This is a genomic window from Neisseria subflava, assembly GCF_024205705.1.
GTDB classification, from domain to species: domain Bacteria; phylum Pseudomonadota; class Gammaproteobacteria; order Burkholderiales; family Neisseriaceae; genus Neisseria; species Neisseria subflava_D.
This window is the reverse complement of sequence record NZ_CP073115.1, coordinates 1,320,752-1,378,422: the sequence shown is the minus strand read 5'-3', so window position 1 is coordinate 1,378,422 and position 57,671 is coordinate 1,320,752. Positions and strand designations below refer to the sequence as shown.

Genomic DNA, 57,671 nt, shown 5'->3' with positions numbered 1-57,671 from the left:
TTTGCCGGTCAGCGTGATTTCATCCAAACTGCCTTCGCCGCACACGACCAAAACATGTTTGGAACCAAGCTGTTGCAATACGCGGGAAAGAATGCCGCACAAGTCGATGTGGAACACGCCCAAGAGTTGGTTTGCCGCGCCGGCCGGATTGGTCAACGGGCCCAAGATATTGAAGATACTGCGGAATCCGAGCGAACGGCGGACTGGGGCAACATAGCGCATAGCGCTGTGGTGGTTGGGCGCGAACATAAAGCCGATGCCGGTTTGCTGAATGCTTTGGGCAACCTGTTTGGGGTTGAGGTTGAGGTTGGCGCCCATTTGTTCCATGACATCGGCAGCGCCGCTGGATGAAGAAACGGAGCGGCCGCCGTGTTTGGCGACTTTCGCGCCTGCCGCAGCCGCGACAAACATGGAAGTCGTGGAAATATTGAAAGTTTTGGCACCATCGCCGCCTGTGCCGACAATATCGACCAAGTCATCGGCGTTTTCTAGCGGCACTTTGGTGGCAAATTCGCGCATCACGCTGGCTGCAGCGGTAATCTCGGAAACGGTTTCAACTTTAATCCGCAGTCCGGTCAGAATGGCGGCGATTTGCTCGGGCGGAACTTGGCCGCTCATGATTTGGCGCATGAGGTCGGTCATTTCATCGTAGAAAAGTTCGTTGTTGCTGATAAGGCGTTCAATCGCTTGTTGAGGGGTAATCATGATTTTTCCTTTGTTCGTGTCCGATGTGATTCAGGCCGTCTGAAAATGCGGTTTGAACATTGTCAAACACCTTTCAGACGGCCTTTCATTAAGATTTTTGCGGGCGATAGTTTTTGAATTCTTCCAAGAAGTTTTTCAGCATATCGTGGCCGTGTTCGGTCAGCAGGGCTTCGGGGTGGAACTGTACGCCTTCGACGGCATATTCTTTGTGGCGTACGCCCATGATTTCGCCATCTTCCGTCCATGCGGTAATTTCGAGGCAGTCGGGCAGGGTGGCGCGGTCGATGGCAAGGCTGTGGTAGCGCGTGCAGTTGACCGGATTGGGCAGGCCTTTAAACATGCCTGTGCCGTGATGGAAAACGGGGGAGACTTTGCCGTGCATCATCGTTTGCGCGCGCACGACATTGCCGCCGAACGCTTCGCCCATGGTTTGATGGCCGAGGCACACGCCCATGACGGGCAGCCTGCCGGCAAAGTGCTGCATGGCCGCAACAGAAATGCCTGCTTCTTTAGGGGAACAAGGGCCGGGGCCGATGACCAGATATTGCGGTTTTAGGGCTTCGATTTCTTCGATGGTGATTTCATCGTTGCAGCGTACCAAAACTTCCTGCCCCAATTCGGCAAAGTATTGGACGATGTTGTAGGTGAAGCTGTCGTAATTATCAATGAATAAAAGCATCTGCAAACCTTTAATGACATTTTGGCAGACAGGATAAGGCCTGCCAAAAGTGTAAAAATTGTTTATGTTTGCATAATATCACAATCTTTACCTTAGGATTACTTAAATACATAAGAACTCATGGTACGGTCAAACCAAGCCAGCAGGAGTTAGCTAGATGTAGGGCAGAATTTGGTAAAAATCGAGATGCCTTGATTCGAGAATGGGAAAAGAATACAGGGAAAAAATGGCCAACTTATACTGAACCTGTAATATCTTCCAGAACTGGTAGGCTTATAAAGCCAACAGGAAGTAAGTATGATGCTCACCATATTCAACCATTAGAAAATAATGGTGGTAATATTTGGCAAAACATTACTCCAGCTAGGTATCCTGAACAGCATCAAGGCGGCATTCATCGGGCAGATGGACCATTAAGAAATCTTCAAAAAAAATTGGATAGATAATATGTTTGAACGAATAAAAAATTCTTCTATTATTGTGAATAATTTCAATGAGTATTCATTATGCCAAGAGAAAAATCTATTTTTTAAATTACCAGATAGTGATTTTCTAGAGTTAGAAAAGCATATCCAAATTCCATATGATTTATTCTGCTTTTGGAAAGAAATTGGTTATGGTTTTCTTACTGTAAATGAAAGCGGAAGTATTCGCTCAGAGTCCGATAATCGAATTATGGATCCTTTATCCATTTTAGATATATTGATTAGGGAGTCAGAACAAGTTTCTTCTAATTTTATTATTGAGCCATATCAAGTACCATTTTTCGAAAGATTTAGTGAATATTTTATTTGTTTTGATAGGCGAAATTTAGATAAGCCTAAACAACCTGTCTATTGGATATGGGATATGGAAAATCCGTTAGCTGATTCAATAGAGAGTTTTATTTATAAGTTATTTGAAAATCCTGATTTTTTAAATGAAATTTAGTAAGTTGTAGTAAGCGTAGGTTGGGTTTAAAACCCAACTAAATTAAAAAGATCGTCTGAAATCAGCAAGCCATAGCCCAAAAGGCCGTCTGAAACGGCGGATAAGACAAAACAACTAAAAAATGCTATGCTTTATGTTTTGAACCTAATCTGTTTGAAGTGATGAAAAAGTATCTTATCCCGACTACCGCCGTCGTTGTCGCCGCTGCGCTCGGCACGCCTTATTATCTTGGTGTCAAAGCGGAAGAAAGCCTGACCGAGCAACAAAAGCTGTTGCAGGAATCCGGTTTCCTGACCGTTGAGTCCCACCAATACGATCGCGGCTGGTTCAGTTCAACCGAGACGACCGTCATCCGCCTCAAACCGACCCTGCTTCAAAATACGCAAAAATACCTGCCGGACAATTTGAAAACCGTCCTGCAAGAGCCGATTACGGTCATCAACCATGTGACACACGGCCCGTTTGCCGGTGGCTTCGGTACGCGTGCACACGTAGAGACCGAGTTCCAATATCATCCGGAAACCAAAAAGTTTTGGACCGCTTCTTCGGCCAGCAAACGCCGTTGACCATGACCAATACGGTTTACCTTTCCGGCGACGGCAAACTCAGCCTCAATATCCCCGCCTTCGACTATGAAGAGCTCTCCGGTATCAAACTCAACTGGAAAGGCTTTGGCGGCAATACCGATTACAGCCAAGGCTTCAAAAGCTATCGCCACGATTACCTTGCGCCGTCTTTACAAGTCAAATTGGCCGATAAAGGCGATGTGTCTTTGGAAAACCTGCGCTTCCAATCCGAAACGGAAGACGGCCTGACCAAGCTTTCTTTGGGCAAGAGCAGCATTACGCTGGATAAATTCCTGCTGCAATGGAAAGAAAACATCGATTACAACGTTAAGTTGAACGAATTGGTCAACCTTGTGACCAACCTGCAAATCGGTGCATTCATCAATCCGACCGGCACGATTGCTCCGTCTAAAATCGAAGTCAGCAAACTGCGTTTCGATACTCAGACCGGCGAAGTTGATAAATTCATTAACAGTGAAGGCCGCTTCCAATTTGAAAGCCTGACTTATGGCGAAGACAAATACGGCCCTCTGGACATCAATGTCGCTGCTGAGCATTTGGATGCGGCATCACTTTTGGCATTGAAAAACAAAATTGCCGAAGTGTCCGTGAAGAAAATGAGCGAAGAAGAAATTCAGGCTTCCTTGATTCAGACGGCCAAAAACGAGGCTTCAGGCCTGTTTACCAACAATCCGGTTTTGAACGTCAAAACCTTCAAATTCATCATGCCTCATGGCGATGTTGATGTCAGCGGTAAACTCGCGTTTAAAGGTTTGGCAGCTAAAGACCTCAATAATTTGGGCGATATGCTGAAGAAAACTGAAGCCGACTTCAACATGAGCGTACCGCAAAAATTGTTGGAGCAGCTCGCCGTCAACCAAGCAAGCAGCCTGTTTAGCGTCAATGCCGAAGATGAAGCCGCAGGCCGCGCCAGCATCGACGATATCAACGAGACCTTGCGCCTGATGGTGGACAGCACCATTAAAAGCATGGCAAGCGAGAAATATTTGACCTTAGAAGATGATAATGTCAAAACCCATCTAACTCTGCAAAACAGCGAGTTGAAATTAAACGGAAAAGTCCTTCAAAGCGACCCGGAACCCGAGTTTGACGAAGCAGACTTTCCCAATAACTAATCCTCAATCACACGAACAGCGGTTTTAACTTCTCAGAAGTTAAAACCGCAAATCAACCCACAATCAAAAAGGAAACCCATGTTCCGTACCATGCTCGGCGGCAAAATCCACCGTGCCACCGTTACCGAAGCCGACCTCAACTACGTCGGCAGCATTACCGTTGACCAAGACCTGCTGGATGCGGCAGGTATTTGTGTGAACGAAAAAGTCGCCATCGTCAACAATAACAACGGCGAACGTCTTGAAACCTACACCATTCCCGGAGAACGCGGCAGCGGCGTCGTTTGCCTCAATGGCGCGGCCGCGCGTTTGGTTCAAAAAGGCGATATCGTAATTATCATGTCTTACGTCATGTTGTCCGAACCCGAAATTGCAGCGCATGAGCCGAAAGTCGTCCTCGTCGATGAGAACAATAAAATCCGCGACGTGATTTCTTATGAGCCGCCGCACACCGTGTTGTAATATTCAAACAAAGGCCGTCTGAAACGTTTCAGACGGCCTGTTTCCCAAATTCAACTTATCTGAAAGGCTTTGCCGTGAATATCCAAATCAACAACATCACTGTCAGCAACGATGCGCCCTTTACCCTTTTCGGCGGCATCAATGTCCTTGAAGACCTCGACTCTACGCTGAAAGCCTGTGAGCAATACGTTAAAGTAACCGATAAACTCGGCATCCCGTATGTGTTCAAAGCCTCTTTCGACAAGGCAAACCGCTCTTCCATCCACTCTTTCCGCGGTGTGGGTTTGGACGAAGGCATGAAGATTTTTCAAGCGGTGAAGCGCGAGTTTAACGTTCCCGTGATTACCGACGTTCATGAGCCTTACCAATGCCAACCGGTTGCCGAAGTCTGCGATGTTATTCAGCTGCCTGCCTTCTTGGCACGCCAAACCGATTTGGTGGTGGCAATGGCGAAAACCGGCAATGTCATCAACATCAAAAAGCCGCAATTTCTCAGCCCGTCTCAAATGAAAAACATCGTCGAGAAATTCCAAGAAGCAGGCAACGAGCAAATCATTTTGTGCGAACGCGGCGCAAACTTCGGCTACGACAACTTGGTGGTCGATATGCTCGGCTTTGGCGTGATGAAAAAAACGTGTAACAACCTGCCCGTTATTTTTGACGTAACCCATTCCCTGCAAACGCGCGAATCCGGTGCCACCGCATCAGGCGGCCGTCGCGCCCAAGTATTGGACTTGGCGCTTGCCGGTATGGCAACCCGATTGGCCGGTTTGTTCCTCGAATCCCATGCCAATCCCGACCAAGCCAAATGCGATGGCCCAAGTGCATTGCCGCTTGCCCAATTGGAAGACTTCCTGACCCGTGTTAAAGCGATTGATGAAACCGTGAAATCGTTTGCGCCTATGGATATTCGTTAAGGGCAAATAAGTTAAAAGGCCGTCTGAAAGCATTTTCAGACGGCCTGAGACCTTTGCAAAATTCCCCCAAATCCCCTAAATTCCCACCAAGACATTTAGGGGATTTTCCATGAGCACCTTCTTCCAGCAAATCGCCCAAGCCATGATTACCAAACACATCGACCGCTTCCCACTATTGAAGTTGGATCAGATGATTGATTGGCAACCGATCGAACAATACCTGAATCGAGACCTTTCGGGTGTTCTTAATTTCCATTTATCCCATTTGCTTTACCATCGGAATAATCCAAGTTAATATATAAAATTCATTGTCATTCTAAGATTGTCTCGTCATGACCGCCCGCCAATCCTACCACCTTACCTTTGCCCGTTTTTCCCCCTCACTTTCAGTCCGCTCCTTCAGCGCATCCGAAGCGGTCAATACCGCCTACCGTGTCGAAATCACCGCTACCTCGACCGATTCCTCCCTGCCTCTGTCTTCCTACCTCAACCAGCGCGCAGCGTTTGAGATTCGTCCGCAGGAAGGTTTACTGTCGGAAGTAGCCGGGGTATTCGGGTCTGCTTCAGACGATCCCCCGGCGAAGCAATGGCAGGGCATTATCACCTCATGCGAGAAGTTGTCCGTATCTAAGGATGAAACCGTTTACCGCTTTGTTTTAGAGCCGCGCTTTGCGGCTTTAAAACATTTCCAAACTTCCCGGCTGTTCCAACACCAAACCGTCCCCGACATCGTTGCCGCCGTCTTCAAACACCACGGTTTCTCCGGTGTCGACTACCGTTTCCAAAAGAGCCGCAACTACGCCGTACGCGAGTATGTGACCCAGTATCTCGAAAGCGACTTCGACTTTATCAACCGTCTGTGTGAAGAAGAGGGTATTTGGTATGCCTTCGAACAGCATGAACAACATGGCGACGTAGTCGTCTTCGGCGACAGTCCCGAACATTACTTACGCAGCCAAGGCTTACCCGTATCCTACCGACCCCATGCCGGATTGGAGAGTGTCGGTACCGAAGCACTCTTTAACTTAAGCATCCGCCACAACCCCATTGTCGAAGGCATACGCACGGCCGACTACAACTACCGCAGTGCCGATACCGACCTATTTGCCGAAACCGACAACAAACAGTCGGAAGAATCAGCCGACAATACCGTTTTATTGGGCAAACAACAGCATTGGGGTCTTCATCCTAAAACAACCGACGAAGCCCAAGTTCAGACGACCCTGTTGAACGAAGCCAACCTCTGCCGCCAAACCGTCGCAGCCGGCAGCGGCAACGTCGTCTCCATGACGCCGATGAAGGTGTTCCAAACCGATGTCTCCTTCCCCGAAGCCCCCGACGGCTGGCTGGTACTTTCCATGGAGCACAGCGGCAGCCGCGATACCGCCTACAGCCATACCTTTACCGCCATCCCCGCCCAACTCGCCTACCGTCCTGAACGCATCACCCCGCGTCCGCATATCGACGGTACCTTACCGGCACGGGTAACTGCGGCAGAAAACTGCACCTATGCCTATATCGACGATATGGGCCGCTACCGCGTCAAACTCCCGTTTGACCTGGACGAATGGAGTCCCGGCGGGGAAAGCCGTCCCGTCCGACTGGCTAAACCCTATGCCGGTCCCGAATACGGCATTCACTTCCCCTTACACGAAGGCACCGAAGTGATGCTGTCCTTCGTACAAGGTAATCCCGACCGTCCGTATATCTCCGGTGTCATGCACGACAGTGCCCATACCGACCATATCCCTGCCGATTGGAACACAAGAAACGTCATCCGTACCTGGGCGAACAACAAACTGAGGATGGAAGACCTGCAGGGACAGGAACACATCAAACTTGCCACCGACTATCAGAAATCCCAACTCAACCTCGGCCATATCGTCGACTCAACCCGCAACAAACGCGGAGAGAACGGCGAAGGCTTCGAACTCAGAACCGACGGTTGGGGGGCCGTACGGGCAGGTAAGGGCATACTCGTCAGCGCACAAAACCAGGATGCCAACGGCAAAGTGTTGGATATGGACGATGCCATCGCACAGATCGAACAGGCACTCTCCCTGGCCAAAAGCCTGAACAAAGCCGCCCAAACCGCCAACAACCACAACACCGATGAAGAAACCCAAAGGGGCCGTCTGAAAGACGCCCTTAAAGACCTGAAAGAGGCAGGTTTGATCCAAACCGCCCCGGCCGGCATCGCCACCGCGACAGAGCAAAGCCAACTGCACACCGCCAATGAAAACATCCACCTCGTCAGCGGCAGCCATACCGACATCAGCGCCGGACAAAGCCTGACCGCCCATGCGGCAGAGAGCGTGAACCTGTTTGCGCAAAGCAGCGGCATCAAGATGCAGGCCAATCAGGGTAAAGTGGAAGTACAGGCACAGAATGACGAATTGCAGCTGAATGCCTTAAAGGACGCAACGTTAACCAGCAGCGCAGGGAAAGTCACCATTGCGGCGAAGGAAGAGATTCTGATTACCTGCAAAGGGGCGTATATCAAGTTAAGTAATGGGGAAGTGGAGATCGGAAGTCCGAAGGTGGTGCGGGTGAGGGCGCCGATGGTGGTGAGTGGGGCTTCATCAATGGATATGACGCATCCGTCATGGCCGAAAACTTTACCGAAGCGGATGATGAAGATAAATCTACTTCCCTCCCCTCATTCCAGCAGCACATACATTGGTATGCCTTATTCCGTTTATGTCAATGAGACAAAGATTAAGGAAGGAATTATCAATGGAAAAGACGATTTAATCATAGATCATGAAATTTCGACAGAAAAATATCGGGTTGTTTTAGGTAACGGGGAAGAATATCGTATCCATATGGTGAATGAATTTAACGATAATACTGCCAAAAACGGCAAAACCAATCAAGGCTTCCATCCGAGGGAATTTAATGATAGGGAGATTTCCGGCAAGGATTACGCCCAAAAATATTACAAATTGGTACGTAAAGATGATGGCAAAGAATAATCTTGCTTTATCCGTTACCCACAGAAACCAAATTGAGGACTTATGATGACCAAACAATCTGGCAAGGCACCCCAAACCCATTCTGCAGCCACAATCGCTAAACCGAATACGACTATCGCGTCCAATGTCTTCGACACAAAAGCCCCTTTGCCGAGCGGCTCCACTTTGGAAGTTTTGGTTAATGGTGAAAAAGCATTTGGCAAAGTTTATGAGGCAATAAACAATGCACAAAATTCGGTAGAAATCGTTTGTTGGGGATTTCAACCGTCAATGTATTTCGTTCGGGGAAAACAACAGAAAAACATAGGGGAGCTTCTGCTGCAGAAAGCAGAAGAAGGGAAGAAAATCAAAATTATGTGCTGGCAGACCCCATGGGGGACTGAAAAACTACTAGAAGATAACACGCCGGGACGGCATACCTTGACGACGCCACATCAAATATTGATTTACAGTCATTGGATGGCATTTTTGAGGTCGGATGTCCGGACGATAGAGGATTTCGAACGATTTGTGAAAGCGAATGAAGGCAGGTTTGCAGGTGCAAATATCAAACAAGGCTATACTGGGATTCAGGCCCATTATGACTGGGCATGGTTCGATTTAGTGGAAGGCGGTATCAGCCTGAATGAGAAATCATATAAGTCATCTTTTGAAAAATTCAAAAAAATCAAGCAGAATATCTCATTGAGGGCGATTAATTATATAGACGGTAATATAGGATCGTGGGCAAAGAAGGTGGGCAACTGGAAATATGACCTTACACCAGATTTTCTGCGTAATTTGGGTTTGGAAATGGATCGATGGACATCAGAAGCAATAGAGAAAGCAAGTTACAGTATTTCCCACCGAATATTTGATACCACGCCAAGCAATGTGAAAGGAAAAATATTGGGGTCATTATTGGATCCCGGGATAGATATGCTGTATGAAATTTACAAAAAAAACGGCGGAACGGAAAATCTAGCAACGGCTTTGAAAAACGCAGCGGGAGAAATTTCCAGGACCGACACTGCGCTTAATATCCATGAAAAAATTCAAAAAAACTTGGCGCAAGTCTTGGATTTCCTCTATCCGTACAAGCATATTTGGGAAAATATAAAACAGGATGGTGGGATTCTTTTCGATGATGTCGCAGAGTTTATCGACAGTTATATTTTCTGTGTCCATTATGCTTTTTTGAAACAGCATGCCGAGTTTCGTTATGCATTTGGCAAATTAACACAGGTAGATGCAGGCGAAGTAACTGTCTATACCATACCTGAAAAAAATGAACAAAATACGGCTGTATCTGAGGCAACGGCAGTTGAGGATACGGAAGATTCTACAAGTGAAAATGTAATAAAGCCTAAAAAGCAATTCCTCAAATTTCACGTCCGTGAAATGCCATTTGAGGCGGTTAAAAACACCGTGTTTGACGACAAAGGGCTAGGCGGTATGGCAGACAAGGCACTGCGCGTCGGTCCGACCCACCACCAAAAAACCGTCCTAATCGATTACGAGCATCCCGAGCGCACCGTAGGATTTGTGATGGGACACAATATGCTCGAGGCGTATTGGGATACCGAACGGCATAGCAAACGCGCTACCGCACCGGACTTGGGAGCATATTACCCCGTTCCAAGGGAGGACGTATCGAGTATGGTTACCGGCGGCGTATTGTACGATTTGAATGAAAACTTCGTCCGTTCTTGGGAAAAAATTCCTATGAACAACATGAGCAAGAAAGAAGCCGAAGAATTTGTACAGCAACGAAGGAAAATCGAACGCAGCGTATTCAAACCGGATAAAACAAAGGGCACTGTCTTGAACGCGCAAATCCTCTGCACACAGCCCGAATTCGGTTTGGAAGAAATCAAAGGTTTTTATTACCGGCTGTCGAAACTGTCAACCAGCTACCTGTATATAGAAAACCAATATTTCCGCTGGCCGCCCCTGGCCGAAAGGCTGGCCAAATGGGGGCAGAAGATGGCCGAACAGGGACGGGAAGACCGCCTGTGCGTCTTTGTGGTTACCAATACCAGCAAAGAAGGCTTGGGCAGCGGGAGGATCAATACCGACAGGATGCTCGACATACTCGGACGGCGCGACGTGATGCCCGGCGTCGGTAAACAGCGCGAAATCGGAAGGATAAAGAAAAAGCTGGACGAAACAGGAGGCAGCTCCCTGTGGAAAACGATAACCGGCCGGACGGAAGGGGAAAAGCGGCAGGATGCCACACGGGACGGGTTGCGGCAGGAAAAAAACAGGCTGGCCAAACTCGACCCGCAAAACGAAGAAGACCGCAAAAAATTGCGGCAGATCTTCAAACGCGATATCCCCAACGTCTCCGTTCACATCTGCCGCCTGATGAGCACCGAAGTCAGCAACCGCGACCGGCTCGACAAAGTGAAGGACGACCCCGGCGCATCGGCGGACGAACGCAAGGCCAATTACGAGGAACGCTGGCGGATCGGCAAGGAAAAAAAACGTCCCGAAGAAATCTACATCCATTCCAAAGTCGCCATCGCCAACGACGTCTTCATGACCATAGGTTCGGCCAACATCAACACCCGCAGCATGCAGGTGGACAGTGAATTGAACGTCGTAACCGAATGCGAGGGAGTGGCGCGCAAGCTGCGGCGCGAGCTGTGGCGCAACCATACCGGAGAGAACGCTGCCGTCCTGAACCCCGAAAAAATCGAAAACCTGGATCAGTTGAAGGATTTGTACAAAAACTGGGGCGATCTGATGGAAGACAACAGAAAACTGATGGAGGCCGAAAAGCCCTTACCATGTCCCTGATGGAATTTGAAATGTTGGACGAGGGTATCGTCCCTCACCTGTATGATTTGGATTGATAATGCGGAAATATTTGCAAACGATACTGAAACCGGCCGTTTTGGCGGCGGCGTTGCTGCCTGCCGCCTGCGGCTACTTCAAGGAGAACCCCATGAGCCACGACGCACTGGCCAAACTCGACTTTACCTGCACGCAGGAGCAATACCCCGAACTACCCGCCGAAGCGGACATTCTGTACCGCTACGCCCTATACCACGACCTGCACAACCGAAAACGCCCGTCGCAGCGCAAAAACGTACTGGACTACCTGCACTACTACCGCATTGCCGCCGCCAACGGCCACTGGCGCGCCAACCTGACGCTGCAGAAACACCTGGCCGCCAACGACGCCATAGAAGTGGAGAATTCCTTAAACGAAGGCATCGCCTACAACCTGCTGCTGGAAGATGCCCTGCCCGCCACCGCCGACCTGTGGTGGAGCCGCTACATCCTGGCAGGCTACGACCCCAGCCATGAGAAGGGCGATTCCACCGCCTACCTGCGCCGCGCCGCCGAACGCGGCAATGCCGAAGCGCAGTATATGATGGGCGGACTGTTGGATGCGGTGAAGAACGAACTGTATACGGATGATCCAAGATATTGGAAAATCATGGTCATTGCCGAGAAATTCTACTACTGCTCGGCTTCGGCGGGACACCGCTTCGCCAGCCCGGAAGGGGCGATGCAAGCAAAACTTGCCTATCAAAACGATGCCGATACGCTGATTACCAAATGGGAGGGCAAAAAACCGAAAAGCGACAAAACCGTTGCCGAACTGGACCAGCTCTCGCTGCAAGCGCTGCAGCAGGGGATGAAGGCCGGAGGGGGGAGTGCCGCATATGCATTACGTGCAGCCTTTGACCCCGATTACCGCCATCCGAATGCGCCGCCCCGCTATACCACGGTCACGCCCGACGCCGAACGCGCTAAGCGTTACAGGAAGATTGGTTATTATATAGACTCACGGTTGGAATTCATGCCCGAAATGACAGTGGAGGATTTGGACGACATCGTGCCGCTGCCGCCGGCGCCGCTGCCCGCATGGGACGGCACCATCGCCTTCCAGCGGTTTTACGATGGCGAATCCCCCGCCAAACCTTCGGACGAACTGATGAAGAAACTCGCCGCCGCCAAAGGCCTGGACCCCGCCACCGGCCTGCCGGTCAAAAAAGACGGACTGCCCGCAGTCCGAAGCTGGCAGAACTGGTGGGATTAAACCACAATGCCGTCTGAAAAATACTTTCAGACGGCCTTTCCACCCCCCCAGCTTGCCCCCCGTTCAAACTACCATACTCACCCCATCGTCATCTTAGAAATATCCGCCATAACCGCCCGCCAATCCTACCACCTCACCTTCGCCCGTTTCTCTCCTTCACTTTCAGTCCGCTCCTTCAGCGCATCCGAAGCGGTCAATACCGCCTACCGTGTCGAAATCACCGCTACCTCGACCGATTCCTCACTGCCTCTCTCTTCCTACCTCAACCAGCGCGCAGCATTTGAGATTCGTCCGCAAGAAGGTTTACTGTCGGAAGTGGCCGGGGTATTCGGGTCTGCTTTAGACGACTCCCCGGCGAAGCAATGGCAGGGCATTATCACCTCATGCGAGAAGTTGTCCGTATCTAAGGATGAAACCGTTTACCGCTTTGTTTTAGAGCCGCGCTTTGCGGCTTTAAAACATTTCCAAACTTCCCGGCTGTTCCAACACCAAACCGTCCCCGACATCGTTGCCGCCGTCTTCAAACACCACGGTTTCTCCGGTGTCGACTACCGTTTCCAAAAGAGCCGCAACTACGCCGTACGCGAGTATGTGACCCAGTATCTCGAAAGCGACTTCGACTTTATCAACCGTCTGTGTGAAGAAGAAGGCATCTGGTATGCCTTCGAACAGCATGAACAACATGGCGACGTAGTCGTCTTCGGCGATAGTCCCGAACACTATTGGCGCAGCCAAGGTTTACCCGTTTCCTACCGCCCCCATGCCGGATTGGAGAGTGTCGGTACCGAAGCACTCTTTAACTTAAGCATCCGCCACAACCCCATCATCGAAGGCATACGCACGGCCGACTATAACTACCGCAGTGCCGATACCGACCTTTTTGCCGAAACCGACAACAAACAGTCCGAAGAATCTGCCGACAATACCGTTTTATTGGGCAAACAGCAGCACTGGGGCCTTCATCCCAAAACAACCGACGAAGCCCGAGTTCAGACGACCCTGCTGAACGAAGCCAACCTCTGCCGTCAAACCGTCGCTGCCGGTAGCGGCAACGTCGTCTCCATGACGCCGATGAAGGTGTTCCAAACCGATGTCTCCTTCCCCGAAGCACCCGATGGCTGGCTGGTACTTTCCATGGAACACAGCGGCAGCCGCGATACCGCCTACAGCCATACCTTTACCGCCATCCCCGCCCAACTCGCCTACCGTCCCGAACGCACCACCCCGCGTCCGCATATCGACGGTACACTGCCCGCACGGGTGACCGCTGCGGAGAACTGCACCTACGCCTATATCGACGATATGGGCCGCTACCGCGTCAAACTCCCGTTTGATTTGGACGAATGGAGTCCTGGTGGGGAAAGCCGTCCCGTCCGACTGGCCAAACCCTATGCCGGTCCCGAATACGGTATCCACTTCCCCTTACACGAAGGCACCGAAGTGATGCTGTCCTTCGTACAGGGTAATCCCGACCGTCCGTATATCTCCGGCGTCATGCACGACAGCGCCCATACCGACCATATCCCTGCCGATTGGAACACAAGAAACGTCATCCGTACCTGGGCGAACAACAAACTGAGGATGGAAGACCTGCAGGGACAGGAACACATCAAACTTGCCACCGACTATCAGAAATCCCAACTCAACCTCGGCCATATCGTCGACTCAAACCGCAACAAACGCGGAGAGAACGGTGAGGGCTTCGAACTCAGAACCGACGGTTGGGGCGCGGTAAGGGCAGGCAAAGGCATACTCGTCAGTGCACAAAACCAGGACGCCAATGGCAAAGTACTGGATATGGACGATGCCATCTCCCAACTTGAACAGGCACTCTCCCTGGCTAAAAGCTTGAACAAAGCCGCCCAAACCGCCAACAACCACGACACCGATGAAGAAACCCAAAGGGGCCGTCTGAAAGACGCCCTCAAAGACCTGAAGGAAGCCGGTTTGATCCAAACCGCCCCGGCCGGTATTGCCAGCGCGACACAACAAAGCCAACTGCACACCGCCAATGAAAACATCCACCTCGTCAGCGGCAGCCATACCGACATCAGCGCCGGACAAAGCCTGACCGCCCATGCGGCAGAGAGCGTGAACCTGTTTGCGCAAAGCAGCGGCATCAAGATGCAGGCCAATCAGGGTAAAGTGGAAGTACAGGCACAGAATGACGAATTGCAGCTGAATGCCTTAAAGGACGCAACGTTAACCAGCAGCGCAGGGAAAGTCACCATTGCGGCGAAGGAAGAGATTCTGATTACCTGCAAAGGGGCGTATATCAAGTTAAGTAATGGGGAAGTGGAGATCGGAAGTCCGAAGGTGGTGCGGGTGAGGGCGCCGTTGGTGGTGAATGGGGCGGAAAGTCTTTCCATTCCGGCATTGCCACTTTTTAAAATGACAGGGACTTACAAGTTGCAATATCAACTGACGGATGATAATAATCTCCCGCATGCCAATAAGAAATACACGGTTTATTTATCCGATTATCAAAAGCTGGAAGGTGTTACAGACGAAAATGGAATGACACAGGCGTTTTACAGTGAGAAAGCGGTAGTTGCCAAAATACACTTACATTTTGAGGATGCAAATCATGGAAAATAAATTGAAGACGACAAAAGGAAAATTTGTCAAAGGGGATAATTTTTTGGTCAAGCAGAAAATTACGACTCCTTGCGAACATAAAATCGATGGTGCGGTAAAGGTGGCGGAGTATATAGTCAGAGAAATCAAAAAGAACACTCGGAGTAAAATAGCGGAGGGTATTAGATATTACGCTTCTGAAGAGGAGTATACGGAGAGGTATAACAAGTGGAAAAATTCGTCTCTTGTACAGAGGTTATTGACACGCCCTGATCCACCCAATTTACTAAAAGCAAAAGCATTATGGACTGAGCGTGTTTTTAAGGGGAGACCGTGGGATCATAAAGAATATATCATTGAAACATTTAAGGGTTATGCAGTTGTGCGTCCGGCTTATTCTCATAAACTTAAACGAAATCGGACATTCAAAAAGCATTGGCATAAATATAAAAATTATGATTACAGATATGATATTTGGTCAAATATACATTATGGGTATGTTGGTTTAAGTGTTGGTTTTGAAAAGGAAACGCTATTAAATGGAGCAAATTTGGCACAGATAATAGATAGTTCAGGAGGGGATGCCGAAGATCCGATTGATGATGTTACTGCAATTAATATAGGCTTTTCTTTGTATAAGAAATTTGGTAAATTTGCTGATAAACTAACTGCAAATGATGTATTGGATGAGCTGAATAAACTTCCTGATAATAAATTGCCAGATGCAAGAAAAAGGCATACTTGTTTAGAAAGTAAAAATAAGTTATAGATTATGAATAAAAAAATTTTAATGGTTTTATGTATCTTTTTATTATGTTATTTTTATAAAAATCTCCACCCTAAGGTAACATATTTTTACTATAATGAAGGTAAGCGCACTAGTATCACCTTAATTAGGAGTGATGGTAGTAAGGAATACTTGCGTCCTTTTTTTACTAATAATGTAACTTTTTATTTTCCATTCGATTGGTCATCTGAGCCAGATGGTATTATTTTAATATCAAAACATGAAACAACTATCTTTTTAAAAGAAGATATAACCTTTTGTACCATGGAAATTTACCTGGATGAAAATCAGAAAATTTCCGATGTTAAACAATATGATGGACTTTGTATTAAACCGTAGATATTCAATATTTGTAAAGTGTATTGAAAGACGAATTTTTCGGTACGGTTGCTGGCTGCACATTAGCTGCTGCCATCGGAAAATACCGCATGCCTGGAAATAAATTGATTATAGAAAGTGTTTATCTCTATATCCGAGATACATTTGATTTTCTTAACGATAATGGCGAAGATCAATACCTAGGGCATTGGAATCATACAGGATTTGATGTGTTTTATAGCCATCAGTTTTCAGATAAGAAAAATGAGATTATAGCAGCAGCCTATATAGTAGCCCCCCTTCTCTTTTCGATTCTAAACCTGAAGACCTTTTCTACCCAGTTAGGAACAGCCATTTCAACAAATGGCGAAATTTAAACAGACTGAGACCTTTGCAAAATAGCCCTTTTTTCAACAGCCGAAATCCTGTGTTGGGGTTTCGGCTGTCGGAAAGAAAGGAATTTTGCAAAGGTCTCAGGCCGTTTGAAAGCATTTTCAGACGGCCTTTTTATTAGCGTTACTGTCCGCGTAAAAACAACGCATCCAATTCTTTTAAAGTCAGTTTGACCCAAGTCGGACGGCCGTGATTGCACTGGTTGCTGCGCGGCGTATTTTCCATATCGCGAAGGAGTGCATTCATTTCCGGCAGGGTAAGCTGGCGGCCAGCGCGGACTGAGCCGTGGCAGGACATGGTGGCGAGGATGTGGTTTTCGTGTTCTTCGATGGTTTGGCTGCTGCCGACTTGGGCGAGTTCGCCCAATACATCTTTGGCCAGTGAAACGACGTCGGCTTTGCCGAGCATGGCGGGAACTGCACGGACGGCAAGGGTATTGCCGCCCATGTCGGACAATTCCAGCCCGAAGCCTGCCAGCGTTTCGGCATGATCGGCAAGGGCGGCGCATTCTTCGTGGGACGCGGCAAAGGTTACGGGAATAAGCAGGCGTTGGCTTTGCAGATTGCCGTTTGCCTGACGTTGGCGTTTCATTTTCTCGTAGTTGACGCGTTCGGCGGCAGCGTGCATATCGATGAGCAACAGGCTGTCTTCTGCTTGGGCAAGTATGTAGATGCCAAGTAATTGGGCAATGGCAAAACCGAGTGGCGGCAGTTCGGATTGGGAGGGAAGGTTGTCTGAAAGCGGCGTATCTGTTTGGGGAGTAGGCGTTTCAGACGGCATATTGCCGAAACGTGCTTGCTCGAATTGGCTTAACTCAAGGTCGATGTCGTCGGTTTTTCTGTAGAGTTCGACGTAAGTATTCATGGCTGCGCGGCTTTCGCGCAGGGACAGGCTGCGTTGTTGCGGCGCGCGCGCGGCTTGGTAAGGCATGGGCGCGGTTTTGCCTGACGAAACAAAGGCATTGCGTGTATCGGGTTTGTTGCCTGTCGGGTAGTTGGATGCGTTATCAAACAGATTTTCGCTGTTGTTTTCAGACGGCATTGGTGCAGGTGTAATGCCGGTAATGTCATGCAACACTTCGCCTGCGTTGCTGACGCTTTCGGTCAAGTCGGCGCGTGTGTCGGCAAGGGCTTTGTTGAGCGTGTGGAACACGAGTTGGTGTACTTGCTGGCTGTCGCGGAAGCGGATTTCGGTTTTGGTCGGGTGGACGTTGACATCCACGGCTTCGGGCGGAAGGTCGAGAAAGAGGACGAAAGCAGGCGTCAGCGCGTTGTGCAATACGTCGCGGTATGCCTGTTTGACAGCATGGAGCATGACTTTGTCGCGCACGAAGCGATGGTTGACGAAGCAGTATTGTTTGTCGGTTTTGCCTTTGGCAAAAGTCGGCTTGGTAATCGCGCCATAGAGCCGCAGCGCGCCATTGCCGCTGTCAATTTCCAATGAAGCCGTCTGAAAATCATCGCCGACAATGGCGGCAATCCGTTCATGCAGGCTTTGTGCAGGAAGCTTGAACACTTGTTTGCCGTCGCGTTTGAGCGAGAAGGCGATATGCGGATGCGCCAGCGCGAGGCGTTCGAGCATAGTGGCGCAGTGGGCGTATTCGGTGTTTTCAGATTTGAGGAACTTGCGCCGCGCGGGGGTATTGAAGAAGAGTTCGGCGGCTTCGATGGTGGTGCCGACGGGGTGGGCGGCTGCCGTAGGGCTGCTGAGTTTGCCGTCTTCGGCTTTGACTTGGGTTGCGTGCGAACTGTCTTCTTGACGGCTGGTCAGGGTCAGGCGGCTGACGGAGGCGATACTGGCCAAGCCTTCACCTCGAAAGCCCATGCTGGCAACGTGTTCCAAATCGTTTAAGGTTTTGATTTTGCTGGTGGCGTGGCGGTGGAGTGCGAGCTCGATGTCGTCCGGATGGATACCGCTGCCGTTGTCGCTGACGCGAATCAGGCGGATGCCGCCGCCGGCCAGCTCGACATCAATCGCCGTTGCACCTGCATCGATACTGTTTTCAACGATTTCTTTTAAGGCGTTGGCAGGGCGTTCGACCACTTCGCCGGCGGCAATTTGGTTGACAAGATGGTCGGGCAGGGCGGCAATTCGGGACATCGGTTTCTTTCAAAAAAGCAACAGCGGAAGGGGAAAATTACAGGTATTTGCGCATCAATTCGCATTCGACGCGGACGATTTTGTTCAGCTGCAACACGGCAGTGCCGAGCGATTCATAATGGTTGAGCCGATAGAAAGGTACGGAATTGAGAGAGGCATACAGTTTGAGAAAGCTGAGACCTGCATTTCGTGCCATTTCTTCGGCGCGGCTGAGCAGGGCCGTACCCAAGCCGAGATTGTGGAAGAGCGGATGGACGTATAAGGCGTCCAGTTGCGCTTCTTTGAAATCGACTTGGAAGAAGCCTTGAATCAGCCCTTTGTATTCGACCACCCACAAAGCTTTGTTTTTATCGGAGATGGTTTCCAAATAGCTGTTGATATCGAGCAGACTTTCCCATGCGTGCATAATGGTTTCATCGTAACTGCGGATGCAGGCGTATTGAACGGCATGCAGATGGGCGTTGTGTATGTCTTGGCAGTCTTTTTCGGTTGCCGGACGGAGGATGGTCAGAAGGCTCATGGCGGATGGTCGGAAAAATTGATTTCAGACGGCCTTTAGCGATCAAAGGCCGTCTGAAAAAAGTGGGTAAGGTTACAGGCTTTGATGTAAGGTTTGTGCGGTTTGGAACGCATTGTCCGCATCATTGGCCAAGACGGTAAAGTGGCCCATTTTTCGGCCTTGGCGCGCGGCTTTTTTACCGTAAAGATGCAGATGTGCATTCGGGTTGCTTTGCAGCGGCAACCATTTGGGTTCGCCGCCGTCTTCCTTCCAAACGTCACCCAAAATATTCGCCATACAGCAAGAAGCCAGCAATTTGGTGTCAGCCGGAGGCAGGTTGCACATCAGGCGGACCTGTTGCTGGAATTGGTCTGCCGCGCAGGCGTCGATAGTGTGGTGGCCGGAATTGTGCGGACGCGGCGCGATTTCGTTGACGACCAATTCATGCGTGTCGCCGACAACAAACATTTCTACTGCCAATACGCCGACGTAGTTTAATTCATCGGCCAAACGCTGCGCCATTTGTCGCGCCTGTTGCTGCACGTCGGCACTCAGTCGCGCAGGGACGATGGAGTAGGCGAGGATGCCGTTTTCGTGAATATTTTCGGCAGGGTCGAAAGTTTGCACGTTGTCATTGTTCAGACGGCATACAATAACGGAAATTTCGCCGCGCAAGTCCACCATTTTCTCTAAAACGCAATCCACGCCGCCATGTTCGGCAAACGCGGCTTTGAGTTCATCCAATGTTTTTACGCGGATTTGGCCTTTGCCGTCATAGCCCAAAGTAGCGGTTTTCAGGATGCCGGGCAGAAATTGTACGCTTTCTTCAGTAATGTCTTCGGCTTTGCAAACTGCTTGATACGGCGCGGTTTGCAGGCCTGCTTTGCGTATCCATGCCTTTTCCTGAATGCGGTTTTGCGCGATGGCAACACAGTCGCCACTGGGGGAAACATTGGTGTATTTGGCGAGAAAACGCATCGCGCCAGCATTGACGTTTTCAAACTCGGTCGTAACCGCCGCGCATTTTGCCAATTCTTCCAAAGCTGCTTCATCGTCAAACGGCGCGCACAAATGGCAGTCGGCAAATTCCGCCGCCGGCGCATTCGGGTCGGGATCGAGTACAGTTACTTTGTAGCCCATGGTTTTGGCAGCAACAGTAAACATTTTGCCTAATTGTCCGCCGCCAAGAATGCCGAGCATAGCAGGAGGGAGGATGGGGATGTGTTCATGGATAATCGCTTTATGAAGAAATTGGGTAGGGTGTTTGCAGGCCGTCTGAACATGGTTTTACGGCTTCAGACGGCCTGATGTTTTAAAGCTTGCCGATAAATTGCGGCGGAACGTTTTCAGTTAACCATACGCCGTTGTCCGCCAGATAAAATTGATGTCCTGCCGCAAGCATGGCGACAGTGTCGATGGTCAATACAACCGGCTTGCCGTGTCGGGAGCCGACGTTGACGGCTGTTGCAGCATCAGCAGACAGATGGACAAAATGGCGCGAGGCAGAATGCAGGCCTTGTTCCAATATAGACGGAACGGAGCGCTCAGCCGTACCGTGATACAAAATCTGAGGAGGCGTTGCCACTTTGTGTTCGACCTGAACTTGTGCCGTCGAATGACCTTGCGCCGCGCGGATGCGTTTGCCGTCTTCAGAAAGGGTAAACCGTTTTTTATCGTTGTTTTCGACCACTTCCAACAATACTTCATAGGTCAGCGGATTGCCCGTAAAGCCACGCTCGGGATGGTTTACCTGCGTCAGTAGGGTATCAATATCCACCCAGCCGTCTTTATCCAAAGTAATGCCGATTTGCTCGGGATGATGGCGTAAGATAAAGCTGAGGTATTTGCTGATGGATTTTAGTTGTTTTTCGTTTAGTATCATAATCTTGTTGTTTAGTCATTTCAGAGCATAGGCCGTCTGAAATTTATTTATCCAACCCTTCTTGAACCATTTGCGCTGCGCGGATTACTGCGCGGGCTTTGTTTTGGGTTTCTTGCCATTCGGAGGTTGGGTCGGAGTCGGCAACTACGCCTGCGCCACTTTGGACGAAGAGGGTATTATTTTTAATCACGGCAGTGCGGATGGCAATGGCCAAGTCCATGTCGTTGTTGAAACTCCATACGCCGACTGCGCCGCCGTAGATGCCGCGTTTGCTTGGTTCGACTTCTTCAATGATTTCCATGGCGCGGACTTTTGGGGCACCGGAAAGTGTGCCTGCCGGGAAGGTGGCGGCGAGGATGTCCATGTTGGTCATACCGTCTTTCAGACGACCTTCGACGTTGGAGACGATGTGCATCACATGGGAGTATTTTTCAATCACCATTTTGTCGGTGACTTTGACTTCGCCGGTTTTACTGATGCGGCCGACGTCGTTTCGTCCTAAGTCAATCAACATGACGTGTTCGGCAATCTCTTTGGCATCGCTCAGCAGGTCTTGCTCGTTGGCAAGGTCTTCGGCTGGTGTTTTGCCGCGCAGGCGTGTACCGGCGATAGGACGGACGATGACGTCGTCGCGTTCGCGGCGGACGAGGATTTCGGGCGAAGAGCCGACAATATGGAAATCGCCGAAATTGTAGTAGAACATATACGGCGATGGGTTTAGCGTACGCAGGGCGCGGTAGAGGGCAAGCGGATTGTCGGTAAATTCCATGCTCATGCGTTGGCTGGGGACAACCTGCATGCAGTCGCCTGCAAAGATGTAGTCTTTGATTTTATTGACGCAGGCTTGAAAAGGTTCTTCTCCAAATTCGCTGACTGCTTGGGTTTGTTTGCTACCGAGCGAGAGCGGGATGGCGCAACTTTGGCGTAGCTGGGTACGGATGTCTTCAAGACGTTCGCGTGCGCGTTCGTAGCCGTTGGCTTGAGACGGATCGGCATAAACAATCAGGTAGATTTTGCCGCTTAGGTTATCCACTACGGCAAGCTCTTGCGAGAGCATCAGGAGGATGTCGGGCGTACCGAGCGGATCGGCTTTGGCCGTATGTTTCAGGCGGTGGGCAAAATGTTCGAAATTGTAGATGGTTTCATAACCGAAGTAGCCGACCAGGCCACCTGTAAAGCGCGGCAGGCTTGGGATTTCGGGCGTTTTGAAGCGGTTGTGAAAGGCTTCGATAAAGGGTAGGGGATTGCCGTCGTGTTGTTCGACGATTTCGCCGTTTTGATACACATCGACATGTTTGCCGCTGGTTTTCAGATAGTGGCTGCAAGGCAGGCCGATAAAGGAATAGCGGCCGAAGCGTTCGCCACCGACAACGGATTCGAGCAGGTAGGTGAAAGGCTTGTTTGCAAGTTTGAGGTAGATTGAGAGCGGTGTGTCCAAGTCGGCAAGCAGCTCTTGAACGAGTGGAATGCGGTTGTAACCTTGTGCGGCTTGGGCTTGGTATTCTTGTTTGCTGATCATCTTGATAAGTCTTTCAGACGGCCTGTTTTAGGGTGTTAAATCGTGTGAAGAGTATAGCATTTTATTGGAATTGTTGACAGTCTGAGCGTTATGTCAGATATGGAAAACGCCGTCTGAAAAAGACGGCGCGAGGTATCAGGCAATGGTGTTGGAGATTTTGTTTTTTCGGCTCCGTTTCCACTTGAAGATATAAGCGGCCACAACGGGAATCAAGGCGATAATGGATTTGAATGTCCAGCCTGAATACCATGTGCCTTCGGGAACGTCGCTTGCAAGCCAAGTGAAGTACGGCCACCAGCAGGCAACCAGGCTGCCGAGGAACAGCGGCCAAATATGACGGCTTAAGTTGCGTTGCCATAAAAGGAAACAGATGGCCGCCCAAACAAAAGTCAGTACGGTAATCAGGAGAATGGTGTAGGCATCTGAAATCAGAATGGCGGCAAAGTAGTAGCTGAGTCCGACCCATAATAGGGCAAGTATCAAGACGATGATTTCTTCCGGGCGTTTAAACATATTTTCTCTCTTTTATAAGACTGGCAATGCGTTAATACTATACCCTAAACAAGAAGCGATGATAAGAGTCTTTCAGACGGCCTTGTAGTCGGGTTTGCTATAATGGGTGCAATCAATTTTTTGGAAAGGACAAACCATGACGGCAAACTTTCAAGAAACGCTGAAGGCTTTGGGCAAACAGGCAAAAAAGGAAGCAGCGGAGCGGGAAGAGGAAGCTAAGGCTAAAAAGCAGGTAGAGGATGTGGATTTCAGCAAGGCAGTTGGCAAGATTACGCCTTTGAAAAATGCCGGCAACTATTATGAACAGCCCCGTGATAAATCTCCGATCAAGCCGCGCCCCAAAGAAATGGCGACTTTGGAGCAGGAAGATTATTTTTATGTAGGCAGCGGCGGCTGGGAAGAACCGCCGGCTTCGTTCAGTAAAAACGGGCAGGGTAAAAATGATTTGATGCGTTTGCGAAACGGCCATTATCCTGTTGTGGCTGATGTGGATTTGCACGGCTATACGCAGGAAGAGGCGCAGCAGGTATTGAACGAATTTATTGAGCTTACGAAAAAACGCGGCGTTTGCGGCGAGATTGTCCACGGCAGCGGCTTGGGTTCTGCAGGCTATAAACCTATTTTGAAAAATATGACGCGTCGCTGGTTGATGCAGCATCCTGATGTGTTGGCTTATGTTGAGCCTCGACAAGGCAATGATGGCGCAGTCAGGATCTTGTTGAAGCGTCAACGCCGAGACGATGATTGGAAACAGTAAAATATAAAAAGCAGTGTCGATAAAATGACACTGCTTTTTATGGTTGACAGACTAAGAAGATTTCTTTTTGGAAATTGATTCGCAACCTTTTCCATTGGTCATTGCGGTTTTGAAATTATTGGCTGAATCAATATCAGTGCATTTGTAAGCATTGCCCAAACTATCCATCCAAACGGAAAGGGTATAGCCTGTTTTTGTGGGAATGGCTTTCAAACGATAGGCTCGGCTTGTACTGGCATCAATCATTTCGGCGGAGTATTTGTATTTGTCTGCCAAATCTTTATGGCCTTTGTATGAGGAAATAAAGTCATCCAACTGAGTTTTAATCTCATCAGTTTTCCACTTTGGATTTTTAACCATCTGGTTTTTAAAAGCGGAATTGATGGCGACTAACTCGGCATGCACTTGTGATTGGTAGCCTCGTTCAATGTAGCGGTTGTAAGAGGGAATGGCAATGATGCTCAGGATGCCTAAGATGGCGACGGCAATCATCATCTCAACCAGCGTAAAGCCTAGTTGTTGGGTAGAGGTGGTATTCATTTTATTATTCGCTGGCAACGTAAGACTGAAGAACGACTTGGGTATTGGCATTCTTACCCCATGCCTTGGCTGTAACACGGTAGGTAATTCGACCATCAGTAGTTTTGCCTAAATATTCGATGATGTAGCGTGGATTATTTACGATGCCGCTTTTTTTATCTAAAGGATATTCCGTACCATTGGTGTCAATACACAGGTTTTTGTCGCATTTGCGCTTCCAAGCATCTACGGTTGGGCTACCTTCTTCAGTAAAATCGCCATTGGATTTTACGTTTGGTGTGGAACATAAACCTTTTTTACATTTTGCGGTAAAAGTAGTCTTTTTACCTTCAATATCAAAAATTTGATTTTCACCTTCACGCAGTGCCGCTTCGGCTAGGGTGGTTGCCAGTTTGCGGTCGGCATCATTGGTGCTGATACGCTGTTCAGTATTGTATGACTGGGTAGCTGTGACCACGAGCAGGGCGATGACGACCATCATCATTAAGACGATAAACAAAGCATAGCCCTGCTGCCGGTCAGGTTTGATTAGAGTGATCGGTCGGCGCATACGTTTCCTCCGCGGATAGTGGCATTAATATTATAGATATCGACTTTATTGTCTTGTTCTTTTGATGGGTCAATACTGCCGTTATTCAGTACGATTTGGATAGAAGCCGGAGACTTAGCCTCAGCTGAGATATCCAATGCGTTTTTGTAATCAAATGATTCTGTATTTACTCCGCTGGCAGATGCATTTTCAGAATCAGGACATTCTGCATAGATATAGTGGATATCCATGGTTGTAATGCCTTTAATCAACAGCTGCGGATTACTCCATGAGCCATCATTTGATAATTGGAAACGGAACAAACCGCTCTCTTCACCAAGTTTGCCGGCAGCGTAGGCAATCATTTCATGTTTCATGATGGCGATACTGCCGTCTTGATCAGAGTCGTTAATTTTTAAAGCCAATTTTGCCGCAGCTAAATCTTTAATTTCTGTTTGAGGCTTTGCAATGCCTGAGCAGCTACTGACAATAGCAGTTTTTGCAGCAGGGTTTGCTTTGTCGATTCCATATTGAAACAGCAGGGCTTTGCCGGTTTGAGCAAAACCTGCATAGCCTAATTTATTGATTTCTTTAACCGGTAACAGCTTATTCACACTAGCTGTTTTCAATGTGTATTCATCCGAGCTTTTGTCTTCTATTACTGCAGAGGCGGGAGAATTCGACATATTGAAGCAGCCGAAATTGCCTGCCATACGCGCATCACGGACGATCATATTGGCGGTGTTACGCAAATCTTGTTGGATACCGATACGGGTGTTGGCAGATTTGTTCAATCCACGTGCAGTAAAGTAGGTGGAGCTGACAGCCATTAAGACGATCATGCTGAGCAGGCTGGCAACCAGAAATTCAAGGATGCTGAAACCGCGCATAGTGGTTTTATTGGGAATATGGTTGAGTAAGCGTTTATTGTTCATTGTTAGTCTCTTACGCGTGATTGGTAGGTATAGACAACGTGATGCCCCGATGTGTTGAGATTTTTTGCGCTATTTTCTTCTTCGACATCTTGCAACCATAAAACTTTCACGATGGTCGTGTCGCCTTTGCCATCGCATTTTGCATTAAACCCATTTTCGTAAGTTGGCTCTGCGCCGGAAGAATCTTTGCAGATGGTCGAGAAGACTTGGGCTTCGGGAAGGGCTTTGGTTAAGTCAGCCTTAAACTGGGCAATTTGCGCCTGCGCAAGTTGCGCTTTAGTCATTTTGGCTTCAAATTTTGCAGTTTGTTTAGAGTCGGATTTTAGATAGGCATCATAGGATTTTTTATAACGGGAGGTTTTTTCCCCTGTAGTATCGGTTTCTTCAGAGAGCGTTGGGTTAATGAGCATGCCTTCAATCAGATTTTGCGTAATTTGGGCGACGCTGGTTTGATTTTCAGACTCGCGCACGTTGGATACGGTACGCAGTTGGACAGCCAGAAGGGCCAGCACACCGATGGCAAGGACAAACATGGCAATCAAAACTTCAATCAGGGTCATGCCTGATTGAAGTTTTGGGGTAAAGCTTGTTGGACTTGTTTTCAGACGGCCTTTAAATGATCTGAGATGAGTAGGATTAGTAATGTTCATAAGATACCGTTGTTATTATTTGGAAGTGTATTCGCACATTTTGCGCTCATCGTTTTTAGTACAGATTTCGACATGCCCATTGCCATTGATTAAAAGTACGGTAGCACGGGCTTTCTTGGTTTCAGCATCGGCGGTGGATTTATCCGTCAGGCTGATTTTGATGTAGCCGTCTGAAAATTGATAATTTTTGCCATCGGTCGAATGGCCAAATGTACCATTGGGCAGGAATCTCCACCAGACTTCTTTTGAAGCGGAAGCAGATAGTGCAGGACGTTCAGTACCGGTAGGGATATGGTTGAAGCTGTATTCCACTTTGTCAGTATCTCCATTAAGAATAATGGAACGGACGGATAAATCGACTGTATCGTTTTTATAGTTGGAATCTTCGTTTTTATCAGCGTAAGCCAACATACCATTACCGGCATATTTGGAATCGCAACCATTATTGGGCGAGCCATCGGATTTAATTTTGACCGGGCAGATGTAAACGGGAAGATTGAGACGGACGGCCTCATTACGCGCGAAGCGCAACAGGTTGGCAATTTGCTCTGCTTGCGATGCCGCACGTCTAGAGGCAATCCATTGATTCATATTGGGAAGTGCGATGACTGCCATTACTGCTGCAATAGTAATGACGATCAGCAACTCAATTAGGGTGAAGCCTTTTTGTGTCTGATACATGAGTGATTTTTTGGTAGTAATGTGTTGGGTAACTGACGTTTTCTCTTTTGCACTTGCCTGTGGCAATGCTTTTGCTTTTATTAGATTTATTTTAAACGATTTTGTAATGCGTGACTAATGAAATATGAAATTCGGTTAGTTTTTCAGACAATCTGTCTCAATCTTCCATCAACATGGATTCTGGAACATAGGCAGCATTATCAAATTTGGTAAATTGCCCCATCCAAGTGAGGAATACTTTCCCGACAGGGCCGTTACGGTGTTTGCCGATAATACATTCCGCCAAGCCTTTTGCGGGTGAGTCTGAGTTGTAGTATTCATCGCGATACATGAACATAATCAAGTCGGCATCTTGTTCGATTGCGCCGGATTCACGCAAGTCGGACATCATCGGGCGTTTGTCGGTACGCTGCTCAACTGTACGGCTTAACTGCGACAGGGCAATGACGGGAACTTGCAATTCTTTGGCCAATGCTTTGAGTGAGCGGGAAATTTCGCCAAGCTCGGAAGCGCGGTTGTCAGAACGGCCGGAGCCTGACATTAACTGCAGGTAGTCGATGACGATCAAGCCCAATTTGCCGTTGAATTGACGCGCAAGACGGCGGGCGCGGGCGCGCAGTTCGAGCGCGGTCAAACCCGGAGTTTCATCGATATACATGGGTGCATCGGAGAGTTTAACGACCGCCTCGTTCAGACGGCCCCAGTGTTCGTCTTGCAATCTGCCGGTTTTTAAAACGCTTTGGTCTAAACGTCCGACTGAACCCAGCATACGCATAACCAGCTGCGCACCGCCCATCTCCATCGAAAATACGGCGACAGGCAGCTTGCCCTCTACGGCAACGTGTTCCGCAATATTGATCGAAAAAGCGGTTTTACCCATAGATGGACGGCCTGCGACGATGATCAAATCGCCCGGTTGGAGGCCTGATGTTTTTTTGTCGAGGTCGATAAAACCTGTCGATATGCCGGTTACCTCATCAGGATTGTCGCGCGAATAAAGCATATCGATGCGCTCGACCACTTCTTTCAAAAGGTCGGGCATCTCAAGGAAGCCTTGTTTGGATTTTGCGGTACTTTCGGCAATTTGGAATACTTTGTTTTCCGCCTCGTCCAAAAGCTGGCCTGCATCGCGCCCTTGCGGATTGTATGCGCTGCGTGCAATTTCCGTGCCGACTTCGGCAAGCTGGCGCATGATGGAACGCTCGCGCACAATTTCGGCGTAGCGGCGGATATTGGCAGCGGATGGCGTGTTTTGCGCCAGTGTAATCAGATAGTTGAATCCGCCTGCCGCTTCCAATTCTTCATTGCGTTCCAAATTTTCTTGGACGGTAATAACGTCGGCAGGACGGCTTTCATTAATCAGGTTGGCAATCGCACGAAAAATCAGGCGGTGTTCGTGGCGATAGAAATCCTCGCCGGAAACGACATCAGCAATACGGTCCCAAGCAGAATTTTCCAGCATCAAGCCGCCCAATACGGATTGCTCCGCTTCAGTGGAATGTGGCGGCAGTGACAATGCGCTGATTTCACGGTCTTCAGACGGCATATCGGAATAATTGCTCATGACGGGCATCTCTGGCTGGAAAATTGCAATCCACTATTATAGCGCAGTGTAAGTTCAATTGGTTTGTTTAGGCTAAAGCAGGTAAAATAGCAATGTTGTCGATTTGACAACACACACTACCAAAATATAAATATCAATAATTAGGAGCATAAAAATGGAACACAAGCTGCCACAATTGCCTTATGAACTGGATGCGTTGTCCCCTCATCTGACCAAAGAAACTTTGGAGTTTCACTACGGCAAACACCATCAAACTTACATCACCAATTTGAACAATCAAATCAAAGGCACTGAGTTTGAAGAAATGCCTTTGGAAGAAATCCTGAAAAAATCTTCCGGCGGTATGTTCAACAACGCTGCCCAAACGTGGAACCATACTTTCTACTGGCTGGGCTTTACCCCTAAAGGCCAAGGCAAACCTGCCGGCGAATTGGCTGCGGCCATCGATGCCAAATGGGGCAGCTTCGAGAAATTCCAAGAAGCGTTCGATGCTTGCGCGGCCGGTACTTTCGGCTCTGGTTGGGCATGGTTGGTGAAAACGCCTGCCGGTGAATTGGATCTGGTTTCTACTTCCAATGCAGGTACTCCGCTGACTACTGAAAACACTCCGCTGTTGACTTGCGACGTATGGGAACACGCCTACTACATCGACTACCGTAACAGCCGTCCTAACTACCTGAAAGGTTTCTGGGAAATTGTTAACTGGGATGAAGTTGCCAAACGCTTTGCCGCATAAAACGATATGAATGAAAAGGCCGTCTGAAAAATTTTCAGACGGCCTTTTTGTCGATATGGGTGTGAAGAAATGGTTTAGATGAATGTTTTTTCTGTCTGATGCGCAAAATTATCATGGAGCAGAAAAAAGGATAAACGGGAGATTATGCTAAAATATTGTCAACAATTTTCTGATTTCGCATGATATGGAATCAGCGTTTGACACACATAGACAAGAGGATTTTATGAAATTTCTAGACCGTGAGGCAACCATTGCCAAACCCGGCTTTAATCGTTGGCTGGTACCGCCTGCCGCTTTGGCCGTACATCTTGCCATCGGGCAGATATACGCTTATTCCGTGTTCAATGCGCCGCTAACCAAGCTTATCGGTATTACTGAGTCAGCTGCAGGAGATTGGAAGCTGACCACGGTTGGTTGGATTTTTAGCATTGCCTTGGCGATGTTGGGCGCGTCTGCCGCTATGTTTGGTACTTGGATGGAACGCGTTGGGCCGCGTAAGGCGATGTTTGTTGCCGCCTGCTGTTTTAGTTTGGGCTTTTTTGTGTCGGCGATTGGCGTCCATACGCATAATCTGTTTTTGCTTTATTTGGGCAATGGTGTGATTGGCGGGGTTGGTTTGGGCTTGGGTTATATCGGGCCTGTATCGACACTGATGAAATGGTTTCCCGATAAACCGGGCATGGCGACAGGCTTGGCGATTATGGGTTTTGGCGGCGGCGCGATGTTGGCTTCGCCTTTATCCGTGTCGCTGATGAATTTTTTCTCCAGTGAAACTTCAGTTGGCGTAGCGCAGGCTTTTGTCGTTTTAGGATTGTTTTATTTGGTGTTGATGATGTTCGGCGCGTTTACGATCCGTGTACCTGCCGATGGCTGGAAACCTAAAGGTTATGTTGCGCCGAAAATCAAAAACAAATTGGTCAGCAGTAATCACGTCAATGTTTCCGAAGCCATGAAGACGCCACAATTTTGGCTCTTGTTTTGGGTGTTGTGTCTGAACGTGACAGCGGGTATCGGCGTTTTAGGTCAGGCTTCTGTCATGATTCAGGAGCTGTTTTCTGAAACTTCTGTCGGTAAACAGGCTGCCATTGGCGCAGGTGCGGCGGCAGGTTTTGTGAGCCTGTTGAGCCTGTTTAATATGGGCGGCCGATTTTTGTGGTCCAGCGTGTCCGACAAAATCGGGCGTAAAAATACTTATACTATTTTCTTTGTGCTCGGCTCGCTGTTGTATTTTGCCATTCCGTCTATTGGCGGGAGCGGTAACAAGGCTTTGTTTGTTATTGGTTTCTGCGTCATTATTTCCATGTATGGCGGCGGTTTTGCAGCGATTCCGGCGTATTTGAAGGATTTGTTCGGCACTTATCAAGTCGGTGCAATCCACGGCAGGATTTTGCTGGCATGGTCAACTGCGGCTGTTATTGGCCCGGTGTTGGTCAACTATATCCGCCAAAGCCAAATTGAAAGCGGCGTTCCGGCTGCTGAAGCTTATAGCATTACCATGTATATTATGGCGGGTTTGTTGATTGTCGGCTTATTGTGTAATTTGAGTGTCCGTTCGGTTCATGAAAAGCATCACGAAAAAGACATTAAGGTCGCGGCACATAGTGGTAACCCCGATGATGAAACCGCTGTATCCGATGCTTATCTGATCAGCAAGAAAGTATCAGCAGGTGGTATCGGCGTATGGTGGCGCTGGGCTTTGGTTTGCATTCCTTTGGGCTATGGCGTCATTATGGTGTTTGTTAAAGCCTTAAGTTTGTTTAATTGATTGTTGAAAATTAGAGGCCGTCTGAAAGTTTCAGACGGCCTTTTTTACATGTTGAACAATTAATCTTTTGATACGCTGATGGTATGTTTGATGTGTTTTAAATTCGCAACGATGGTAAAAGTCATCATCACCAGTAATGCCCATGAACTCCATTTGCTGATGTGTACCGATGCCCAAGCGCCGATTTGGTTGGGATAGCGCCAAACGCCGAATAGGGTTCCCAAATTTTCCGCCAGCCAAATAAAAAATCCAATCAGGACGAAAGCGAGCAGGAGCGGCATTTTGCGAGTGGTGTCATAGGGTGTGTACAAGACCGTTGTCCGGGCGTATAGGCCGAGAGCAAAAGCAGCGAGATACCAGCGATAGTCGCCGATATAGTGATGGGTGAAAAAATTGATATAAATCGCCAGTGCGCACAAAGTGCCCAACCAATACGGCGGATGGCTTTTGATTTTTAAGTCAAACAGCCGCCATGCTTGAATGATATAGCTGCCGACCGCAGCATACATAAAACCCGCAAACTGCGGTACGCCGCCGATTTTGGTGTATGCCTCATCCGGATAACTCCAAGATTGGATATCGCCAGATGTTTTGAACCACTCTAAAGCAAAGCCCACCAAGTGAAACAGCGTAATCGATTTGACTTCATCCCAAGTTTCCAGCTTGAAATACAGCATGGCTACTTGTACGGAGACGGCAAAAATCAGCAGCAGGTCGTAGCGCGAAATTCCCAACCAGCCTGTTTTCGGAATGAGGAACATGGCAATGAAAAACAAGCCTGCAAATAAGCAGGCTCGTGCTTCTTTTAAACCAAAAAACCAAAATTCAACGATAAAGCGTCGCCAACCATGCAAATCCTTGCGTTTGGGATGCTCAGTCAGCCAAGTATCCAGTTTGCCCAACATGTTTTCAGACGGCCTCTTTATCTTAAAAATGTTTTAGGCAGATTGAATCGGAATGACACGGTTTTGCTTACGCTTTGCGCCACCTTCGCAGTAGTTGGTTTTGACATAATCTTCAACGATTTGTAAAAACTCGGCAGCGATATTGTCGCCTTTGAGGGTGACTTTCCGCTCGCCGTCTACATAAACCGGCGCAACCGGTGTTTCGCCTGTACCTGGCAGGCTGATACCGATATCGGCAAGTTTGCTTTCGCCCGGACCATTTACCACGCAACCCATTACAGCGACGTTCAATGATTCAACGCCTGGATATTCAGTGCGCCAAACAGCCATTTTTTGGCGTAAATAGTTTTGTACGTCTTGAGCCAACTCTTGGAATACAGTACTGGTGGTACGGCCGCAACCCGGGCAGGCTGTAACCATTGGCGTAAAGGAGCGCAAGCCCATGGTTTGCAGGATTTCCTGACCGACAATGACTTCTTGAGTGCGAGAACTACCGGGCTCGGGGTTAGGGAGATTCGAATGGTGTCACCGATACCTTCTTGCAGCAATACGGCTAAGGCCGCGGTAGATGCTACAATACCTTTGCTGCCCATGCCTGCCTCAGTCAGACCGAGATGGAGCGGGTAACGGCAACGGCTGCCTAATTCGCGGTAAACCTGAATCAAGTCTTGTACGGCGCTGACCTTGCACGACAAAATGATTTTGTCTTCGGGTAAGCCCAAAGCCACGGCTTTTTCTGCCGATTCCAGCGCAGAAACAATCAAAGCCTCTTTCATGATTTCTTCAGGCGGCTTCGGTGTGGCAGAAGCTAGGTTGGCATCCATCATGCGCTTGGCAAGGCTTTGATCAAGCGAACCCCAGTTCACACCGATGCGTACGGCTTTATTGTTTTCTGCGGCAGTACGGATCATAAAGGCAAATTTTTCATCGCCTTTTGCACCTTTGCCGACATTACCCGGGTTGATACGGTATTTAGACAGGGCTTTGCCGCATTCGGGAAATTCAGCCAATAAGCGTTCGCCATTGAAATGGAAATCACCAATCAAAGGCGTGGTGTAACCCATATCGTCTAAGCGGCTGCGGATTTCGGCTACTTTGGAAGCCGCTTCAGGAGTATTGACCGTGATACGAACCATTTCTGAGCCGGCATCGCTCAACTCTTTGACCTGTCGGGCGGTTGCTTCTGCATCTGCGGTGTCGGTATTGGTCATAGATTGCACAACAACGGGCGCATCGGAGCCGACGATGAGGTGGTCAATTTTGACTTGATGTGTCTGACGGCGTTTAGGTGTGGTCATTTTAGTTTTTTCCTGCAACAAAAGAGGCGGATTTTTCACCGGCAACACGGTATTTCAAAGGTTTGATAGGTGTGCCGCCGTAATTGGCTTCCGAGCCGGCTGCAATACCGATCCAAACATTGTAAGGCGCGCCGCCTCTCAGACGTTGTTCGCTTCCGGCCGGAACGATACGGCTGAATACAACTTTTCCATCTTTATCCGTAATAATCAGATTGCTTCGGTATTGGACTTTAATCCAAAGTTCGTCTTTCTCAATTTTGACGGCAGGCTTCTCTTCTTGTGCTACGGCAGAAGCTTCAGAAGCTGCTTGATCATTAGTCACTTCAGGCTTATTGGTAATTTCTTTTTTGCCGTCTTCCGTCATTTCGCTAACGGCAACATTATCCGTTTTTAAGGCAGGCGTTTTCATCGTATCAGCAACATCTTTGCTGTTCTGAATATTTGCCTGCTCATTTTCAAAACTGGATTTACTTTGCCAAAAGTAAACGCCGCCTACAGCCAAAGCCAATGCGGCTATTCCCAATATCCATTTTGGGAAGCCTTGTTTTTCGGTGTCTGTGTAGCTTAAGCCGGCGTTGGCGCTGCGTGTTACCGCGTATACATGGTCTTCAAGTTGCGGAGTAATGGAGAGCAAATGTTTGGTGATGGTTTGTTCGTCGATTTTCAGAAATCGTGCATATGAACGCAGATAGCCTGAAACAAAAACTAAGCCGGGAAAGCCTGAATATTCCCCTTTTTCCAAAGCATCAATTTGTTCGGCAGACAGTTTCAAACGTGAGGCAACATCTTGAATATCGATTTTGGCATCAGTTCTGTGTTTGCGTAATTTATCCCCCAATGTTTTGGCGGCTTGTGTGTCGTAGTTGATTTTATCGTTATTTTCCATTTAGTGGCCTGTTGTGACGGTTTGTAGTTCGTCTGAATAAGGGAAGTTTGCCCTAAGTTGGGCTTCGTATTCGTATGCGGCGTGTTTATTGCCCAAGGCGGTAGCCAAACGCCAGCCTAAGAGTAAATCGTCAGCCTGCAGGACATCAACTTTGCTTTGGTATTGGCGGAAATAATAGTCGGCATCGTTCAGATTGCCTGCCATCATTTTGGTTCGGGCAAGTTCTTTGAAAGCAGGGAAGAATTGCGGATTTGCTGCTAAAGATCTTTCCAAATAGGCTTGGGCTAAAGAGTATTGGCCTAACCTTGCGCTGCAAATGCCTTTATTTATATTGGCAATAAAGGGGCTTGGGTAGGTTGGGTCGGCCAGTGCTTTATCAAAATAAGCCAAAGATTCGGCTGGTGCATTCATTTGATTGCACAAGAACCAACCGTAGTTGTTGTTGACTTCCGCGCTATCAGGTTTTAAAGACAATGCTTTAAGAAAGCTTTCCTGAGCTTTATCTTTGACCTTCAAATACTGATAAATCTCGGCGCGTACCAACCAAGCAAGGTCATTTTTTGAATTGGACTTAAGCGCCTCTTCGATACTTTCGGTAGCTTGGCGGTAGTTTTGGCCGCGCATATATTCTACAGCCAGTTGGGTTTTGATATTAGAAACTTGAATGGCACGTTCTTTAGGGCTTGGGCCGGAAGAGGAAGCGCAGGCTGAAAGAGTCAGTGCGGTAAGTAAAGCGAATCCGAACTTGATTTTCATAATTAACCTTATTGTTCGACCAAAATCTGTTGCCATTTTTGTTGACGGCGTGTTTTATCTTGTACTTGTCCGGCCAGTTGTCCGCAAGCGGCATCGATATCGTCGCCACGGGTTTTGCGGACAGTAACGACAAAGCCGGCTTGTTGCAGAATATCGCGGAAGACACGGATATTTTCATTGCTAGAACGTTCGTAGCCGGAATTTGGGAAAGGATTGAACGGAATCAGATTGAATTTGCATGGTACGTCTTTAACCAACTCAATCAATTCGCGCGCATGTTGCGCTTTATCGTTGATGCCGTCGAGCATAACGTATTCAAAGGTAATAAAGTCACGGGGGGCTTTGACCAAATAACGTTGACAGGCCGCCATCAATTCTTTCAACGGATATTTTTTATTCAGCGGAACGATTTGATCGCGTACTTCGTCGTTGGAAGCATGAAGGGATACTGCCAGCGCAACAGGCATTGCATCGCGCAGCCTGTCCATTTGCGGCACCATACCCGATGTAGAAACGGTAACGCGGCGACGGCTTAGGCCGTAGCCATGATCGTCCAGCATGATGCTCAGCGCAGTAACGACATTATCAAAGTTCGCCATTGGCTCGCCCATGCCCATCATGACTACATTGGAAATCACGCGTTCGTTTTTCGGCGTAACGCCCATTGCTTTATTAGCCCACCAAAGCTGACCGATAATTTCAGCTGCAGTTAGGTTGCGGTTGAAACCTTGTCGTCCGGTAGAACAGAAGGTGCATTCCAATGCGCAACCTACTTGGGAAGAGATACATAAAGTACCGCGTTCGGCTTCGGGAATGAAAACGGTTTCTACACCGTTGCCCGTGCCGACATCCAGCAACCATTTGCGTGTACCATCAGTAGATTCTTGTGCCATCATTAATTTAGGCACTTCGATTGTGGCTTGTTCATTCAACTTGGCGCGCAATGATTTGGCCAAGTCAGTCATTTCTTCAAAGTTTTGTGCACCCGCTTGATGCATCCAACGCATTACCTGCTTGGCGTGAAAAGGTTTTTCGCCCATTTCGGCAAAGTGTTGCGTCAGTCCGTTTAAATCGTAGTTCAGTAGATTGGTTTTCATGTATTTTTATGTTTCTCAGTAAAGCTTTTAAAGCAAAGAGGCTTATTGGGCAGCTTTGCTTTAAAAGCCTTTGGGTTTTCAGACGGCCTTTAATTTGTAGGACATACAAAGCAGTTTTGCCGTCCGATATAAATCGGACGGCCGTAAAGCGGCTACAGGCTTTTACTCTTAGCGTGGGCAGATTTCGCTTTGGCTGAAGAAGTAAGCAATTTCAATCGCAGCATTTTCAACGCTGTCAGAACCATGTACGGCATTAACACTGACAGATTCTGCAAAGTCGGCACGGATTGTGCCAGGAGCTGCATCGGCTGGATTGGTTGCGCCCATCAATTCGCGATTTTTGGCAACGGCGTTTTCACCTTCCAATACCTGGATCATAACGGGATTGCGTGTCATGAATTTAACCAAGTCTTCATAAAAAGGGCGGTCTTTGTGTACGGCATAAAACTCTTTTGCTTCACGCTCAGAGAGATGTTTCATTTTCGCCGCAATAATGCGCAAGCCGTTTTCTTCAAAGCGGCTGTAAATCTTGCCGATGACGTTTTTTTCTACTGCATCGGGTTTGATGATGGAAATCGTACGTTCGATGGCCATGTTATGTCCTTGTTTTTATTAATAGGTAAGTTGCCGTAGCCAAGAGGCGAGGGAAGTGTATTCTACCAAATTTCGCCCCTTTTTGGGAAAGGCATTATTTGCTTAAAGTCAGGTGTGGTTGTTCCAAATAGACTTCAGATTGCATTTCGATCATACGGCTGGCTGTACGGGTAAATTCTTCGGCAAAATCGCCTTCAACGTAAATATCGTTTACGCCAACTGCGCTAGTGGCGCACAGCTTCACACGGAAATCATATAAAACGTCAATTAACCATGTCAGACGGCGTGCTTCTGCTTTTTCTTGCGGGGTTAGACGTTCTAATCCTGAAAGGAAAACCATCTCGTAATGTTCGGCTAAATACAAATAGTCAGCTTGTGAGCGCGGGCCAAAACATAATGCACGGAAATCAAACCAGATGGCGCGTTCTGACTGGGCTTTATGGGGGATTTCCCGTCCATGGATAATGCTGATGCCTGGGTTTAATTCAGAGATTCCGCTCATTTCTTTAAATAAAGCAGCGAGTTTTTGCTCGTTTTCTTCATTATTGGGGACAAAGAAAATTTCGGCAGGACGCAGCGTACGCAAGCGGTAATCTTCGCCACCATCCACATTTAAAACGGTCAGGTTGGACTCGATAAGGGCGATGGTTGGCAGAAAGCTGCTGCGGTTTTGGCCTTGAGGATAGAGTTCGGATGGAGCGTAGTTGGAAGTGGCTACCAAGACTACACCTTCATTCAGCAGGTTTTCCAGCAAACGGCCTAGAATCATGGCATCGGCAATATCGCTGACGTGGAACTCGTCAAAGCATAATACGCGTGTTTCTTTGGCAATTTCTGTTGCAACGGCTTTTAAGGGATTGGCTTCGCTTTTCAAGACTTTAAGGCGTTGATGGATTTCGGCCATGAAGGCATGGAAATGCACGCGACGCTTACGACGATAGGGGAGACAACCGAAAAAAGCATCCATCAAAAAGCTTTTACCGCGTCCTACGCCGCCATAAAAATAGAGTCCTTTAGGTACTTGGGGAGAACGCAAGCTACGGCCGAGAAAACGGTTGCGTTTGCGTTTGAACATCATCAGCTCGGTCCATAAACGGTCCAAATATTCAATGGCTCGCGCTTGGGCTTCGTCGCGGATAAAGTTGGGTTGCTCGGCTGCAGCTTGATACCAAGTCAATGGGCTGTGGTTTTCAAATGGAGGTGGTGTGAATAGTTGGTCTCTATTGCTCATGTGTAACCTTTATTATGCTTTACTGGCGATAGTTGAAACATCATCCGCAATAGTTTGGACAGTAGTTGGAATGATGTTTTCATTACAGAATAGTCGGTCTATTATAAATGATTTCAGACGGCCTGCGTTTTTTGCAAAAGCATTGTAGTAAATATAGTTGAAATAGTGTGCGATTAAGGTATGCGTGAAAAGAGCCGGCTTTGGTATTTCTTGCGAAAACAAAAAAAACGCCGCATTTCTGCGGCGTTTTGCTACTAAGTATTAATGAGCACTTTCTTGCAATGCCAAGTCTACACGCTCACGCAACTCTTTACCAGGTTTGAAGTGAGGAACATGCTTTTCAGGCACTTCCACGCGTTCGCCGGTTTTTGGGTTGCGCCCTATACGGGCAGGGCGGTGGTTCAAGTCGAAGCTGCCGAAGCCGCGGATTTCGATACGTTGTCCACGAGCCAGTGAGCGGGTCATGGTATCAACCAAGACTTTTACACTGTATTCGACATCTTTAGCCAGCAGTTGGTTGCCATTTTTTTCGGCAAACACTTCTGCAAGGCGAACCATCAATTCAGACTTCGTCATGTCTGCAACCTTATTCTTGGTCGCCGGACAGTTTGGCTTTCAGCAAGTCGCCCAGGCTGGTAGTACCGGCATTGGCAGTTGCAGCGGCGTTAACTGAATTCAGCGCTTCGCGGTTTTCTTTAGCGTCTTTCGCTTTAACAGACAGACGGATGCTGCGGTTTTTGCGGTCAACGGTAACGATAACGGCTTCAACTTCGTCGCCTTCTTTCAGTTTGGTAGTCAGGTCTTCAACGCGGTCAGCAGCGAATTCAGAAGCAGGCAGGTAGCCTTCAACTTCTTCAGACAGAGCGACTACGGCACCTTTGGCGTCAACAGATTTCACAGAACCTTTAACCAAAGAACCTTTGTCGTTTACGCTGATGAAGTTGCCGAACGGATCACCTTCCAGTTGTTTGATACCCAAAGAGATGCGTTCTTTTTCAACGTCGATGGCCAATACAACGGCTTCAACTTCTTCGCCTTTTTTGTATTTGCGTACAGCTTCTTCGCCGGCTTCAGTCCAAGACAGGTCAGACAAGTGAACCAGGCCGTCGATGCCGCCAGGCAGACCTACGAATACGCCGAAGTCAGTGATAGATTTAACTGCGCCGGAGATTTTGTCGCCTTTGTTGTGGTTGGCGGCAAACTCTTCCCAAGGGTTAGCTTGGCATTGTTTCATACCCAAAGAGATACGGCGGCGGTCTTCGTCGATTTCCAGGATCATTACTTCAACTTCGTCACCCAATTGAACAACTTTGCTTGGGTGTACGTTTTTGTTGGTCCAATCCATTTCGGAAACGTGTACCAAACCTTCGATGCCTTGTTCGATTTCAACGAATGCACCGTAGTCAGTCAGGTTGGATACTTTACCGAACAGGCGGGTACCTTGTGGGTAACGACGGGTCAGGCCGCTCCAAGGATCTTCGCCCAGTTGTTTCATACCCAAAGAAACGCGTTGTTTGTCTTGGTCGAATTTCAGGACTTTAGCTTCTACTTCTTGACCAACTTCCAAAACTTCGCTTGGGTGTTTCACACGGCGCCATGCCAAGTCGGTGATGTGCAACAGACCGTCGATGCCGCCCAAGTCAACGAATGCACCGTAATCGGTGATGTTTTTAACGATACCTTTGATAACTGAACCTTCTTGCAGGTTTTCCAGCAAGGCTTTGCGCTCTTCGCCCAAAGTAGCTTCCAGAACAGCGCGGCGGGACACAACAACGTTGTTGCGTTTTTTGTCCAGTTTGATCACTTTGAATTCAATTTCTTTGCCTTCGAAGTGAGAAGTGTCTTTTACAGGACGTACGTCAACCAAAGAACCCGGCAGGAATGCGCGGATGCTGTTGATCATAACAGTCAGACCACCTTTGACTTTGCCATTGATAACGCCGGACAGGATGTCGCCGTTTTCCATAGCTTCTTCCAAAGCGATCCAGTCGGCAGCGCGTTTGGCTTTTTCGCGGGACAGTTTGGTTTCGCCGAAGCCGTTTTCAACAGATTCGATGGTAACGGTAACGAAATCGCCAACTTTAACTTCAATCTCGCCCTGAGCGTTTTTGAATTCAGCAACGTCAATCAGAGATTCTGATTTCAGACCTGCGTTAACGGTAACGAAGTTTTGATCAATGCCGACTACTTCAGCAGTAATCACTTCACCTGGGTTCATCTCTTGCAGGGTAAAGCTTTCTTCAAGCAGCTGGGCAAAATTTTCCATAGTCATATATACTCTTTTCGGTACACCGCCAAGGGGTGCGGGTTAGGTTTGAAATGACCTGCCGTCCTTGGCGCGGCAGGTTGGGAAATGTTTTCAGACGGCCTTGTTATAGGGTTAACATGCCGTCTGAAATGAAAACTTCGCGATTATACTCCAAATTTTAAACTTTATGATACCAATCAAGCACTTTTTTTACAGCTTCTTCGATAGAAAGGTTATCAGTATCTAAAAGCAGGGCGTCGGGCAGCTGTTTCAACGGAGCAACAGGGCGGCGGCGGTCTGCTTCGTCGCGCGCCTCAATGTCCGACAAAATACGCTCGAATGCAACGCCTTCGCATGGAATACCGAGTTGCTTTGCACGACGTTGGGCGCGGACATTGGCACTTGCGGTCAGGAAAATTTTTAATGCGGCATCAGGGAAAATAACCGAGCCGATATCGCGGCCGTCGGCGACCAAGCCTTTTTCGGTTAGGAAGTCGCGTTGGCGTTGCAAAAGGGCGGCACGCACTTTAGGCAACTGCGCGACGGCAGATGCGCCCATGCCAATCGCTTCGGTACGGATTTGCTCGGATACATCTTCGCCGTTTAATAATACGGCGCTGCCTTCAAATTGTGCGGGCAAAGTTTCTGCCAGTGTGCTGACGGCATCTTCATCTGTCCAGGCAACATTTTGTTTTTGTGCGTAAAGCGCGGTCAGGCGGTAAAGCGCACCGGAGTCGAGGTAAAGAAAACCCAAGGCTTCGGCTACGCGTGAGGCAACTGTCCCTTTACCGGATGCGCTGGGGCCGTCGATGGCGATGACTTTTTGCTTGAGGCTCATGTGTTCTCCTGAATGCGATAGGTATTTGAATTAACCGTTTATTATACGTTGCTTTGGCCGTCTGAAAACGAAAATTTTTGTGTGATTTAGATTTGAGGGGAAAGCGGTTCGGCCTTATCAGGTATAATGGTCAAAATCATAATTTAACCGCTTTGTCTGATTGTTCGGGCCGTCTGAAACAACGGGTCGGGAACGGTCTTAGAATTTAGAAACATTATGTTACAAACCGATAATCTTACTTCTGCACAACCTCAGCGCATTATCACTGCTCAAAATATTTCCGCTCAGGAAGAATTGCTTGAACGCGCTTTACGTCCGAAAACTTTAGACGACTATATCGGGCAGGATAAAGCAAAAGAGCAGTTGGCCATTTTTATTCAGGCGGCGAAAAAACGTGGCGAAGCGCTTGACCACACTTTGCTGTTTGGCCCTCCGGGTTTGGGCAAAACTACTTTGGCGCACATTATTGCCAAAGAATTGGGCGTTAATTTGCGTCAAACCAGTGGTCCGGTTTTGGAACGTGCCGGCGACCTTGCAGCCTTGTTGACCAACCTCGAGCCGCATGATGTGCTGTTTATCGATGAAATCCACCGTTTAAGCCCGTGGTTGAGGAAATCCTTTATCCTGCGCTTGAGGATTATCAGTTGGACATCATGATAGGAGAGGGGCCGGCTGCGCGTTCAGTCAAAATCGATTTGCCGCCGTTTACATTGGTTGGCGCGACGACCCGTGCCGGTATGTTGACCAATCCGTTGCGCGACCGTTTCGGTATCGTATCCCGATTAGAGTTTTATCAGAATAAAGATTTGGCAACTATTGTTGCCCGTTCTGCTCAACTATTGCAGTTGGATATGGGCGACGAGGGTGCGATGGAAGTGGCCAAGCGCAGCCGTGGTACGCCGCGCATTGCTAACCGTCTTTTGCGACGTGTACGCGATTATGCCGATGTAAAAAACAACGGCGTGATTGATGTGGAAATTGCCGATGCGGCTTTGAGTATGCTGGATGTGGACGGTCAGGGTTTGGATGTGATGGACAGAAAATTCCTTGAGGCAATTCTGCACAAATTCAGCGGCGGCCCTGTCGGTTTGGAAAACGTGGCTGCTGCGATTGGCGAATCAACCGATACCATCGAAGATGTGATTGAACCATATCTGATTCAGCAGGGCTTTTTGCAACGTACACCGCGCGGACGTGTAGTAACCGAACGAGCCTATCTGCATTTCGGTTTAAAGGTTCAAGAATAATAATGAAGGCCGTCTGAAAACTGCTTTCAGACGGCCTGATACTTTCAATTTCATATGATTGTCGGCAAATATCTGCCGATAATCGGTTAAAATGTCCCCCTTTTCTTTTTTGAAGTTTCCCCATGAATATCTTATCCGTAGAAAATGCTTCTTTTGCCGTCGGCCATGTCGCCTTGCTCGACAAAACTTCTTTTCAACTCGACAGCGGCGAGAAAATCGGTTTAATCGGTCGTAATGGTGCGGGTAAGTCTTCGTTTTTAAAAATCCTTGCAGGCGTACAAAAGCTCGATGACGGACAGATTATTGTTCAAAACAACCTCAAAATCGTTTATGTACCGCAGGAATCCTTTTTTGATAAGGACGCAACCGTATTTAATACCGTTGCCGAAGGTTTGGGCGAAATTCGTGATTTATTGCGCCGTTATCATCATGTCAGCCATGAGTTGGAAAATGGTTCGAGTGAGGCTTTGTTGAAAGAGCTCAACGAATTGCAACTTGAAATCGAAGCGAAGGACGGCTGGAAACTGGATGCGGCAGTCAAGCAGACTTTGGGGGAACTCGGTTTGCCGGAAAACGAAAAAATCGGCAACCTTTCCGGCGGTCAGAAAAAGCGCGTCGCCTTGGCGCAGGCTTGGGTGCAAAAGCCCGACGTATTGCTGCTGGACGAACCGACCAACCATTTGGATATCGACGCGATTATCTGGCTGGAAAACCTGCTCAAAGCGTTTGAAGGCAGCTTGGTTGTGATTACCCACGACCGTCGTTTTTTGGACAATATCGCCACGCGCATCGTCGAACTAGACCGCGGCATTCTGCGCTCCTATCCCGGCTCGTTCTCCAAATATAGCGAGAAAAAAGCGCAAGAGTTGGCAGTCGAGGCAGAACATAACCGCCTGTTTGATAAATTTCACGCGCAGGAAGAAGCATGGATACGCAAAGGCATCGAAGCGCGCCGTACCCGTAATGAAGGCCGTGTGCGCCGTTTGGAAGAGCTACGTCACCAGCGTGCCGAACGCCGAAACGTACAAGGGCAGGTCAACTTCAAACTCGACAGCGGCGAGAAAAGCGGCAAAATCATCGCCGAGCTGGAACACGCCTCGTTTGCCTACGGCGACAAAGTCATCATGGACAAATTTTCCGCCATCTTGCAGCGCGGTGACAAAATCGGCTTAATCGGCCCAAACGGTATCGGCAAAACCACCTTCCTCAAGCTGATTCTGGGCGAATTGCAGCCGACCTACGGCAGAATCCGCATCGGCAGTAAACAGGAGGTTGCCTATTTTGACCAGTTCCGCAGCGCCTTGAATGAAAACGACACCGTGTTTTATACGCTCGGACAGGGCAATGATTACGTTGAAGTCGGCGGCAAGAAAAAACACGTCATGAGCTATTTGGAAGATTTCCTGTTCCATCCAGCCCGCGCGCAAAGTCCCGTTTCATCGCTCTCCGGCGGCGAACGCAACCGCCTTCTGCTGGCAAAACTCTTCACCCGCCCCGCCAATATCCTAGTCTTGGATGAACCGACCAACGACTTGGACATCGACACCCAAGAGCTGCTCGAAGACTTGCTGCGAGATTACCAAGGCACGGTATTCCTTGTCTCGCATGACCGTATGTTCTTGGATAATGTGATTACCCAAAGCATTGTTTTCGAAGGACAAGGCCGTCTGAAAGAATACATCGGCGGCTATCAGGACTATATCGACGCAAAATCGCGGGAAGAGAAAATTCAGACGGCCTCTGCGCCCAAAGCGGTTGTCGAGCCTGAAAAAGTCAAACCCAAAGCCAACCGCACGGTCAAACTTTCCTATAAAGAACAGCGCGAACTCGACGCTCTGCCTGATGAAATCGCCGCTTTGGAAACCGAGCAGGCTGAAATCAATACCCAGCTTTCCGATCCTGAAATTTTCAAAGATTACGAAAAAGCAGGTGCACTGCAAAGCAGGGCTGAAGAAATCGAGATGTCGCTTTTGGAAAAGCTGGAACGCTGGGAATGGCTGGAAGCGAAACAAAATGGCGAAGCGGTTTAAATTAGGAATTTTGTCCCAAAGTAGGGCAGATATTTTTCTAAATCATGCCGTCTGAACCCGAATATTCAAAAACAAGGTCTACAACCAACATGAAAAAAGTCGAGAAAAACGTATTGGTGCTGCATAGCGCTAAGGAAATGTTTGAGCTGGTGGACAAAGTTGAGGACTATCCAAAATTTTTGCCGTGGTACAGCAAGACCGAAGTCATCGAACGCAAAGGCAACGAACTAAAAGCGCGCCTGTTTATGGACTATATGCGCGTCAAACAGTCGTTTGCGACGCACAACCACAATATCCCGGGGCAGGAAATCCGTATGGATTTGCTCGAAGGGCCGTTTAAAACCCTGCGCGGCACTTGGAAATTTATCGACTTGGGCGATGATATGTGCAAAGTCGAATTCAGATTAGAATACGATTTCTCCAATGCCGTACTCTCTGCCATGATTTCCCCAGTATTTGGCCATCTTGCCGGTACGCTGGTAGATGCTTTTATTAAAGAGGCCGACCGCCGCTATGCTTGAGATTGAAATTGTTTACGGACTGGCCGACAGGCAAGTGTTGAAGGGCATGACCGTTGCCGAAGGCACAACCGTACGCGAAGCTGCCCTGCAAAGCGGTTTGGAGGTGGAGTTCCCAGAGTTGGATTTACAGCAAGCGCCTTTGGGTATTTTCGGCAAGGCCGTGAAAGATGAGACTGTGTTGCGCGATGGCGATCGGATTGAGGTCTATCGTCCATTGTTGATTGATCCGAAAGAAGCGCGACGTAAACGCGCTGGGCAAGAATAAATCGAAGGCCGTCTGAAACTTTTTCAGACGGTCTGTCAAACTGAAAGAACAGTAATGAGCTTGAAAATTAAATTAATCGTCGGTTTGGGCAATCCAGGCCAAGAATACGAACAAACGCGCCATAATGTCGGCTTTTGGTTGTTGGACGAACTGGCGTGGAAATGGAAAGTTAATTTTAAAGACGAAAAGAAATTTTACGGCGAAGTAGCACGCGCCACTACGCCTGATGGTGATGTTTGGCTGCTCAAACCCATGACCTTTATGAACCGCTCCGGTCAGGCCGTTGCCGCTTTGGCTCAGTTTTACAAAATCAAGCCGGAGGAAATCTTGGTGATCCATGACGAGCTGGATATTCCATGCGGCCGTATCAAATTCAAACTTGGCGGCGGCAACGGCGGACACAACGGCCTCAAAGACATCCAGGCTCGTTTGGGTACGCCTAATTTCTACCGCCTGCGCTTGGGCATTGATCACCCTGGCGACCGTAATCTGGTTGTCGGTTATGTGCTGAATAAACCGTCGGCGGAACACAGACAGCAAATTGATGACTCCATCGCCAAATCCCTGCAAGGATTGCCGGCCGTGTTGAATGGCGAATGGGAAGAGGCAACGCGTTTTTTGCACAGTAAGTAAGCGTACCCGAATCAAACGGGTAGCCTTGCACATCATGTTCAGACGGCCTGAAAACAGGCAGCGCGTCTGACTAGTGATAAACGAATCAAAGAAACAGTAAATATGAACGAACTGACCAGCCTTATGCAGACCGAAGCCCCAGGCATTGTTGGCGAAACATTAGACTTTTGTCTTTACGAATGTAGTATTGAAGATGCCCCGGATGCAGAAGAAGTGGCACAATGGCGTGATATTTTGAAGGCGCGGGGTGGAAAATTTTTCCGCTTGGCAGATATCTGCCAAACATGGTTGGATGAAGAGGCTGACAAATGAAAGCCTTGCCATTAAACAAATTTACTGCCGCTGCCTTGATCTGGTTTGCCGCCGCCATTTATGCCTTGCTTTTCAAAGAGGGCGGTAATAGCGCTCCACCATTTCTCCATTTTGATAAAGTCGGCCATTTCGGACTGTTTTTCGGTCAGGCATGGTTGTGTGCAAAAATATTTATTCAAGACAATAGGGATATTCCCCATAAAGGCATTCTATTTGCCGCTTTATTATTTGCCATAGGAAGCGAGCTGGCTCAGGCACTTCTGACTACTACGCGCCAAGGTTCGATCGCGGACGGCATTGCTGATATGGCAGGTACGGCTGCGGCGCTGTGGTTTGCAGCAAAAGTAAAAACAGCGAAAAGTTAGATATATTTAAAGAAGTTAAAAGGCCGTCTGAAATCCTGAGAAATAGGTTTCAGACGGCCTTTTGTTACTTGATATTTGAAGCAATGATTGCTTCATGCCAAGAATTAGAATGTTACGCGTACGCCGGCAGATACTTCGTGAGTATGGAACTTAATGCTATTCATTTTGCCCCAATAGTTGTAGCGATAGCCTGCATCCAAGGCAACGTTAGGTGTTACTTCGTAGCTTACGCCAGCCATTGCTCCAACACCAGTTTTAGTATCACTGCGTTCATAATATGAATTAGCTGTCTTGACTTTTGCAGAAGCATGATTAATAGCCACACGAGCACCTACATAAGGTTTTACAGGAGCTTGCAGATCAAAGTCATAAATAGCAGAAACGCCGGCACTGTGGTATTTACCTTCAGCATCGAATGAGGCAGTATTGATTTTTTCAGACTTATAATGGGTATAGTCAGCGGCAACACGGAAATCGCCGAAATCGTAACCGGCAGAAATGCGTGGACTAAAGCCTTTAACCGAACCACTGGCATTATCAGCTTTTTGTTTTACAGTAGCATGACCAGCATCAGCTTGAACATAAAAACCTTTGGTTGCATCAGCCAATGCAAATGTAGGCAGGGAAAGAGCAATCAGTGTTACCAGAACTTTTTTCATGGTTTTGTCCTTAATGTAGGATGAGAAGTAGTGGATAATCGCTGGGATTGTTCATTCCCAACAATTATTCTGATTGTATTTTCTTGTGGAAAATTAAGCAAATCTAAAAATGTTTTAGCTGTTGTAAAACCGCATTTATAAAAAACACTGTAACAAATCGTTTAAGAACAAACGGCCTTGCTCTGTCGGGTGGAACACGGTCGGGTCTGATTCAAGCAGGCCTTTTTGTCTGGCGGTTTCGATTTGTGCCATGATTTTTGCAGTGGGTACACCGGTACGTTCTTGCAGCATTGCGGCAGGTACGCCGTCGGTCAGGCGTAGGGCGTTCATCATGAATTCAAATGGAAGGTCTTCGGCAGCAACAGTTTTGCGTTCGACTGCTTCATGCGGATTGCTCTGCATGGCGGCAAGATAGTCGTTGGGATGACGGCGGCGGACGGTGCGTTCGATATGGTCGGGATAGGAGATTTTGCCGTGCGCACCCGCGCCTATCCCTAAGTAATCGCCGAACTGCCAATAGTTCAAATTATGGCGGCACTGCATGGCAGGTTTTGCAAAAGCCGATGTTTCGTAGTGGATAAAGCCTGCGCCTTCCAATTCGCCGTGTACGGCATCTTCAATATCCAATGCTGCTTCATCTTGCGGCAAACCTTTTGGCGGCGTATGACCGAAAGGCGTGTTCGGCTCCATGGTCAGATGATATGCGCTGATATGCGATACGCCTGTTGCAATAGCGGTTTGCACATCGTTTAAGGCTGTCTGAACCGTTTGGTTTGGCAGGGCATACATCAAATCGATATTGACTTTTTCAAATAATTTCAAGGCAGTATCAATGGCTGTCAGGGCTTCTTTGCCATTGTGAACGCGTCCCAATCGAGCAAGCATATCGTCGTTAAAACTTTGTACGCCGATAGACAGACGTGTAATGCCTGCGTCTTTAAATCCTTGAAACTTCTCAATTTCAAATGTGCCCGGATTGGCTTCCAAAGTAATTTCCGCTTCGGGTTGCAAGCGCAACAGCGAGCGCACGCCGCTTAACAAACGGTCAATCGATTTCGCTTGAAACAGGCTGGGGGTACCGCCGCCGAAGAATATAGTTTCTACAGGTCTGCCCCAAATATTGGGCAACTCAAGCTGCAAGTCGGTTAATAGGGCATCGATATAGGCTTCTTCCGGCAGGCCGTTTTTCAGGCTGTGGGAATTGAAGTCGCAATACGGGCACTTTTTGATGCACCAAGGAATATGGATATAGAGTGATAAAGGGGGCAGGGCGGTTAGCTGGCCGGGGCGTTGGAAGGTGATTTGGGTCATGATATGTGTTGAGGCTCGAGGCCGTCTGAAATTTTTAGGGCCTTATTTTAACTGAAATGTCGGCCGGGAAAGTAATTAGTAGGAAATTTGTGTAGTCTAAGCGCTCAAAAAAGCTTCAATTTCTTCTTCTGATAATTTGGAATTGCAGACAAATTTTATTTTGCCTTGTGAGATGTTGAGTAATGCGGGAACAGTTTTGATGCCGTGTTGTTCACGAAAATCTTTCAAAGCCGCTTTGTTGCTGCTGTCTGTAAAGCGGATGGTAAGCTGCTTGTTTAAGGAAACGGTAAGCAGTTTTGCAACAAAACGGCGACAGTATGAACAGCTTGGTTTGCCTAAAAAGACGATAGCAGCTTCTTGACTGTCAATGAGTTGAAGAAGTTCGTCAGGCGTAGTCGGGATAAAGGCAGCAACGTGTTTTGCAAAGGCTGCTAATTCTTCAGGTGTGGGCTTGGGCATGGGAATGAATGTGAGGTAGGCCGTCTGAAGGTTTCAGACGGTCTGTTGTTTTTATGTAGTTAAAGTCTTTTGCGCATCCAAGATGAGAGTTTGGGTGCACCGAATAGCAGGAAAATGCCGATAAAAAGCTGCGCGATGTTGGCAAGTATACCGGCTTGGTTTTGTGCGCCGAGATCCGCCCAAACGGATGTATGTGTGTCGATAGCAATAGACTGTACAAAAAGATAGAGAGAGAACTGGTAAATTAGGTCGGGGATAGCTTGGAAAACAGTATATATGCCTATTAATACAATACCGGTCGTCAGCCATGGTGCAGGGTGTTTTGGGGCTTCCTGTACGGTTTGCAGATGTTCGGGCAACAGGCGGTTGGTAATGGCGGCAGGGAAACACCATAGCAGCAGCCATGCAATTAAATACAAGCCGTAGAGCATCAGTACGGATGAGATTTGTTTACTGTCATACATGCTTTCTGTCTGTACGAATATGGTCGCGATGCTGCCAAGCGTTTGTACGATACCGATTAAAACGACCAAGCGGATGGCGACAATCAAGATTTGCTTAGGGGACATGGATTTCTTTTATTATTTATTGGATTTGGAACATCTAAAAAAACGTTTCAGGTTTTCAGACGGCCTATTATTGATTTATAAGGACTCGATTTTTCTTAACAATTCACGCAATGCTTGGGCGCGGTGGCTTTCGGCATTTTTGATTTCAGGATTAAGCTCGGCGGCGGTGCAACCGTGTTCGGCCAGATAGAAATGTGGATCGTAGCCGAAGCCGTTTGTGCCGGCTGCTTCTGCCTGCCATTGTCCACGCCAGATGCCTTCTGCAATGATGGGCTGCGGGTCATTTTCGTGGCGGACGAGGACAAGGACGCAGACGTAGTAGCAGCTTTTGTCGTCTTTATCGGCAAGATCGGCAGAAAGTTTGGCGTTGTTTGCAGCATCGGATTTGGGGTTTTCGCCTGCATAACGAGCGGAGAAAATGCCGGGTGCGCCGTTTAAGGCGTTGGTACAGATGCCGGAGTCGTCGGCAAGTGCTGGTAAGCCGCTGTATTTGGCGGCATGACGTGCTTTAGCCAGGGCATTTTCAACAAAGGTATGGTACGGCTCGGGACATTCGGGCGTATTGAACTGTGATTGTGGCAGGATTTCGATGTTTAAGTCGGCAAAGAGGCGGGAAAATTCTTTGAGTTTGCCTGCGTTGCCACTGGCAAGGACGATTTTTCCAAACATGGTTTTTCCTTAATGGTTTTCGGTTTGCTGCATACGAGCCATTTGTGCGCGTGCTTTGTGGCGGATATAAAGGGCAAGGCTGCCGATTTGGGCAAAAACGGCTGCAAAGGCAAACAGAAAGGCGGCAACGGCAAATTGTTTGCTGTGTATGCTCAGAAGATAAGCGCCCAACAGAATCAGTACGATAAACATCAGGGTAAACAGGGCAGTCAGGAGCAGATAGGCTTTTTGTCGGGTCATGGCAGCTTGGGTAAGGGGAAAAATGTTCTGATTATAACGTCAGATTGGGAATTTGAAACCATATCGTATTCGTTAAAAAGGCCGTCTGAATATTTCAGACGGCCTTAAGTCGAATAACGGATTAACGCAATTCTGTGTGCAGGCGGCTCAACAATGTGGAGGCATCGCTGCCTTTGTATGGGCTACCATCTTTGTTCAACAGATGGAGGCGTGCGCCATTGTTGATAGGCTCAACATACACGATGATTTCAGGATAAGTTTTTGGCGCTTCCGCTTTGCCTTTGCCAAATACACGTTTGAACAGGCCCGGTTTTTTATTGGCAACTGCTTCACCTTCGGTTGGCGCTTGTTGAACCAAGAAAGCGCGGCGTTCGGCATTTTGACCGATAACAGTCAGGCCAATGCGGTCAAGCGCAAGGGCAGTACGGCGCCAGTTGCGGCCGTAATCGCCTGCCAGCAGCAGGGTGCCGTTGTCCACACGGGCCAACTCAGAAGCATTGCTGCGGGCGGCAACGCTTTGGGTCAGGGCCTGTTCAGCTTGCTGACCGTCAACGCCCAAATATTGCATAAAGCGAGCGAGGAATGCGGCTTCAAGGTTAGGGTCGTTTTCACCCGGCTGCCACATCGTAGTGTCTTTTTTACGGTCGGCATAAACTTCTTTCATGCCTTTGTGGGCGAAGAAGATGTCGGTCGAACCGTTTTTACCTTGTTCGATGCGGATGATGAACTTGTCGCGTTCGCTGGTAGAGTAGATACCGCCCAAGCCGACTTTATCCAACAGGCGGCGCAGGCTGTCTTGAGGGATTTTGGCTCGGTTTTCAGCCCACTCGGTTTCCATTTGGCCGATGGCTGGTTCTTCGGATTTGATGTCAAAACCGTTTTCTTGCCAGAACACTTTCAGCAAAGGCCAAATTTCGCGAGGCGATTTACCATCGACAACCAACCAGCGTTGATTGCCGTCACGCTCAAGGCGTACGCCTTTAACGGATTTCAAAACTTCTGCATTGGCAGGTTGTTGTACGGCCTGAGTGCGGCGTTTGTTGAAGTCGCTGGCACGGACGGCGCCGCTGCCTGCCGGTAATTGATAGAGGTTGCCTTGGTCTGGGTTGTTCAAATCAGGTGGTACTTCCAGTTTGACCAAGCGGTGAGATTGACTTTGATAGTCGAGTTTGGGTTGTTCTTTTTTGCTGCCGGAACAGGCAGTCATGCTAATCAGGGCGAGGGCTACTACGATGGGTTTGATATAGGTCATCTTGTTTTCCTGTGGATGAAGTTCTTAACAGGGAGGCCGTCTGAAAAGGGTGTTTGGGATTCAGACGGCCTTATTTCCGGATCAGATTTGTCCTGATTTTTCCAGAGCGGCTCGGACTTTGGCTTGACCGGCTTCGGTCAGTGCTACCAAAGGCAGACGAACATGGGGTTCGCATTTGCCCAATAAGCTCAGGCCCCATTTGGGCGCGGCCGGGCTGGGCTCGCAGAACATGGTGTTATAAATTGGGATAAGTTGCTCGTTTAGACGACGGGCGGTCGCAATATCGCCCTCAAGGGCGGCTCGGCACATATCGGCAAAGAGTTTCGGTGCAACGTTGGCTGCGACGGTTACCACGCCATGACCGCCACACAGCATGAAAGGCAGGCCGGTAGGATCGTCGCCGGAGAATACGGCAAAACCTTCAGGAACGCTGTTGATCAATTCGATGTTGTTACCGATATTGCCGCTGGCTTCTTTCACGCCGACAATATTCGGAATCTCGGCCAAACGCAAAATAGTGTCGTTGCTCATGCTCACGACGGTACGGCCGGGAACATTATAAATAACCATCGGAATCGAAGTGGCTTCGGCGATGGCTTTGAAATGTTGGTAAATACCTTCTTGCGAAGGTTTGTTGTAGTAGGGAACAACAGATAAGGTGTAGTCCGCACCGGCTTGCTCGGCGGCTTTGGAAAGGGCGATGGCTTCGACAGTATTGTTGGCGCCTGTGCCGGCGATAACGGGAACGCGCTTGTTGACGTGTTTGACAGTGGCTTCAATAACGGTCAAATGTTCTTCGACAGGCAGGGTGGCTGACTCGCCAGTAGTGCCGACTGCGACGATGCCGTCGGTGCCGTTTTCAATGTGCCAGTCGATTAAGTCATGAAGTTGTTCGTAGTTGATGCTGCCGTCTTGATTCATCGGAGTAATCAGGGCAACCAGACTGCCTTTTAACATACGGAAACCTTTAATTTTATGGTGTAGGTGGATTATTCATCGGATTGTAGCTTACTTTGTTGTTTGTGTGAAACATATCCGCTAAGCGGCTTTGCTGTTTAATGGTGACTTGTCATTATCTTAATGAATAATACATTTTTAAATCATTGGTTTGTTTGTTTTAAGATGGAAAAATGATGTCAAGAATTAAAATGTGTTAAGGCGGTTTGAGGCCGTCTGAAAACAGTTGGGCGGAACTTTCAGACGGCCTGATGGTTTTGAATTTGCTGATACATTTCAAATTGGTTAAAATACGCATCTTAATATTTTTTAACGATTCTTGAGAGAAGGTTCAACATGGCCGGAATGACTGAAAAACAAGCGGAACCGCTTGATTTGGTTTATGGTTTGGAAGATAAGCCGCCGTTTGGTAATGCGTTGTTGAGTGCGGTTACGCACCTTCTGGCGATTTTTGTCCCGATGATTACTCCGGCATTGATTGTCGGCGGGGCGTTGGAGCTGCCGGTTGAAATGACGGCTTATTTGGTGTCGATGGCGATGGTGGCTTCCGGTGTCGGTACTTATTTGCAGGTCAACCGTTTCGGGCCGGTCGGTTCGGGTATGTTGTCGATTCAGTCGGTCAACTTCTCTTTTGTTACCGTGATGATTGCACTCGGTACCGGTATGAAAGAGGGCGGCTTGACTGAAGATGCGATGATTTCAACGCTTCTGGGCGTGTCCTTTGTCGGCGCGTTTTTGGTGTGCTTCTCCGCTTGGCTTTTGCCTTATTTGAAAAAAGTGATTACGCCGACTGTAAGCGGCGTGGTAGTCATGTTGATCGGTTTGAGCTTGGTACATGTCGGCATTACCGATTTCGGCGGCGGCTTCGGTGCGAAAGCAGACGGCACGTTCGGCTCAATGGAAAACTTAGGTCTGGCATCGCTGGTGTTGCTGATTGTATTGGTTTTCAACTGCTTGAAAAATCCATTGTTGCGTATGAGCGGCATCGCGGTGGGTTTGATTGTCGGTTATATTGTTGCGCTGTTTTTGGGCAAAGTAGATTTTTCTGCCCTGCAAAACCTGCCGCTGATTACTCTGCCGGTTCCGTTTAAATATGGCTTTGCATTTGATTGGCACGCGTTTATCGTAGCCGGTGCGATTTTCTTGTTGAGCGTATTTGAAGCGGTTGGCGATTTGACGGCGACTGCGATGGTTTCCGAGCAGCCGATTGAGGGTGAGGAATACACCAAACGCCTGCGCGGCGGTGTATTGGCAGATGGTTTGGTGTCTGTGATTGCGACTGCATTGGGCTCTTTGCCTTTGACCACTTTTGCGCAAAACAACGGCGTGATTCAAATGACCGGCGTGGCTTCGCGCCATGTGGGCAAATATATTGCGGCGATTTTGGTATTGCTGGGCTTGTTCCCCGTCATTGGCCGCGCGTTTACCACGATTCCGAGTCCGGTTTTGGGTGGTGCGATGGTGTTGATGTTTGGTCTGATTGCGATTGCCGGTGTGCGGATTTTGGTCAGCCACGGTATTCGCCGTCGTGAAGCGGTCATCGCGGCTACTTCTGTCGGTTTGGGTTTGGGCGTGGCGTTTGAGCCGGAAGTGTTCAAAAACCTGCCTGTATTGTTCCAAAACTCAATTTCCGCCGGCGGTATTATGGCGGTATTGTTGAACTTGGTTTTGCCGGAGGATAAAACCGATAAAGCGGTTAAGGTGGAAACCGATAGTTTGGAGCACTAAGCAAGCTTTATTTAAAGGCCGTCTGAAGTTTCAGACGGCCTTTGGTTTTTCGGCTATAATATTGTTTTTATTTGTTATCCGAGTGGTTCGGATAGCCCTACCCGGAAAGGTTTTATATGACGGTTTATTCACTTTTTATCACTTGTCCTCGCGGTTTGGAAGCGCCTTTGACGCAGGAACTCGAAAGCATGGCATGTCAGGATATCCGCGCTGTTGACGGCGGTGTGGCATGTAAAGGCACGATGGAGCAGGTGTATCGCATCAACCTGCATTCGCGCGTTGCCAGCCGTGTTTTGCTGCGTTTGACCAAAGGCGGTTATCGCAGCGAACACGATATCTACAAATTGGCACGAAATCTGCATTGGACAGGTTGGTTTAAGCTGGAGCAGACCTTTAAAGTCAAAGTCGAAGGCAAGCGCGCCAATGTGAAAAGCTTGGATTTTGTCGGTTTGAAAATCAAAGATGCCGTCTGCGATGCCTTCCGCGATATTTATGATGCGCGTCCGAGCGTGGGCAAAATCAACCCCGATATCCGCATTCATGCCTTTATCGATGAGCGCAACGTGGAAATCTTTATCGATACTTCCGGCGAAGCACTCTTCAAACGCGGCTATCGTCAGGATACCGGCGAAGCGCCATTAAGAGAGAACTTGGCGGCAGGTTTGCTGCTTTTGGCAGACTACGACGGTACGCAGCCTTTCCAAGACCCGTTTTGCGGCAGCGGCACGATTGCTATTGAGGCTGCATGGATTGCGACACACCGTGCGCCGGGTTTGATGCGCCGTTTCGGTTTTGAAAAACTGCAAAACTTCGACAAAGAAAAATGGCAAGCGCTGCGCCGTGAGGCTGAAAAACAAATCAAACCGGCAGCTGCGCCAATTTCCGGCAGCGACAACGACCGTTATATGATCCGTGCCGCATTAGCCAATGCTCAAGCCGCCGAAGTGGATAATTTCATTCGCTTTGACGTGCAAGATGCGCAAGCCGTACGGCCAAACGGCGAACACGGCATTATGATTTCCAATCCGCCTTATGGCGTGCGCCTTGCCGAAATTCAGGCTTTACAGGCGCTTTATCCGCAACTGGGCACATGGTTGAAACAGCATTACGCAGGCTGGTTGGTTGGGATGTTTACCGGCGATCGCGATATGCCGAAATTTATGCGCCTTTCTCCGAAGCGTAAAATTCCGCTGTTTAATGGCAACTTGGATTGCCGATTGTTTTTGATGGATATGGTTAAAGGCTCAAATCGGGGCTAAAACCTGAAATTGAGGCCGTCTGAAAGATGATTTCAGACGGCCTTTTTTGTTTTATTTAGATAGACTTTGCTATAACGGAGTTTGCTTTTCTTTTTTTAATTACAGGCCGTCTGAATCGTGTTCAGGCGGACTTTTTATTGGTTTAAAATTGCTATTTTATAGTAATAGGCAATCAGTTAAATAATAAAAATCTATTATATAAGTAAAATGCATTGTTAAATAAAAATACCATATCTAGTAGTATTGTGTTTTAATGCACACCATATCTTGTGTTTTATGGCATTGCAATGAACGGTTTGAAATTTACAGTTGAGCAAATTGTTTGGCAGGAAGTGCCGGGCGAAGTGTCGCTGGCGTTTCTGTTTTCCGGTTGCCCGCTGCGTTGTAAAGGCTGTCATAGTGCCGATACATGGAAAGAGGGCATTGGCACGGAATTGACCGAGGATTATTTAAAAGGTCGTCTGAAACGCTATCGCGGGCTAATTAGCTGCGTGTTGTTTATGGGCGGGGAATGGCAGCCGAAAGCCTTGCAGAAAATGTTGGTCATTGTTGCCCAGCAAGGTCTGAAAGCCTGCTTGTACACCGGCCTGGAGCGTGAGGAGTTGGAAGCGGTTTCAGACGGCATTCTGCCTTATCTGACGTATCTGAAAACCGGCCGCTGGCAGATGGAGCTGGGTGGCTTAGACAGCCCGACCACCAATCAGAAGTTTATCGATTTGCGCACGGGCGAAGTGTTGAACCGATTGTTTATCAAAGACAAACCCGTGCCTAAAGTGTTTCCAGTGGCTTCAATTTAGCTCAATGCTGTATTGCACTGATTTAAATTGAATTTATTGTATTCGCTGACAGCGATGTTTCAGACGGCCTGACCGTCATTGCTTGATAAATCATCCAAACCATACAGGAGAATTAACATGATTCGGCTGCATCCCGAACAGTTAAACGGAAAACTACAATTCATGCGCGACTACATCAGCGCGCAAAACGCGGCGGACGGCTCGAAAATGGACGCCAATGCCAACGTTACCCAGAAAAACATCGCCACGATGGAAGCGGAAATCATGAAAGACTTTTTCGTGCAGATTAACCGCGTCCAAGTGTCGCGCAAAATCGCCGAAATTTTCGACCAATCCGTCACCGACGAATACATCCGCCAGATTGAGGCGCACGAGATTTATGTGCACGACGAGACCAGCCTTAAGCCTTATTGTGTGTCGGTTACGCTGTATCCCTTCCTGCTCGACGGCTTAAGCAAACTCGGCGGCGAATCCAAGGCGCCGCAACATTTGGCATCGTTTTGCGGCTCGTTTATCAATCTTGTGTTTGCCATCAGCGCGCAGTTTGCCGGCGCGGTGGCTACGGTAGAATTTCTGACTTATTTCGACTACTTCGCCCGCAAAGACTACGGCGACGATTATTTGGAAACCCACAGCAAAGAAATCGCCAACCACATGCAGCAGGTGGTGTACAGCATCAACCAGCCCGCCGCCGCGCGCGGCTATCAGAGCGTGTTTTGGAATATTTCCGTTTACGATCAATACTATTTCGACGCAATGTTCGGCGATTTCGTCTTCCCCGATTTCAGCAAACCGGTTTGGACGAGCGTAGCGAAGCTGCAAAACTTCTTCCTCAAATGGTTCAATCAGGAACGCACCAAAGCCGTTTTGACCTTCCCTGTCGTGACCGCTGCAATGCTGACCGACGGTGGCAAATGCAAAGACACCGTGTTCGCTGACGAAATGGCGAAAGAGTTGGCGGAAGGCAATTCCTTCTTCGTCTATCTTTCCGACAACCCCGACTCCTTGGCTTCCTGCTGCCGCCTGCGCAATGCCATTGAAGACCGCACTTTCAGCTACACCCTCGGCGCGGGCGGCGTGGCGACCGGTTCCATCAACGTCATTACCATCAATATGAACCGGCTGGAACAAGACGGGCGCGACCTTGCCGCCGAAGTCGCCAAAATCCACAAATACCAATACGCCTACCGCAAACTGATGGAAGAATACCAAGCCGCCGGAATGCTGCCCGTTTACGATGCAGGCTTCATCACGTTGGACAAACAGTTCCTCACCATCGGCATCAACGGCATGGCGGAAGCCGCCGAATCGCAAGGCATCAAAGTCGGCTACAACGACGATTACATCAACTTTGTCCAAGGCCGTCTGAAAACCATATTTGAAGCCAATCAAGCCGC

At 48.4% G+C, this 57,671-nt stretch carries 55 protein-coding genes and 4 pseudogenes (2 of these 59 running past the window's edge); 27 read left to right on the top strand and 32 right to left on the bottom strand.

What is annotated here, in order from left to right; all coding sequences use genetic code 11:
* On the bottom strand, positions 1-705 hold the 5' portion of the coding sequence (gene trpD, locus KCG54_RS06650; RefSeq protein ID WP_254323744.1) for an anthranilate phosphoribosyltransferase. The gene continues 324 nt to the left of window position 1, outside the view; 705 of the gene's 1,029 nt are visible here — the first part of the coding sequence; it begins with the start codon at positions 703-705; its stop codon lies beyond the left edge, outside the window.
* Positions 706-793: 88 nt separating this feature from the next.
* Positions 794-1,384 (bottom strand): aminodeoxychorismate/anthranilate synthase component II, encoded by a 591-nt coding sequence (locus KCG54_RS06645; protein ID WP_254323743.1) that lies wholly within the window; start codon positions 1,382-1,384, stop codon positions 794-796.
* A 68-nt stretch (positions 1,385-1,452) separates the two neighbouring features.
* Here KCG54_RS06645 and KCG54_RS06640 point away from each other — a divergent pair, with 68 nt between their 5' ends.
* From KCG54_RS06640 to KCG54_RS06580, 13 genes and pseudogenes are all read left to right on the top strand, one after another.
* Entirely contained in the window at positions 1,453-1,830 is a 378-nt protein-coding gene (locus KCG54_RS06640; RefSeq protein ID WP_254323742.1) for a hypothetical protein, read from the top strand.
* Position 1,831: 1 nt separating this feature from the next.
* Entirely contained in the window at positions 1,832-2,314 is a 483-nt protein-coding gene (locus KCG54_RS06635; RefSeq protein ID WP_254323741.1) for a hypothetical protein, read from the top strand.
* A 161-nt stretch (positions 2,315-2,475) separates the two neighbouring features.
* Positions 2,476-4,016 (top strand): annotated as a pseudogene (locus tag KCG54_RS06630) (YdgA family protein).
* A gap of 78 nt (positions 4,017-4,094) precedes the next feature.
* Positions 4,095-4,478 carry an aspartate 1-decarboxylase gene (panD, locus tag KCG54_RS06625; protein ID WP_003678944.1) on the top strand — a complete coding sequence of 128 codons (384 nt, stop codon included), beginning with the start codon at positions 4,095-4,097 and terminating at the stop codon, positions 4,476-4,478.
* A gap of 74 nt (positions 4,479-4,552) precedes the next feature.
* On the top strand, positions 4,553-5,395 hold the full coding sequence (kdsA, locus tag KCG54_RS06620; RefSeq protein ID WP_070460880.1) for a 3-deoxy-8-phosphooctulonate synthase: 843 nt from the start codon (positions 4,553-4,555) through the stop codon (positions 5,393-5,395).
* Between the two features lie 109 nt (positions 5,396-5,504).
* Positions 5,505-5,669: pseudogene (locus KCG54_RS06615) on the top strand (IS5/IS1182 family transposase); the annotation flags it as partial.
* A gap of 58 nt (positions 5,670-5,727) precedes the next feature.
* Positions 5,728-8,370 carry a type VI secretion system Vgr family protein gene (locus tag KCG54_RS06610; protein WP_254323740.1) on the top strand — a complete coding sequence of 881 codons (2,643 nt, stop codon included), beginning with the start codon at positions 5,728-5,730 and terminating at the stop codon, positions 8,368-8,370.
* 42 nt (positions 8,371-8,412) lie between these two features.
* Positions 8,413-11,151 carry a phospholipase D-like domain-containing protein gene (locus tag KCG54_RS06605; RefSeq protein ID WP_254323739.1) on the top strand — a complete coding sequence of 913 codons (2,739 nt, stop codon included), beginning with the start codon at positions 8,413-8,415 and terminating at the stop codon, positions 11,149-11,151.
* A gap of 148 nt (positions 11,152-11,299) precedes the next feature.
* Positions 11,300-12,403, top strand: coding sequence for a DUF6396 domain-containing protein (locus tag KCG54_RS06600; RefSeq protein ID WP_254323738.1), 1,104 nt, complete (start codon positions 11,300-11,302; stop codon positions 12,401-12,403).
* Between the two features lie 6 nt (positions 12,404-12,409).
* Positions 12,410-15,001: a type VI secretion system Vgr family protein gene (locus tag KCG54_RS06595; RefSeq protein WP_254323737.1), complete on the top strand. Its 2,592-nt coding sequence runs from the start codon at positions 12,410-12,412 to the stop codon at positions 14,999-15,001.
* Positions 14,991-15,749 (top strand): polymorphic toxin type 44 domain-containing protein, encoded by a 759-nt coding sequence (locus KCG54_RS06590; protein WP_254323736.1) that lies wholly within the window; start codon positions 14,991-14,993, stop codon positions 15,747-15,749. Before KCG54_RS06595 ends, KCG54_RS06590 begins: the two co-directional genes overlap by 11 nt.
* Before the next feature lie 3 nt (positions 15,750-15,752).
* Positions 15,753-16,106 carry a hypothetical protein gene (locus KCG54_RS06585; RefSeq protein ID WP_009312651.1) on the top strand — a complete coding sequence of 118 codons (354 nt, stop codon included), beginning with the start codon at positions 15,753-15,755 and terminating at the stop codon, positions 16,104-16,106.
* Between the two features lie 23 nt (positions 16,107-16,129).
* The gene (locus KCG54_RS06580) at positions 16,130-16,462 is read left to right on the top strand and encodes a DUF6402 family protein (RefSeq protein WP_254323735.1); all 333 of its coding nucleotides are present in this window, start codon (positions 16,130-16,132) and stop codon (positions 16,460-16,462) included.
* 139 nt (positions 16,463-16,601) lie between these two features.
* Here KCG54_RS06580 and mutL read toward each other — a convergent pair whose 3' ends face one another.
* The 6 genes from mutL to KCG54_RS06550 form a co-directional block, all read right to left on the bottom strand.
* A complete protein-coding gene (gene mutL / locus KCG54_RS06575) occupies positions 16,602-18,578 on the bottom strand; it encodes a DNA mismatch repair endonuclease MutL (protein ID WP_254323734.1) in 1,977 nt (658 codons plus the stop codon).
* Positions 18,579-18,615: 37 nt separating this feature from the next.
* Positions 18,616-19,098: a GNAT family N-acetyltransferase gene (locus KCG54_RS06570; protein ID WP_254323733.1), complete on the bottom strand. Its 483-nt coding sequence runs from the start codon at positions 19,096-19,098 to the stop codon at positions 18,616-18,618.
* Positions 19,099-19,170: 72 nt separating this feature from the next.
* Entirely contained in the window at positions 19,171-20,298 is a 1,128-nt protein-coding gene (locus KCG54_RS06565; protein WP_432761026.1) for a 5-(carboxyamino)imidazole ribonucleotide synthase, read from the bottom strand.
* 91 nt (positions 20,299-20,389) lie between these two features.
* Entirely contained in the window at positions 20,390-20,959 is a 570-nt protein-coding gene (locus KCG54_RS06560) for an RNA 2'-phosphotransferase (protein WP_254323731.1), read from the bottom strand.
* Between the two features lie 43 nt (positions 20,960-21,002).
* A complete protein-coding gene (trpE, locus tag KCG54_RS06555) occupies positions 21,003-22,478 on the bottom strand; it encodes an anthranilate synthase component I (protein ID WP_254323730.1) in 1,476 nt (491 codons plus the stop codon).
* Between the two features lie 135 nt (positions 22,479-22,613).
* On the bottom strand, positions 22,614-22,991 hold the full coding sequence (locus KCG54_RS06550; RefSeq protein ID WP_101755531.1) for a hypothetical protein: 378 nt from the start codon (positions 22,989-22,991) through the stop codon (positions 22,614-22,616).
* 136 nt (positions 22,992-23,127) lie between these two features.
* Between KCG54_RS06550 and KCG54_RS06545 the strand changes: the two genes are divergently transcribed.
* Positions 23,128-23,748, top strand: a complete 621-nt coding sequence (locus tag KCG54_RS06545) for a Smr/MutS family protein (protein WP_254323729.1) — start codon at positions 23,128-23,130, stop codon at positions 23,746-23,748.
* 51 nt (positions 23,749-23,799) lie between these two features.
* Here the strand turns inward: KCG54_RS06545 and KCG54_RS06540 are convergent, their stop codons facing one another.
* The 6 genes from KCG54_RS06540 to dnaB form a co-directional block, all read right to left on the bottom strand.
* Positions 23,800-24,288 (bottom strand): PilX family type IV pilin, encoded by a 489-nt coding sequence (locus KCG54_RS06540; protein WP_254323728.1) that lies wholly within the window; start codon positions 24,286-24,288, stop codon positions 23,800-23,802.
* 4 nt (positions 24,289-24,292) lie between these two features.
* Positions 24,293-24,838 (bottom strand): pilus assembly PilX family protein, encoded by a 546-nt coding sequence (locus tag KCG54_RS06535; RefSeq protein ID WP_254323727.1) that lies wholly within the window; start codon positions 24,836-24,838, stop codon positions 24,293-24,295.
* Positions 24,817-25,752: a PilW family protein gene (locus tag KCG54_RS06530; protein WP_254323726.1), complete on the bottom strand. Its 936-nt coding sequence runs from the start codon at positions 25,750-25,752 to the stop codon at positions 24,817-24,819. Before KCG54_RS06530 ends, KCG54_RS06535 begins: the two co-directional genes overlap by 22 nt.
* A 2-nt stretch (positions 25,753-25,754) precedes the next feature.
* Entirely contained in the window at positions 25,755-26,402 is a 648-nt protein-coding gene (gene pilV / locus KCG54_RS06525) for a type IV pilus modification protein PilV (protein ID WP_254323725.1), read from the bottom strand.
* A 15-nt stretch (positions 26,403-26,417) separates the two neighbouring features.
* A complete protein-coding gene (locus KCG54_RS06520) occupies positions 26,418-27,083 on the bottom strand; it encodes a GspH/FimT family pseudopilin (RefSeq protein ID WP_254323724.1) in 666 nt (221 codons plus the stop codon).
* A 157-nt stretch (positions 27,084-27,240) separates the two neighbouring features.
* Entirely contained in the window at positions 27,241-28,647 is a 1,407-nt protein-coding gene (dnaB, locus tag KCG54_RS06515; RefSeq protein ID WP_254323723.1) for a replicative DNA helicase, read from the bottom strand.
* A 154-nt stretch (positions 28,648-28,801) separates the two neighbouring features.
* On the opposite strand from dnaB, the gene KCG54_RS06510 reads away from it, so the two are divergent.
* Together KCG54_RS06510 and KCG54_RS06505 are read left to right on the top strand one after the other, a co-directional pair.
* Positions 28,802-29,383 (top strand): superoxide dismutase, encoded by a 582-nt coding sequence (locus KCG54_RS06510; protein ID WP_070460856.1) that lies wholly within the window; start codon positions 28,802-28,804, stop codon positions 29,381-29,383.
* A 223-nt stretch (positions 29,384-29,606) separates the two neighbouring features.
* Positions 29,607-31,148, top strand: a complete 1,542-nt coding sequence (locus KCG54_RS06505; protein WP_070608251.1) for an L-lactate MFS transporter — start codon at positions 29,607-29,609, stop codon at positions 31,146-31,148.
* A 59-nt stretch (positions 31,149-31,207) separates the two neighbouring features.
* Here the strand turns inward: KCG54_RS06505 and KCG54_RS06500 are convergent, their stop codons facing one another.
* From KCG54_RS06500 to cmk, 10 genes and pseudogenes are all read right to left on the bottom strand, one after another.
* Positions 31,208-32,053, bottom strand: coding sequence for a DUF817 domain-containing protein (locus KCG54_RS06500; RefSeq protein WP_254323722.1), 846 nt, complete (start codon positions 32,051-32,053; stop codon positions 31,208-31,210).
* 33 nt (positions 32,054-32,086) lie between these two features.
* Positions 32,087-33,351: pseudogene (gene ispG / locus KCG54_RS06495) on the bottom strand (flavodoxin-dependent (E)-4-hydroxy-3-methylbut-2-enyl-diphosphate synthase).
* Between the two features lies 1 nt (position 33,352).
* A complete protein-coding gene (locus KCG54_RS06490) occupies positions 33,353-34,237 on the bottom strand; it encodes a RodZ domain-containing protein (RefSeq protein WP_254323721.1) in 885 nt (294 codons plus the stop codon).
* The gene (gene pilW / locus KCG54_RS06485) at positions 34,238-34,993 is read right to left on the bottom strand and encodes a type IV pilus biogenesis/stability protein PilW (RefSeq protein WP_254323720.1); all 756 of its coding nucleotides are present in this window, start codon (positions 34,991-34,993) and stop codon (positions 34,238-34,240) included.
* 8 nt (positions 34,994-35,001) lie between these two features.
* The gene (gene rlmN / locus KCG54_RS06480) at positions 35,002-36,090 is read right to left on the bottom strand and encodes a 23S rRNA (adenine(2503)-C(2))-methyltransferase RlmN (protein ID WP_254323719.1); all 1,089 of its coding nucleotides are present in this window, start codon (positions 36,088-36,090) and stop codon (positions 35,002-35,004) included.
* 168 nt (positions 36,091-36,258) lie between these two features.
* A complete protein-coding gene (gene ndk / locus KCG54_RS06475; protein WP_004519785.1) occupies positions 36,259-36,684 on the bottom strand; it encodes a nucleoside-diphosphate kinase in 426 nt (141 codons plus the stop codon).
* Positions 36,685-36,778: 94 nt separating this feature from the next.
* The gene (gene zapE / locus KCG54_RS06470; RefSeq protein ID WP_254323718.1) at positions 36,779-37,915 is read right to left on the bottom strand and encodes a cell division protein ZapE; all 1,137 of its coding nucleotides are present in this window, start codon (positions 37,913-37,915) and stop codon (positions 36,779-36,781) included.
* A gap of 261 nt (positions 37,916-38,176) precedes the next feature.
* Positions 38,177-38,491: an integration host factor subunit beta gene (locus tag KCG54_RS06465; protein WP_003678992.1), complete on the bottom strand. Its 315-nt coding sequence runs from the start codon at positions 38,489-38,491 to the stop codon at positions 38,177-38,179.
* A gap of 10 nt (positions 38,492-38,501) precedes the next feature.
* A complete protein-coding gene (rpsA, locus tag KCG54_RS06460; protein WP_003678994.1) occupies positions 38,502-40,187 on the bottom strand; it encodes a 30S ribosomal protein S1 in 1,686 nt (561 codons plus the stop codon).
* 154 nt (positions 40,188-40,341) lie between these two features.
* Complete coding sequence (gene cmk / locus KCG54_RS06455) at positions 40,342-41,001, bottom strand: (d)CMP kinase (RefSeq protein WP_049344765.1); 660 nt, start codon at positions 40,999-41,001, stop codon at positions 40,342-40,344.
* Positions 41,002-41,217: 216 nt separating this feature from the next.
* On the opposite strand from cmk, the pseudogene ruvB reads away from it, so the two are divergent.
* The 7 genes and pseudogenes from ruvB to KCG54_RS06420 all read left to right on the top strand — a co-directional run bounded on the left by ruvB (position 41,218) and on the right by KCG54_RS06420 (position 46,374).
* Positions 41,218-42,248, top strand: a pseudogene (gene ruvB / locus KCG54_RS06450) (Holliday junction branch migration DNA helicase RuvB).
* Between the two features lie 122 nt (positions 42,249-42,370).
* Positions 42,371-44,278, top strand: coding sequence for an ATP-binding cassette domain-containing protein (locus tag KCG54_RS06445; protein ID WP_254323717.1), 1,908 nt, complete (start codon positions 42,371-42,373; stop codon positions 44,276-44,278).
* Positions 44,279-44,367: 89 nt separating this feature from the next.
* The gene (locus KCG54_RS06440) at positions 44,368-44,799 is read left to right on the top strand and encodes a type II toxin-antitoxin system RatA family toxin (RefSeq protein ID WP_003683270.1); all 432 of its coding nucleotides are present in this window, start codon (positions 44,368-44,370) and stop codon (positions 44,797-44,799) included.
* Positions 44,792-45,064, top strand: coding sequence for an RnfH family protein (locus tag KCG54_RS06435; RefSeq protein WP_003747009.1), 273 nt, complete (start codon positions 44,792-44,794; stop codon positions 45,062-45,064). The genes KCG54_RS06440 and KCG54_RS06435 overlap by 8 nt, the downstream gene beginning before the upstream one ends.
* 54 nt (positions 45,065-45,118) lie before the next feature.
* A complete protein-coding gene (gene pth / locus KCG54_RS06430) occupies positions 45,119-45,697 on the top strand; it encodes an aminoacyl-tRNA hydrolase (RefSeq protein ID WP_070460838.1) in 579 nt (192 codons plus the stop codon).
* A gap of 102 nt (positions 45,698-45,799) precedes the next feature.
* Entirely contained in the window at positions 45,800-46,009 is a 210-nt protein-coding gene (locus tag KCG54_RS06425; protein WP_254323716.1) for a dioxygenase, read from the top strand.
* The gene (locus tag KCG54_RS06420; protein WP_254323715.1) at positions 46,006-46,374 is read left to right on the top strand and encodes a hypothetical protein; all 369 of its coding nucleotides are present in this window, start codon (positions 46,006-46,008) and stop codon (positions 46,372-46,374) included. The genes KCG54_RS06425 and KCG54_RS06420 overlap by 4 nt, the downstream gene beginning before the upstream one ends.
* A 104-nt stretch (positions 46,375-46,478) precedes the next feature.
* Here the strand turns inward: KCG54_RS06420 and KCG54_RS06415 are convergent, their stop codons facing one another.
* From KCG54_RS06415 to dapA, 8 genes are all read right to left on the bottom strand, one after another.
* Positions 46,479-47,033: an opacity family porin gene (locus KCG54_RS06415; RefSeq protein WP_254323714.1), complete on the bottom strand. Its 555-nt coding sequence runs from the start codon at positions 47,031-47,033 to the stop codon at positions 46,479-46,481.
* Between the two features lie 135 nt (positions 47,034-47,168).
* Entirely contained in the window at positions 47,169-48,344 is a 1,176-nt protein-coding gene (hemW, locus tag KCG54_RS06410; protein ID WP_254323713.1) for a radical SAM family heme chaperone HemW, read from the bottom strand.
* Between the two features lie 96 nt (positions 48,345-48,440).
* Positions 48,441-48,803: a thioredoxin family protein gene (locus tag KCG54_RS06405; protein WP_254323712.1), complete on the bottom strand. Its 363-nt coding sequence runs from the start codon at positions 48,801-48,803 to the stop codon at positions 48,441-48,443.
* Positions 48,804-48,862: 59 nt separating this feature from the next.
* Entirely contained in the window at positions 48,863-49,372 is a 510-nt protein-coding gene (locus KCG54_RS06400) for a hypothetical protein (protein ID WP_254323711.1), read from the bottom strand.
* Positions 49,373-49,447: 75 nt separating this feature from the next.
* Positions 49,448-50,041: an RdgB/HAM1 family non-canonical purine NTP pyrophosphatase gene (gene rdgB / locus KCG54_RS06395; protein ID WP_254323710.1), complete on the bottom strand. Its 594-nt coding sequence runs from the start codon at positions 50,039-50,041 to the stop codon at positions 49,448-49,450.
* 9 nt (positions 50,042-50,050) lie between these two features.
* Complete coding sequence (locus KCG54_RS06390) at positions 50,051-50,281, bottom strand: NGO_0222 family membrane protein (RefSeq protein ID WP_003679018.1); 231 nt, start codon at positions 50,279-50,281, stop codon at positions 50,051-50,053.
* A gap of 121 nt (positions 50,282-50,402) precedes the next feature.
* Positions 50,403-51,488 (bottom strand): outer membrane protein assembly factor BamC, encoded by a 1,086-nt coding sequence (gene bamC / locus KCG54_RS06385; protein WP_371464511.1) that lies wholly within the window; start codon positions 51,486-51,488, stop codon positions 50,403-50,405.
* A 126-nt stretch (positions 51,489-51,614) separates the two neighbouring features.
* Entirely contained in the window at positions 51,615-52,490 is an 876-nt protein-coding gene (dapA, locus tag KCG54_RS06380) for a 4-hydroxy-tetrahydrodipicolinate synthase (RefSeq protein WP_254323709.1), read from the bottom strand.
* A gap of 336 nt (positions 52,491-52,826) precedes the next feature.
* Here dapA and KCG54_RS06375 point away from each other — a divergent pair, with 336 nt between their 5' ends.
* From KCG54_RS06375 to nrdD, 4 genes are all read left to right on the top strand, one after another.
* Entirely contained in the window at positions 52,827-54,218 is a 1,392-nt protein-coding gene (locus KCG54_RS06375; protein ID WP_254323708.1) for a nucleobase:cation symporter-2 family protein, read from the top strand.
* Between the two features lie 116 nt (positions 54,219-54,334).
* Positions 54,335-55,477: a THUMP domain-containing class I SAM-dependent RNA methyltransferase gene (locus KCG54_RS06370; RefSeq protein WP_254323707.1), complete on the top strand. Its 1,143-nt coding sequence runs from the start codon at positions 54,335-54,337 to the stop codon at positions 55,475-55,477.
* 287 nt (positions 55,478-55,764) lie between these two features.
* On the top strand, positions 55,765-56,274 hold the full coding sequence (nrdG, locus tag KCG54_RS06365; protein ID WP_254323706.1) for an anaerobic ribonucleoside-triphosphate reductase activating protein: 510 nt from the start codon (positions 55,765-55,767) through the stop codon (positions 56,272-56,274).
* Between the two features lie 117 nt (positions 56,275-56,391).
* Positions 56,392-57,671: the 5' portion of an anaerobic ribonucleoside-triphosphate reductase gene (gene nrdD / locus KCG54_RS06360; RefSeq protein ID WP_254323705.1), read on the top strand. 502 nt of this gene lie beyond the right edge of the window; the window shows 1,280 of its 1,782 coding nt (coding positions 1-1,280); its start codon is at positions 56,392-56,394; its stop codon lies beyond the right edge, outside the window.

What these genes read in the sequence shown, in the direction of transcription:
- KCG54_RS06645 (WP_254323743.1), bottom strand. Translation starts at nt 1,384, where the DNA reads ATGCTTTTATTCATTGATAATTACGACAGCTTCACCTACAACATCGTC.
- KCG54_RS06635 (WP_254323741.1), top strand. Translation starts at nt 1,832, where the DNA reads ATGTTTGAACGAATAAAAAATTCTTCTATTATTGTGAATAATTTCAAT.
- panD (WP_003678944.1), top strand. Translation starts at nt 4,095, where the DNA reads ATGTTCCGTACCATGCTCGGCGGCAAAATCCACCGTGCCACCGTTACC.
- KCG54_RS06610 (WP_254323740.1), top strand. Translation starts at nt 5,728, where the DNA reads ATGACCGCCCGCCAATCCTACCACCTTACCTTTGCCCGTTTTTCCCCC.
- KCG54_RS06605 (WP_254323739.1), top strand. Translation starts at nt 8,413, where the DNA reads ATGATGACCAAACAATCTGGCAAGGCACCCCAAACCCATTCTGCAGCC.
- KCG54_RS06600 (WP_254323738.1), top strand. Translation starts at nt 11,300, where the DNA reads ATGAGCCACGACGCACTGGCCAAACTCGACTTTACCTGCACGCAGGAG.
- KCG54_RS06595 (WP_254323737.1), top strand. Translation starts at nt 12,410, where the DNA reads ATGCCGTCTGAAAAATACTTTCAGACGGCCTTTCCACCCCCCCAGCTT.
- KCG54_RS06590 (WP_254323736.1), top strand. Translation starts at nt 14,991, where the DNA reads ATGGAAAATAAATTGAAGACGACAAAAGGAAAATTTGTCAAAGGGGAT.
- KCG54_RS06585 (WP_009312651.1), top strand. Translation starts at nt 15,753, where the DNA reads ATGAATAAAAAAATTTTAATGGTTTTATGTATCTTTTTATTATGTTAT.
- mutL (WP_254323734.1), bottom strand. Translation starts at nt 18,578, where the DNA reads ATGTCCCGAATTGCCGCCCTGCCCGACCATCTTGTCAACCAAATTGCC.
- KCG54_RS06570 (WP_254323733.1), bottom strand. Translation starts at nt 19,098, where the DNA reads ATGAGCCTTCTGACCATCCTCCGTCCGGCAACCGAAAAAGACTGCCAA.
- KCG54_RS06560 (WP_254323731.1), bottom strand. Translation starts at nt 20,959, where the DNA reads ATGATACTAAACGAAAAACAACTAAAATCCATCAGCAAATACCTCAGC.
- trpE (WP_254323730.1), bottom strand. Translation starts at nt 22,478, where the DNA reads ATGATCAGCAAACAAGAATACCAAGCCCAAGCCGCACAAGGTTACAAC.
- KCG54_RS06550 (WP_101755531.1), bottom strand. Translation starts at nt 22,991, where the DNA reads ATGTTTAAACGCCCGGAAGAAATCATCGTCTTGATACTTGCCCTATTA.
- KCG54_RS06545 (WP_254323729.1), top strand. Translation starts at nt 23,128, where the DNA reads ATGACGGCAAACTTTCAAGAAACGCTGAAGGCTTTGGGCAAACAGGCA.
- KCG54_RS06540 (WP_254323728.1), bottom strand. Translation starts at nt 24,288, where the DNA reads ATGAATACCACCTCTACCCAACAACTAGGCTTTACGCTGGTTGAGATG.
- KCG54_RS06535 (WP_254323727.1), bottom strand. Translation starts at nt 24,838, where the DNA reads ATGCGCCGACCGATCACTCTAATCAAACCTGACCGGCAGCAGGGCTAT.
- KCG54_RS06530 (WP_254323726.1), bottom strand. Translation starts at nt 25,752, where the DNA reads ATGAACAATAAACGCTTACTCAACCATATTCCCAATAAAACCACTATG.
- pilV (WP_254323725.1), bottom strand. Translation starts at nt 26,402, where the DNA reads ATGAACATTACTAATCCTACTCATCTCAGATCATTTAAAGGCCGTCTG.
- KCG54_RS06520 (WP_254323724.1), bottom strand. Translation starts at nt 27,083, where the DNA reads ATGTATCAGACACAAAAAGGCTTCACCCTAATTGAGTTGCTGATCGTC.
- dnaB (WP_254323723.1), bottom strand. Translation starts at nt 28,647, where the DNA reads ATGAGCAATTATTCCGATATGCCGTCTGAAGACCGTGAAATCAGCGCA.
- KCG54_RS06510 (WP_070460856.1), top strand. Translation starts at nt 28,802, where the DNA reads ATGGAACACAAGCTGCCACAATTGCCTTATGAACTGGATGCGTTGTCC.
- KCG54_RS06505 (WP_070608251.1), top strand. Translation starts at nt 29,607, where the DNA reads ATGAAATTTCTAGACCGTGAGGCAACCATTGCCAAACCCGGCTTTAAT.
- KCG54_RS06500 (WP_254323722.1), bottom strand. Translation starts at nt 32,053, where the DNA reads ATGTTGGGCAAACTGGATACTTGGCTGACTGAGCATCCCAAACGCAAG.
- KCG54_RS06490 (WP_254323721.1), bottom strand. Translation starts at nt 34,237, where the DNA reads ATGGAAAATAACGATAAAATCAACTACGACACACAAGCCGCCAAAACA.
- pilW (WP_254323720.1), bottom strand. Translation starts at nt 34,993, where the DNA reads ATGAAAATCAAGTTCGGATTCGCTTTACTTACCGCACTGACTCTTTCA.
- rlmN (WP_254323719.1), bottom strand. Translation starts at nt 36,090, where the DNA reads ATGAAAACCAATCTACTGAACTACGATTTAAACGGACTGACGCAACAC.
- ndk (WP_004519785.1), bottom strand. Translation starts at nt 36,684, where the DNA reads ATGGCCATCGAACGTACGATTTCCATCATCAAACCCGATGCAGTAGAA.
- zapE (WP_254323718.1), bottom strand. Translation starts at nt 37,915, where the DNA reads ATGAGCAATAGAGACCAACTATTCACACCACCTCCATTTGAAAACCAC.
- KCG54_RS06465 (WP_003678992.1), bottom strand. Translation starts at nt 38,491, where the DNA reads ATGACGAAGTCTGAATTGATGGTTCGCCTTGCAGAAGTGTTTGCCGAA.
- rpsA (WP_003678994.1), bottom strand. Translation starts at nt 40,187, where the DNA reads ATGACTATGGAAAATTTTGCCCAGCTGCTTGAAGAAAGCTTTACCCTG.
- cmk (WP_049344765.1), bottom strand. Translation starts at nt 41,001, where the DNA reads ATGAGCCTCAAGCAAAAAGTCATCGCCATCGACGGCCCCAGCGCATCC.
- KCG54_RS06445 (WP_254323717.1), top strand. Translation starts at nt 42,371, where the DNA reads ATGAATATCTTATCCGTAGAAAATGCTTCTTTTGCCGTCGGCCATGTC.
- KCG54_RS06440 (WP_003683270.1), top strand. Translation starts at nt 44,368, where the DNA reads ATGAAAAAAGTCGAGAAAAACGTATTGGTGCTGCATAGCGCTAAGGAA.
- KCG54_RS06435 (WP_003747009.1), top strand. Translation starts at nt 44,792, where the DNA reads ATGCTTGAGATTGAAATTGTTTACGGACTGGCCGACAGGCAAGTGTTG.
- pth (WP_070460838.1), top strand. Translation starts at nt 45,119, where the DNA reads ATGAGCTTGAAAATTAAATTAATCGTCGGTTTGGGCAATCCAGGCCAA.
- KCG54_RS06425 (WP_254323716.1), top strand. Translation starts at nt 45,800, where the DNA reads ATGAACGAACTGACCAGCCTTATGCAGACCGAAGCCCCAGGCATTGTT.
- KCG54_RS06420 (WP_254323715.1), top strand. Translation starts at nt 46,006, where the DNA reads ATGAAAGCCTTGCCATTAAACAAATTTACTGCCGCTGCCTTGATCTGG.
- KCG54_RS06415 (WP_254323714.1), bottom strand. Translation starts at nt 47,033, where the DNA reads ATGAAAAAAGTTCTGGTAACACTGATTGCTCTTTCCCTGCCTACATTT.
- hemW (WP_254323713.1), bottom strand. Translation starts at nt 48,344, where the DNA reads ATGACCCAAATCACCTTCCAACGCCCCGGCCAGCTAACCGCCCTGCCC.
- KCG54_RS06405 (WP_254323712.1), bottom strand. Translation starts at nt 48,803, where the DNA reads ATGCCCAAGCCCACACCTGAAGAATTAGCAGCCTTTGCAAAACACGTT.
- KCG54_RS06400 (WP_254323711.1), bottom strand. Translation starts at nt 49,372, where the DNA reads ATGTCCCCTAAGCAAATCTTGATTGTCGCCATCCGCTTGGTCGTTTTA.
- rdgB (WP_254323710.1), bottom strand. Translation starts at nt 50,041, where the DNA reads ATGTTTGGAAAAATCGTCCTTGCCAGTGGCAACGCAGGCAAACTCAAA.
- KCG54_RS06390 (WP_003679018.1), bottom strand. Translation starts at nt 50,281, where the DNA reads ATGACCCGACAAAAAGCCTATCTGCTCCTGACTGCCCTGTTTACCCTG.
- bamC (WP_371464511.1), bottom strand. Translation starts at nt 51,488, where the DNA reads ATGACTGCCTGTTCCGGCAGCAAAAAAGAACAACCCAAACTCGACTAT.
- dapA (WP_254323709.1), bottom strand. Translation starts at nt 52,490, where the DNA reads ATGTTAAAAGGCAGTCTGGTTGCCCTGATTACTCCGATGAATCAAGAC.
- KCG54_RS06375 (WP_254323708.1), top strand. Translation starts at nt 52,827, where the DNA reads ATGGCCGGAATGACTGAAAAACAAGCGGAACCGCTTGATTTGGTTTAT.
- KCG54_RS06370 (WP_254323707.1), top strand. Translation starts at nt 54,335, where the DNA reads ATGACGGTTTATTCACTTTTTATCACTTGTCCTCGCGGTTTGGAAGCG.
- nrdG (WP_254323706.1), top strand. Translation starts at nt 55,765, where the DNA reads ATGAACGGTTTGAAATTTACAGTTGAGCAAATTGTTTGGCAGGAAGTG.